General features: G+C 66.6%; 54 protein-coding genes, 1 tRNA gene and 1 pseudogene (2 of these 56 running past the window's edge). 38 read left to right on the forward strand and 18 right to left on the reverse strand.

The window, feature by feature from the left end:
• The 6 genes from U5A56_RS06650 to ftsB form a co-directional block, all read left to right on the forward strand.
• A protein-coding gene (locus U5A56_RS06650; RefSeq protein ID WP_321921506.1) for a DNA internalization-related competence protein ComEC/Rec2 crosses the window boundary here: on the forward strand, nt 1-753 show its end. It extends 1,755 nt beyond the left edge of the window; only the last 753 of its 2,508 coding nucleotides appear in the window; its start codon lies beyond the left edge, outside the window; it ends in the stop codon at nt 751-753.
• 183 nt (nt 754-936) lie between these two features.
• On the forward strand, nt 937-1,782 hold the full coding sequence (locus tag U5A56_RS06655; RefSeq protein WP_044848179.1) for an alpha/beta fold hydrolase: 846 nt from the start codon (nt 937-939) through the stop codon (nt 1,780-1,782).
• Nucleotides 1,783-1,957: 175 nt separating this feature from the next.
• On the forward strand, nt 1,958-3,610 hold the full coding sequence (locus U5A56_RS06660) for a CTP synthase (RefSeq protein WP_044848178.1): 1,653 nt from the start codon (nt 1,958-1,960) through the stop codon (nt 3,608-3,610).
• 3 nt (nt 3,611-3,613) lie between these two features.
• Complete coding sequence (gene kdsA / locus U5A56_RS06665; RefSeq protein ID WP_044848177.1) at nt 3,614-4,468, forward strand: 3-deoxy-8-phosphooctulonate synthase; 855 nt, start codon at nt 3,614-3,616, stop codon at nt 4,466-4,468.
• Nucleotides 4,469-4,574: 106 nt separating this feature from the next.
• Nucleotides 4,575-5,858 carry a phosphopyruvate hydratase gene (eno, locus tag U5A56_RS06670; protein ID WP_011885396.1) on the forward strand — a complete coding sequence of 428 codons (1,284 nt, stop codon included), beginning with the start codon at nt 4,575-4,577 and terminating at the stop codon, nt 5,856-5,858.
• Between the two features lie 82 nt (nt 5,859-5,940).
• Nucleotides 5,941-6,366 carry a cell division protein FtsB gene (ftsB, locus tag U5A56_RS06675; RefSeq protein ID WP_044848176.1) on the forward strand — a complete coding sequence of 142 codons (426 nt, stop codon included), beginning with the start codon at nt 5,941-5,943 and terminating at the stop codon, nt 6,364-6,366.
• 94 nt (nt 6,367-6,460) lie between these two features.
• Here the strand turns inward: ftsB and U5A56_RS06680 are convergent, their stop codons facing one another.
• From U5A56_RS06680 to U5A56_RS06690, 3 genes are all read right to left on the reverse strand, one after another.
• A complete protein-coding gene (locus U5A56_RS06680; protein ID WP_044848200.1) occupies nt 6,461-6,820 on the reverse strand; it encodes a hypothetical protein in 360 nt (119 codons plus the stop codon).
• 137 nt (nt 6,821-6,957) lie between these two features.
• Nucleotides 6,958-7,908, reverse strand: a complete 951-nt coding sequence (gene hslO / locus U5A56_RS06685) for an Hsp33 family molecular chaperone HslO (RefSeq protein ID WP_044848175.1) — start codon at nt 7,906-7,908, stop codon at nt 6,958-6,960.
• Between the two features lie 25 nt (nt 7,909-7,933).
• Nucleotides 7,934-8,458: a gamma carbonic anhydrase family protein gene (locus U5A56_RS06690; RefSeq protein WP_044848174.1), complete on the reverse strand. Its 525-nt coding sequence runs from the start codon at nt 8,456-8,458 to the stop codon at nt 7,934-7,936.
• Nucleotides 8,459-8,608: 150 nt separating this feature from the next.
• Between U5A56_RS06690 and U5A56_RS06695 the strand changes: the two genes are divergently transcribed.
• From U5A56_RS06695 to U5A56_RS06745, 11 genes are all read left to right on the forward strand, one after another.
• The gene (locus U5A56_RS06695) at nt 8,609-9,460 is read left to right on the forward strand and encodes a ferritin-like domain-containing protein (protein WP_415749105.1); all 852 of its coding nucleotides are present in this window, start codon (nt 8,609-8,611) and stop codon (nt 9,458-9,460) included.
• A 207-nt stretch (nt 9,461-9,667) separates the two neighbouring features.
• Nucleotides 9,668-10,558: an alpha/beta hydrolase gene (locus U5A56_RS06700; RefSeq protein WP_321921513.1), complete on the forward strand. Its 891-nt coding sequence runs from the start codon at nt 9,668-9,670 to the stop codon at nt 10,556-10,558.
• Nucleotides 10,559-10,640: 82 nt separating this feature from the next.
• Complete coding sequence (locus U5A56_RS06705; protein WP_321921515.1) at nt 10,641-11,471, forward strand: 3',5'-nucleoside bisphosphate phosphatase; 831 nt, start codon at nt 10,641-10,643, stop codon at nt 11,469-11,471.
• 79 nt (nt 11,472-11,550) lie between these two features.
• Nucleotides 11,551-12,183 carry an L-threonylcarbamoyladenylate synthase gene (locus U5A56_RS06710; protein ID WP_321921517.1) on the forward strand — a complete coding sequence of 211 codons (633 nt, stop codon included), beginning with the start codon at nt 11,551-11,553 and terminating at the stop codon, nt 12,181-12,183.
• A 45-nt stretch (nt 12,184-12,228) separates the two neighbouring features.
• Nucleotides 12,229-12,891, forward strand: a complete 663-nt coding sequence (locus tag U5A56_RS06715; protein ID WP_044847994.1) for a site-2 protease family protein — start codon at nt 12,229-12,231, stop codon at nt 12,889-12,891.
• Between the two features lie 8 nt (nt 12,892-12,899).
• Nucleotides 12,900-14,102 carry a tryptophan--tRNA ligase gene (locus U5A56_RS06720; protein ID WP_044847993.1) on the forward strand — a complete coding sequence of 401 codons (1,203 nt, stop codon included), beginning with the start codon at nt 12,900-12,902 and terminating at the stop codon, nt 14,100-14,102.
• A gap of 9 nt (nt 14,103-14,111) precedes the next feature.
• Nucleotides 14,112-14,714, forward strand: coding sequence for a class I SAM-dependent methyltransferase (locus tag U5A56_RS06725; protein ID WP_321921518.1), 603 nt, complete (start codon nt 14,112-14,114; stop codon nt 14,712-14,714).
• A 47-nt stretch (nt 14,715-14,761) separates the two neighbouring features.
• Nucleotides 14,762-15,667 (forward strand): 4-hydroxy-tetrahydrodipicolinate synthase, encoded by a 906-nt coding sequence (gene dapA, locus U5A56_RS06730; protein ID WP_321921520.1) that lies wholly within the window; start codon nt 14,762-14,764, stop codon nt 15,665-15,667.
• A gap of 111 nt (nt 15,668-15,778) precedes the next feature.
• Nucleotides 15,779-16,924, forward strand: coding sequence for an outer membrane protein assembly factor BamC (bamC, locus tag U5A56_RS06735; protein ID WP_044847990.1), 1,146 nt, complete (start codon nt 15,779-15,781; stop codon nt 16,922-16,924).
• 4 nt (nt 16,925-16,928) lie between these two features.
• A complete protein-coding gene (locus tag U5A56_RS06740; protein ID WP_124488293.1) occupies nt 16,929-17,705 on the forward strand; it encodes an MBL fold metallo-hydrolase in 777 nt (258 codons plus the stop codon).
• A 122-nt stretch (nt 17,706-17,827) separates the two neighbouring features.
• Complete coding sequence (locus U5A56_RS06745) at nt 17,828-18,010, forward strand: hypothetical protein (RefSeq protein ID WP_185500420.1); 183 nt, start codon at nt 17,828-17,830, stop codon at nt 18,008-18,010.
• A gap of 20 nt (nt 18,011-18,030) precedes the next feature.
• Here U5A56_RS06745 and U5A56_RS37120 read toward each other — a convergent pair whose 3' ends face one another.
• Complete coding sequence (locus U5A56_RS37120) at nt 18,031-18,276, reverse strand: hypothetical protein (RefSeq protein ID WP_011657350.1); 246 nt, start codon at nt 18,274-18,276, stop codon at nt 18,031-18,033.
• 54 nt (nt 18,277-18,330) lie between these two features.
• Nucleotides 18,331-19,551 carry a cupin domain-containing protein gene (locus U5A56_RS06750; RefSeq protein WP_321921523.1) on the reverse strand — a complete coding sequence of 407 codons (1,221 nt, stop codon included), beginning with the start codon at nt 19,549-19,551 and terminating at the stop codon, nt 18,331-18,333.
• Nucleotides 19,552-19,583: 32 nt separating this feature from the next.
• On the opposite strand from U5A56_RS06750, the gene U5A56_RS06755 reads away from it, so the two are divergent.
• Nucleotides 19,584-20,126 (forward strand): FKBP-type peptidyl-prolyl cis-trans isomerase, encoded by a 543-nt coding sequence (locus U5A56_RS06755; RefSeq protein ID WP_044847987.1) that lies wholly within the window; start codon nt 19,584-19,586, stop codon nt 20,124-20,126.
• Here U5A56_RS06755 and U5A56_RS06760 read toward each other — a convergent pair.
• From U5A56_RS06760 to U5A56_RS06795, 8 genes are all read right to left on the reverse strand, one after another.
• Nucleotides 20,106-21,380 carry a hypothetical protein gene (locus tag U5A56_RS06760; RefSeq protein ID WP_321921524.1) on the reverse strand — a complete coding sequence of 425 codons (1,275 nt, stop codon included), beginning with the start codon at nt 21,378-21,380 and terminating at the stop codon, nt 20,106-20,108. The two genes, U5A56_RS06755 and U5A56_RS06760, sit on opposite strands and share 21 nt — an antisense overlap.
• The gene (gene mutS / locus U5A56_RS06765) at nt 21,361-24,018 is read right to left on the reverse strand and encodes a DNA mismatch repair protein MutS (RefSeq protein WP_321801144.1); all 2,658 of its coding nucleotides are present in this window, start codon (nt 24,016-24,018) and stop codon (nt 21,361-21,363) included. Before mutS ends, U5A56_RS06760 begins: the two co-directional genes overlap by 20 nt.
• 169 nt (nt 24,019-24,187) lie before the next feature.
• Nucleotides 24,188-24,565 carry a copper resistance protein CopC gene (locus U5A56_RS06770; RefSeq protein WP_321921526.1) on the reverse strand — a complete coding sequence of 126 codons (378 nt, stop codon included), beginning with the start codon at nt 24,563-24,565 and terminating at the stop codon, nt 24,188-24,190.
• The gene (locus U5A56_RS06775; RefSeq protein WP_321921528.1) at nt 24,565-25,497 is read right to left on the reverse strand and encodes a hypothetical protein; all 933 of its coding nucleotides are present in this window, start codon (nt 25,495-25,497) and stop codon (nt 24,565-24,567) included. The genes U5A56_RS06770 and U5A56_RS06775 overlap by 1 nt, the downstream gene beginning before the upstream one ends.
• Before the next feature lie 111 nt (nt 25,498-25,608).
• On the reverse strand, nt 25,609-25,995 hold the full coding sequence (locus U5A56_RS06780; RefSeq protein WP_193759855.1) for a DUF2946 domain-containing protein: 387 nt from the start codon (nt 25,993-25,995) through the stop codon (nt 25,609-25,611).
• 346 nt (nt 25,996-26,341) lie between these two features.
• Nucleotides 26,342-27,247 carry an AraC family transcriptional regulator gene (locus U5A56_RS06785; protein WP_321921530.1) on the reverse strand — a complete coding sequence of 302 codons (906 nt, stop codon included), beginning with the start codon at nt 27,245-27,247 and terminating at the stop codon, nt 26,342-26,344.
• Nucleotides 27,248-27,458: 211 nt separating this feature from the next.
• Nucleotides 27,459-29,081 carry an NAD(P)/FAD-dependent oxidoreductase gene (locus U5A56_RS06790; RefSeq protein ID WP_321921532.1) on the reverse strand — a complete coding sequence of 541 codons (1,623 nt, stop codon included), beginning with the start codon at nt 29,079-29,081 and terminating at the stop codon, nt 27,459-27,461.
• A gap of 66 nt (nt 29,082-29,147) precedes the next feature.
• Nucleotides 29,148-29,951, reverse strand: a complete 804-nt coding sequence (locus U5A56_RS06795; RefSeq protein WP_044847980.1) for an inositol monophosphatase family protein — start codon at nt 29,949-29,951, stop codon at nt 29,148-29,150.
• 280 nt (nt 29,952-30,231) lie between these two features.
• On the opposite strand from U5A56_RS06795, the gene U5A56_RS06800 reads away from it, so the two are divergent.
• Both U5A56_RS06800 and cysE read left to right on the forward strand, forming a co-directional pair.
• The gene (locus U5A56_RS06800; protein ID WP_321921533.1) at nt 30,232-31,056 is read left to right on the forward strand and encodes an RNA methyltransferase; all 825 of its coding nucleotides are present in this window, start codon (nt 30,232-30,234) and stop codon (nt 31,054-31,056) included.
• A gap of 335 nt (nt 31,057-31,391) precedes the next feature.
• Nucleotides 31,392-32,165, forward strand: a complete 774-nt coding sequence (gene cysE / locus U5A56_RS06805; protein ID WP_321801157.1) for a serine O-acetyltransferase — start codon at nt 31,392-31,394, stop codon at nt 32,163-32,165.
• 48 nt (nt 32,166-32,213) lie between these two features.
• On the opposite strand, the gene U5A56_RS06810 is transcribed toward cysE, so the two are convergent.
• From U5A56_RS06810 to U5A56_RS06825, 4 genes are all read right to left on the reverse strand, one after another.
• The gene (locus tag U5A56_RS06810; protein WP_044847977.1) at nt 32,214-33,014 is read right to left on the reverse strand and encodes a UDP-2,3-diacylglucosamine diphosphatase; all 801 of its coding nucleotides are present in this window, start codon (nt 33,012-33,014) and stop codon (nt 32,214-32,216) included.
• Nucleotides 33,015-33,040: 26 nt separating this feature from the next.
• A complete protein-coding gene (locus U5A56_RS06815) occupies nt 33,041-33,532 on the reverse strand; it encodes a peptidylprolyl isomerase (protein ID WP_006483987.1) in 492 nt (163 codons plus the stop codon).
• An 88-nt stretch (nt 33,533-33,620) separates the two neighbouring features.
• Nucleotides 33,621-34,196: a peptidylprolyl isomerase gene (locus tag U5A56_RS06820; RefSeq protein WP_012364186.1), complete on the reverse strand. Its 576-nt coding sequence runs from the start codon at nt 34,194-34,196 to the stop codon at nt 33,621-33,623.
• A 39-nt stretch (nt 34,197-34,235) separates the two neighbouring features.
• Entirely contained in the window at nt 34,236-34,958 is a 723-nt protein-coding gene (locus U5A56_RS06825; RefSeq protein ID WP_321921535.1) for a tetratricopeptide repeat protein, read from the reverse strand.
• A 234-nt stretch (nt 34,959-35,192) separates the two neighbouring features.
• Here U5A56_RS06825 and cysS point away from each other — a divergent pair, with 234 nt between their 5' ends.
• The 4 genes from cysS (at nt 35,193) to tilS (ending at nt 40,024) form a co-directional block, all read left to right on the forward strand.
• Complete coding sequence (gene cysS / locus U5A56_RS06830) at nt 35,193-36,590, forward strand: cysteine--tRNA ligase (protein WP_044847975.1); 1,398 nt, start codon at nt 35,193-35,195, stop codon at nt 36,588-36,590.
• Nucleotides 36,591-36,633: 43 nt separating this feature from the next.
• Entirely contained in the window at nt 36,634-37,503 is an 870-nt protein-coding gene (locus tag U5A56_RS06835; RefSeq protein WP_124488283.1) for a DNA-3-methyladenine glycosylase family protein, read from the forward strand.
• A gap of 99 nt (nt 37,504-37,602) precedes the next feature.
• Nucleotides 37,603-38,574, forward strand: a complete 972-nt coding sequence (locus tag U5A56_RS06840) for an acetyl-CoA carboxylase carboxyltransferase subunit alpha (protein WP_006478433.1) — start codon at nt 37,603-37,605, stop codon at nt 38,572-38,574.
• A gap of 43 nt (nt 38,575-38,617) precedes the next feature.
• Nucleotides 38,618-40,024 (forward strand): tRNA lysidine(34) synthetase TilS, encoded by a 1,407-nt coding sequence (tilS, locus tag U5A56_RS06845; RefSeq protein ID WP_321921538.1) that lies wholly within the window; start codon nt 38,618-38,620, stop codon nt 40,022-40,024.
• A 122-nt stretch (nt 40,025-40,146) separates the two neighbouring features.
• Here the strand turns inward: tilS and U5A56_RS37125 are convergent.
• Nucleotides 40,147-40,384: pseudogene (locus U5A56_RS37125) on the reverse strand (hypothetical protein); the annotation flags it as partial.
• Between U5A56_RS37125 and U5A56_RS06850 the strand changes: the two are divergent.
• The 14 genes from U5A56_RS06850 to U5A56_RS06915 form a co-directional block, all read left to right on the forward strand.
• Complete coding sequence (locus tag U5A56_RS06850; protein ID WP_040144529.1) at nt 40,367-41,620, forward strand: aspartate kinase; 1,254 nt, start codon at nt 40,367-40,369, stop codon at nt 41,618-41,620. The pseudogene U5A56_RS37125 and the gene U5A56_RS06850 sit on opposite strands and share 18 nt — an antisense overlap.
• A gap of 111 nt (nt 41,621-41,731) precedes the next feature.
• Nucleotides 41,732-41,825 (forward strand) — tRNA-Ser (locus U5A56_RS06855).
• Between the two features lie 184 nt (nt 41,826-42,009).
• A complete protein-coding gene (locus tag U5A56_RS06860; protein WP_321921540.1) occupies nt 42,010-43,383 on the forward strand; it encodes a hypothetical protein in 1,374 nt (457 codons plus the stop codon).
• Between the two features lie 449 nt (nt 43,384-43,832).
• Nucleotides 43,833-45,362 (forward strand): complex I subunit 4 family protein, encoded by a 1,530-nt coding sequence (locus U5A56_RS06865; RefSeq protein ID WP_124488279.1) that lies wholly within the window; start codon nt 43,833-43,835, stop codon nt 45,360-45,362.
• Nucleotides 45,363-45,683: 321 nt separating this feature from the next.
• Entirely contained in the window at nt 45,684-46,571 is an 888-nt protein-coding gene (gene cyoA / locus U5A56_RS06870) for a ubiquinol oxidase subunit II (RefSeq protein WP_044847970.1), read from the forward strand.
• Between the two features lie 3 nt (nt 46,572-46,574).
• Nucleotides 46,575-48,581 carry a cytochrome o ubiquinol oxidase subunit I gene (gene cyoB / locus U5A56_RS06875; protein ID WP_321801176.1) on the forward strand — a complete coding sequence of 669 codons (2,007 nt, stop codon included), beginning with the start codon at nt 46,575-46,577 and terminating at the stop codon, nt 48,579-48,581.
• Nucleotides 48,581-49,189, forward strand: coding sequence for a cytochrome o ubiquinol oxidase subunit III (gene cyoC, locus U5A56_RS06880; RefSeq protein ID WP_044847968.1), 609 nt, complete (start codon nt 48,581-48,583; stop codon nt 49,187-49,189). The genes cyoB and cyoC overlap by 1 nt, the downstream gene beginning before the upstream one ends.
• A complete protein-coding gene (gene cyoD, locus U5A56_RS06885; RefSeq protein WP_011352504.1) occupies nt 49,190-49,522 on the forward strand; it encodes a cytochrome o ubiquinol oxidase subunit IV in 333 nt (110 codons plus the stop codon). It abuts the gene before it with no gap.
• 324 nt (nt 49,523-49,846) lie between these two features.
• Nucleotides 49,847-50,203 (forward strand): hypothetical protein, encoded by a 357-nt coding sequence (locus U5A56_RS06890; protein WP_044848002.1) that lies wholly within the window; start codon nt 49,847-49,849, stop codon nt 50,201-50,203.
• 214 nt (nt 50,204-50,417) lie between these two features.
• Nucleotides 50,418-52,301, forward strand: a complete 1,884-nt coding sequence (locus tag U5A56_RS06895) for an extracellular solute-binding protein (protein WP_321921543.1) — start codon at nt 50,418-50,420, stop codon at nt 52,299-52,301.
• A 52-nt stretch (nt 52,302-52,353) separates the two neighbouring features.
• Nucleotides 52,354-53,397: a microcin C ABC transporter permease YejB gene (locus tag U5A56_RS06900; RefSeq protein ID WP_321921545.1), complete on the forward strand. Its 1,044-nt coding sequence runs from the start codon at nt 52,354-52,356 to the stop codon at nt 53,395-53,397.
• A gap of 75 nt (nt 53,398-53,472) precedes the next feature.
• On the forward strand, nt 53,473-54,570 hold the full coding sequence (locus U5A56_RS06905; protein WP_124488274.1) for an ABC transporter permease: 1,098 nt from the start codon (nt 53,473-53,475) through the stop codon (nt 54,568-54,570).
• A complete protein-coding gene (locus tag U5A56_RS06910) occupies nt 54,567-56,189 on the forward strand; it encodes a dipeptide ABC transporter ATP-binding protein (RefSeq protein ID WP_321921547.1) in 1,623 nt (540 codons plus the stop codon). The genes U5A56_RS06905 and U5A56_RS06910 overlap by 4 nt, the downstream gene beginning before the upstream one ends.
• 128 nt (nt 56,190-56,317) lie before the next feature.
• A protein-coding gene (locus tag U5A56_RS06915; RefSeq protein ID WP_044847963.1) for a C40 family peptidase crosses the window boundary here: on the forward strand, nt 56,318-56,771 show its 5' portion. Its footprint extends 221 nt past the window's final position; the window shows 454 of its 675 coding nt (coding positions 1-454); it begins with the start codon at nt 56,318-56,320; the stop codon falls past the right edge of the window.

A 56,771-nucleotide genomic window follows, 5' to 3' on the forward strand; every position in this document is an offset into this window, starting at 1 on the left:
CTGGTCGAGACCGCGCGCCGGACCTTGCTGTTCGATGCGGGGCCGGGGCCGGAGTCGACCCATGCCGGCCAGCGGATCGTTGCGCCGTCGTTGCGCTCGCGCGGAATCCGGACCGTCGATACGCTCGTGCTCAGTCATGCGGACGCCGATCACGCGGGCGGCGCGGCGGCCGTCTATGCGGCGGTCGAGGTGCGTCAGCTGCTTGCCGGCATCGCGCCGCGGCACCGGCTGTGGCGCGACGCGCAGGCGGCCGGCGTGACCGATCGACTGCCTTGCGCGGCCGGGCAGCGGTGGAGCTGGGACGGTGTCGTGTTCACGATGCTGTGGCCGCCGCGCGTGGCGGGGGCCGGTCCGTCGAACGAACAATCGTGCGTGCTGCGCATCGACGCGGTGGGCACGTCGGCCCTGCTGACGGGCGACATCGAGGCACGCGCCGAGCGCCGCCTGGTGGCCGATGCGCGCGACGCGCTGGCCGCGCAGATCCTCGTCGTGCCGCACCATGGCAGCCGCACGTCGTCGGTCGAGCCTTTCCTCGATTCGGTCGGGCCGCGCGTCGCGGTATTTCCTGTAGGCTATCGCAATCGCTTCGGGCATCCGCACCGGACGGTCCTCGCGCGCTACGAGGCGCGGGGGATTCCGCTGCCACGCACCGATCGCGACGGGGCCGTGCGGTTCGACGTCGCGCCGGCGGACGGCGGTTTTGCGTTCGAGCGTTATCGCGATGCGCAGCGACGGTACTGGATGGACCGGTGAGTTGGTGTGATGGCGCGCAGCAGGAACGAAGAGACCGGACAGGTGCTGGAGCAGCGGAGCCCGCCGATCGCGAAGCATGGGGCGGGAGTAAGTGCTAAAGCGCCAACTCCCGTCGACCGCGAAGCATGGGACAGGAGTAAGCGCTAAAGCGCCAACTCCCGTCGACAAAGGAGACATTGGCGTTTGAAGGACATCCTCCACTTCTCGCATGCGAACGGTTTTCCGGCCTCGACGTACCGGACGATCTTCGCCGAGCTGGCAGACGACTACGACCTGCGTTACATCGAGCGCATCGGTCACGACCGCCGCTACCCGGTGACACGCGACTGGCCGCATCTCGTCGAGCAGCTGCTCGACGACATCGGCAGCCGCTACGAGCGCCCGGTCTGGCTCGTCGGCCATTCGCTCGGCGGCTACCTGTCGCTGATGGCCGCGCTGAAAAAACCGCACTGGGTGCGCGGCGTGGTGATGATCGATTCACCGATCATCGCGGGATGGCGCGCCGGCGCGCTGCGCGCGAGCCAGTGGGCCGGGCTCGACGAGCGGCTGTCGCCGGCGGCCGCGACGCGCAACCGGCGCACGCGCTGGGCGAGCCGCGACGAAGCCTGGCGGCACTTTCACGAGAAACCCGCGTTCGCGCGCTGGGACGAGCGGATGCTGTCGGACTACATCGACCACGGCATCCCGCAGGCGGGCGCCGACGGCGAACGCGCGCTCGCATTCGACCGGCAGGTCGAATACCTGATCTACCGGACGCTGCCGCACACGCTCGGCCCGCGGCTCGCGCACGGCGCGCCGGTGCCGCTCGGCTTTCTCGCCGGCACGCGCTCGCGCGAGGTGCGGCAGGTCGGGCTCGAGGCGACGCGCCGCGCCGCGCGCGGGCGCATCGAATGGATCGAGGGCAGCCACCTGTTCCCGATGGAGCGGCCGATCGAGACGGCCCGCGCATTGCAGCGGATGCTGAATTCGCTGAAAACGGCGGAGGGCGGCGTGCCGCGCGACAGCGCGGCGCTCGCGAACAGCGCCTGACGCCTTGGTCCGGTGCTCCGCGTCCGGCGTGCGCGGTTGCACCGGCCGGCCGGCCGGTTCGCCCCGGCGCGCACGGCTGGCGCGGCACAGCGCGAAAGGGCGGGATCATCGCGTCAATTGCTGAGAGAAGGGCGGGCTTTACGGTATAATCCGTTTTTCCCGCGAGCATCCAGCGATGACCAAATATGTTTTCGTCACCGGCGGCGTAGTTTCTTCCCTCGGCAAGGGTATTGCCGCCGCCTCTCTCGCCGCGATCCTCGAATCGCGCGGTCTGAAAGTCACCCTCCTCAAACTCGATCCCTACATCAACGTCGACCCCGGCACGATGAGCCCGTTCCAGCACGGCGAAGTGTTCGTGACGGAAGACGGAGCGGAGACCGACCTCGACCTCGGCCACTATGAGCGCTTCATCAGCACGAAGATGCGCAAGGCCAACAACTTCACGACCGGCCAGATCTACGAATCGGTGATCCGCAAGGAACGCCGCGGCGACTATCTCGGCAAGACCGTGCAGGTGATTCCGCACATCACGAACGAAATCCAGGCGTTCATCGAGCGCGGGGCGGCATCGGCCACCTGCGGCGAACCGGACGTCGCGATCGTCGAGATCGGCGGCACGGTCGGCGACATCGAGTCGCTGCCGTTCCTCGAGGCCGCGCGCCAGATGAGCCTGCGCCTCGGCCGCAACAGCGCGTGCTTCGTGCACCTGACGCTCGTGCCGTACGTCGCGACGGCCGGCGAGCTGAAGACGAAGCCGACCCAGCACAGCGTGCAGAAGCTGCGCGAGATCGGCATCCTGCCGCACGTGCTGCTGTGCCGTGCGGACCGCCGCATCCCGGACGACGAATCGAAGAAGATCTCGATGTTCTCGAACGTGCCGGAAGACGCCGTGATCTCGGTGTGGGACGCCGACAGCATCTACAAGATTCCGCAGATGCTGCACGACCAGGGCCTCGACCGGATCATCTGCGAAGAGCTGAAGCTGTCGCCGAAGGACGCCGACCTGAGCATGTGGTCGGAGCTCGTCGAGAAGCTGGAAAACCCGAAGCACGAAGTGACGATCGGCATGGTCGGCAAGTACGTCGACCTGACCGAGTCGTACAAGTCGCTGATCGAGGCGCTGCGCCACGCATCGCTGCACACGTCGACCAAGGTCAACATCGAGTACATCGACTCGGAAGAGGTCGAGACGAACGGTGTCGACAGCCTGAAGCATCTCGACGCCGTGCTGGTGCCGGGCGGTTTCGGCCGTCGCGGCACGGAAGGCAAGATCGCGGCGATCCGCTATGCGCGCGAGGCGAAGGTGCCGTACCTCGGCATCTGTCTCGGCATGCAGCTCGCGGTGATCGAATTCGCGCGCGACGTCGTCGGCCTGAAGCAGGCGAACAGCACGGAATTCGATCCGGAAACGCCGGAACGCGTGGTCGCGCTGATCACCGAGTGGCACGACCGCGAAGGCAAGGTCGAGACGCGCACCGAGGAATCCGATCTCGGCGGCACGATGCGCCTCGGCTCGCAACGCTGCCCGATCAAGCCCGGCACGATGGCCGAAGAGATCTATGGCAAGGACGTGAACGAGCGCCATCGCCACCGTTATGAAGTCAATAACCGCTTCGTGCCCCAGCTCGAAGCCGGCGGCCTTATCATCAGCGCCCGTACCCCGAGCGAGGATCTGCCGGAAATGATGGAGCTGCCGCGCTCGATGCACCCGTGGTTCGTCGGCGTCCAGTTCCACCCGGAATTCACGTCCACGCCGCGTGACGGTCATCCCCTCTTCAAGTCGTTCGTCGAAGCCGCGCTCGCCAACAAGCAAGCGCGCGGAGTGTAAAGCATGAAGCTGTGCGATTTCGAGGTCGGTCTCGACCAGCCTTTCTTCCTGATCGCGGGTACCTGCGTCGTCGAATCGGAGCAGATGACGATCGACACGGCGGGCCGCCTGAAGGAGATCTGCGAGAAGCTGAACGTCCCGTTCATCTACAAGTCGTCCTACGACAAGGCGAATCGCAGCTCGGGCAAGTCGTTTCGCGGCCTCGGAATGGACGAGGGCCTGCGGATCCTCGGCGAGGTGAAGCGCCAGCTCGGCCTGCCGGTGCTGACCGACGTGCATTCGATCGAGGAGATCGAGCAGGTCGCGTCGGTCGTCGACGTGCTGCAGACGCCCGCGTTCCTGTGCCGCCAGACCGACTTCATCCACGCGTGCGCACGCTCGGGCAAGCCCGTCAACATCAAGAAGGGCCAGTTCCTCGCGCCGCACGACATGAAGAACGTGATCGACAAGGCGCGCGACGCGGCGCGTGAAGCCGGGCTGTCGGAAGACCGCTTCATGGCGTGCGAGCGCGGCGTCTCGTTCGGCTACAACAATCTCGTGTCCGACATGCGCTCGCTCGCGATCATGCGCGAGACGAACGCGCCGGTCGTGTTCGACGCGACCCACTCGGTGCAGCTGCCGGGCGGGCAGGGCACGAGCTCGGGCGGCCAGCGCGAATTCGTGCCGGTGCTCGCGCGTGCTGCCGTCGCGACGGGTGTTGCGGGCCTGTTCATGGAAACGCACCCGAATCCGGCCGAAGCGAAGTCGGACGGCCCGAACGCGGTGCCGCTGAACCGGATGGGCGCGCTGCTGGAGACCCTCGTCACGCTCGACCAGGCGGTGAAGCGCAATCCGTTCCTGGAAAACGATTTCAACTAAAGATCGAATGAACCATGCGACGGCCTCGCGCGTCAGTAGCGTAAGCAATGTCGGCGCGCATGCCGTCGCAGTTTGAAGAATCCATCGTCATTCTCAGAGGAAACCCATGAGTGCAATCGTAGATATCATCGGCCGCGAGATTCTGGATTCGCGCGGCAACCCCACCGTCGAATGCGACGTGCTGCTCGAATCGGGCACGATGGGCCGCGCGGCGGTGCCGTCGGGCGCGTCCACCGGCTCGCGTGAAGCGATCGAACTGCGCGACGGCGAAGCCGGCCGCTACAACGGCAAGGGCGTGCTGAAAGCGGTCGAGCACATCAACACCGAAATCTCCGAAGCCATCATGGGCCTCGACGCGTCGGAACAGGCGTTCCTCGACAAGACGCTGCTCGAGCTGGACGGCACCGACAACAAGTCGCGCCTCGGCGCGAACGCGATGCTGGCCGTGTCGATGGCCGTCGCGAAGGCAGCGGCTGAAGAAGCCGGCCTGCCGCTGTACCGCTACTTCGGCGGCTCGGGCGCGATGCAGCTGCCGGTCCCGATGATGAACATCGTCAACGGCGGCGCGCACGCGAACAACAGCCTCGACATCCAGGAATTCATGATCGTCCCGGTGAGTCAGCCGACGTTCCGTGAAGCCCTGCGTTGCGGCGCGGAAGTGTTCCACGCACTGAAGAAGATCCTGAGCGACCGCGGCATGAGCACGGCAGTCGGTGACGAAGGCGGCTTCGCGCCGAACTTCGGCAGCAACGACGAGTGCCTGTCGACGATCCTGCAGGCGATCGAGAAGGCAGGCTACCGTGCGGGCGAAGACGTGCTGCTCGCGCTCGACTGCGCGGCATCCGAGTTCTACCACGACGGCAAGTACCAGCTCGCGGGCGAAGGCCTGCAACTGTCGTCGGCCGAATTCACCGACTACCTCGCGACGCTCGCCGACAAGTTCCCGATCGTGTCGATCGAGGACGGCATGCACGAAGGCGACTGGGACGGCTGGAAGCTGCTGACCGAGCGCCTCGGCAAGAAGGTGCAGCTCGTCGGCGACGACCTGTTCGTCACGAACACGCGCATCCTGAAGGAAGGCATCGAGAAGGGCATCGCGAACTCGATCCTCATCAAGATCAACCAGATCGGTACGCTGACCGAAACGTTCGCGGCAATCGAAATGGCGAAGCGCGCGGGCTACACGGCCGTGATCTCGCACCGCTCGGGCGAAACGGAAGATTCGACGATCGCGGACATCGCGGTCGGCCTGAACGCCGGTCAGATCAAGACGGGTTCGCTGTCGCGCAGCGACCGCATCTCGAAGTACAACCAGCTGCTGCGCATCGAGGAAGATCTCGGCGACATCGCGAGCTACCCGGGCAAATCGGCTTTCTATAACCTGCGCTAACGCGCTACTATCGGGTTCGTCATCTCGACGCCGCTCTGTGCATGTCGCGCGGAGCGGCGCTTCTTATATCTGCGTCTCTTACATGCGGCTTGTCACTGTCGTCCTGATTGCCTTGCTGGCGCTCATTCAGTACCCCCTATGGTGGGGACACGGCGGCTGGTTGCGGGTGCACGAATTGCGCCAGCAGCTCGGCGATCAGTTGCAGAAGAATGCGGACGAGAAGCTGCGCAATGAACGGATCGCGGGCGAAGTGCAGGATCTGCAGGGCGGTACCGCGGCCATCGAGGAGCGCGCGCGCTACGAGATGGGCATGGTGAAGGATGGCGAAGTGTTCGTGCAGTTCGTATCGCCGAACGCGCCGGCCAGCCCGCTGAACAACACGCCGTCGAGCACGTCGACGCGCGGTACCGTGTCCGCGGCACCCGTGCGTGTCGTGCCGAACCCGCAGTCGATCGCGAAACCGTCGCGGCATCACGGCGGCGAGAAGGGCAAGGCCGCGCATCACTGAGCGCGGGAGTCCGAACCATTGAAAAAGCGCGGGAAATGCCGCGCTTTTTTATTTCCTGCCAGTCGTCAATCGGGTCGGTCGACGCGATGTCGCGTCACCACCACCAGCCCGGGTAACCGTAGCCATAGCCGATGCCGGTGCCCCACCGGTTGCCCCAACCGCCGCCGTAATAGCCGCCGTAGACAGTCACGGGCGGCGGCGAGTAATACGACCACGCGCGCGCGGCGGCCTCGGCCGCCATCGCGTCGTTCTGCTCGCGCAGCACCTGCCGGTCGATCTCGTCGTAGCGTTTGCGCTCCGCGCTCGACAGGGCGGGCGGCCGGCCGCCCGACGCGCCCGGCTCGGGCAGGCGGCTCAGGATCGTCGACGAAGGCGGCTGCACCGCGCAGCCGGCGAGGGCCAGCGTGCCGGCTGCGACGCTGGTCAGGACGAGGGTGCGGAACGGGCGATTCATGAGTTTCTCCAGCAGCGCGCCGCAGTGCAAAGCGGCTTGCGCCGAAGGCGGGACCTGCGGCGCGTGAGCCGTACGGGCGACGCTCGTGCGTCATTATGCGCCCGCGCCCGCATCGCGGGCACGGACGCGCGGCGCGCTCAGTGACGCTGCTCGGTCGCGGGCGTGATGCCGGTCGCGAGTTCCGGCGCGGCGAACAACTGCGCGACGTCGACGGGATCGAATTCGTAGCGCTGGTTGCAGAACTCGCAGTGGATCTCGACGTGACCGCGCTCGACGATCACGCTGTCGACTTCGTCGCGGCCGAGCATGCGCAGCATCGCGCCGACCTTCTCGCGGGAGCACGAGCACTGGAAACGCGTCCCGGCCGGGTCGAAGTGCTGCACGTTTTCCTGCCAGAACAGCCGGCGGAACACGACTTCCGGTTCGACCTCGAGCAGTTCCTTGGCGGACAGCGTGCCGCCGAGCGTGCAGACGCGCTCCCAGGTGTCGGCGTCGGTTTCGGCGTTGCGCGGCACGATACCGCCGTCGCCAGGCAGCTTTTGCAGCAGCATGCCGACCGCGCGGTCGCGATCGGCCGCGAGCCACAGCCGCGTGTCGAGCTGCTCCGAGTGGTGCATGTAGTGCTCGAGCACCTGCGACACCGATTCGAGCGGGCCGTCGACGCCGTTCAGCGGCACGATGCCCTGGTACGGCTGCTGGCCCGGCAGCTTCTCGGCCGGGTCGAGCGTGATCACGCAGCGGCCGTGACCGCTCGCGTTGACGAGCGACGCGAACTGCATGTCGTCGCCGATCGTCTGCGCCGCGTCGCCGGCGAACTTGGCCGTGGCGCGCATCGACAGGTCCGAGCCGCACTGGACGACCAGCATCTGGACCGGTCCGTCGCCGAAGATCTGCATGATCAGGGTGCCGTGAAATTTCAGGTTCGCCGACAGCAGCGCACACGCGGCCATCATCTCGCCGAGCACCGTGCGCACCGGGGCAGGGTAGTCACGGCGGGAAAGCACCTCTTGCCACGTGTTGCGCAGCGACACGATCTCGCCGCGCACGGGTGCCGAATTGAACATGAATTTCTGTAACTGGTCGCTCACTCTTCTTCCTTGAAATCCGCGCGAATCAGCCGATCCGCACGAGTTGCTCCTTGAAATGCGCACGCCGCTCGACGTACGTCTTCGCATTGGCGCGCAGCCGCGCGATGTCGTCTGCCGACAGCTCGCGCACGACTTTCGCCGGGGCGCCGAGAATCAGCGAATTGTCCGGGAACGTCTTGCCTTCCGTCACGACCGCGCCGGCACCGACCAGACAGTTGCGGCCGATCACCGCTCCATTCAAGACCACCGCCTGAATCCCGACCAGCGAACCCTCGCCGATCGTGCACCCGTGCAGCATCGCCTGGTGCCCGATCGTCACGTTTTCGGCAATCGTCAGCGGAAAGCCCGGGTCCGTATGCAGGACCGCGCCTTCCTGGACATTGCTGCCGGTGCCGACCGTGATCGTCTCGTTGTCGCCGCGAATCGTCGCGCCGAACCAGACGCTCGCGTTTTCCTCCAGCACGACCTTGCCGATGATGGCCGCCGTATCGGCGACGAATACGCTTTCGTGGATCGTCGGGGCCGTCTCGCCCAGTTTGTAGATCGTCACGGAGTCTCCTGGTCTCTTCGATGATGGGCGCCGGTAGAATGGCGCGTCTGGCGTGCCGGGCGCGTCGCGTGACGGCACAAACGCTTATTGTAAACCGTCGCGTGCGTGCGCTCCCGCGATGCGCGCGAATGGTGCCCCCGTTTGATGAGCATGCAGCCTTCTTTCCTTACCGCGGCGCCGCGTTGCGTGCGCCGCGCCGCACTCGACGCGCTGCGGATCGCCGAGCCGGCCGCGAAGGCCGCGCAGGTCCGTGCGCTGTATGACGCGCTGCTGGCCGGACAGGCCGCGATCGCGCCGGCGCTCGGCCTGGACGAGCCGGCCGACCTGCCCGGCCGTCCGGCGCGCCCGCCGCTCGTCGAGCCGCGCCAGCTCGAGCGCCGCAGCATGCGCTCGCCCGCGGGGCGCGCGGTGTTGCTGCACGCGCTCGCACATATCGAATTCAACGCGATCAACCTCGCGCTCGACGCCGTGTGGCGCTTCTCCGGCATGCCCGACGCGTTCTATGCGGACTGGCTGAAGGTCGCGGCCGAGGAGGCCTATCACTTCACGCTGCTGTCCGACCGGCTGGCCGGGTTCGGGCATGCGTACGGCGATTTCCCCGCGCACAACGGGCTGTGGGAGATGTGCGAGCGGACCAAGGCCGATGTGCTCGCGCGGATGGCGCTCGTGCCGCGCACCCTCGAGGCGCGCGGGCTCGACGCGTCGCCGCCGATCCGTGCGCGGCTCTTGCAGGCGGGCGACGACGCGTCCGCGGCGATCCTCGACGTGATCCTGCGCGACGAGATCGGCCATGTCGCGATCGGGAACCGCTGGTTCCGGCACTTGTGCGACGCCGCCGGCCGCGATCCGGTTCCCACCTACCGCGAGCTTGCCGAGCAGTACCATGCGCCGCGGCTGCGCGGCCCGTTCAATTTCGACGCGCGCCGCACCGCCGGATTCGAGCAGGCGGAGCTGGACGAACTCGCCGCGCAGGACGTGCCGGCCGGCCCGGCGGCGGGTTAGGGCGAGCGGGCGCCGCCGGCTCCGGACGGGCGGGCGAACGCTGCCGCCGGCTGGCCAACGGGCCGCTCGGCGGCATTTCCGTGGCAGCCGATGCGCCGGACACGTACCGTCGGCTCACCGTCGCTAGAGCGCAGCCTCGACTGCCGGGCGCCGGAACGGAAGTGTCATCGCTATAATCGAACGACCATTCTTTTTTTGGCGGCTGCAATGAATGCCTCGAGTTCTGTTTCGGATTTCGTCACTGTCCGCGGTGTCAAGCTGCATGTGCGGCGCTGGGGCCGGCCCGATGCGCCGACGCTGTTCATGCTGCACGGCTGGATGGACGTCGCGGCATCGTTCCAGTTCGTCGTCGACGCGCTCGCGGGCGACTGGCAGGTGATCGCGCCGGATGCGCGCGGCTTCGGCCTGTCCGACTGGCCGGTCGCGCGGCAGGGCGGCGGTCATTACTGGTTCCACGAGTACCTGGGCGATCTCGACGCGCTGGTCGATCACTATGCGCCGACCGGCGAAGTCAACCTGGTCGGGCACAGCATGGGGGCGAACGTCGTGTGCCTGTACGCGGGCGCGCGGCCGGAGCGCGTGCGGCGCGTGGTCGACCTCGAAGGGTTCGGGCTCGCCCCCGCGCGGGCCGAGCAGGCGCCGCGCCGGCTGCGCGGCTGGCTCGACGAGCTGCGCGCGCCGCCGGTGCTGCGCCCGTACGCGTCGCTCGACGACGTGGCGGCCCGGCTGACCAAGACCAATCCGCGGCTCGATCCGCGCCGCGCGGCGTTCCTCGCCGCGCACTGGTCGAAGCGCGGTGACGACGGCCTGTATCACCTGCTGGCCGACCCCGCGCACAAGATGGCGGGCCCGCAGCTGTACCGGCTCGACGAGGTGATGGCCGTCTGGAAGCAGGTGCGCGCGAAGGTGCTGCACGTCGAGGCCGTCAATTCGCCGACGCTCGCCTACATCGCGGGCGACATCCCGCTGCCGGAGTTCAAGGCGCGCTTCGGCGCATTCCCCGACTGGCGCGAAAAGCTCGTCGAGGATGCCGGCCACATGGTCCATCACGACCAGCCGGAGCAGGTCGCGGCGCTGATCGAGGCGTTCTGCGCATAGGCCGGCGGCGCCAGCGGCGGGGCAGGCGGGCGGCGCATTTGCCGCATTGCAGTAGAATGAAGCTTCACCTGCCATACCGACAATGAACGCTGATCTCCACTGCCATTCGAATGTTTCCGACGGGTTGCTGTCGCCTGCCGACGTCGCGCGCCGCGCCCATGCCGGCGGCGTGACCCTGTGGGCGCTGACCGACCACGACGAGATCGGCGGCCAGGCGGCGGCGCGCAGCGAGGCGGAAGCGCTCGGCATGCGCTATCTGAGCGGCGTCGAGATTTCGGTCACGTGGGCGTCGCGCACCGTGCACATCGTCGGGCTGCACATCGATCCGTCGAACCCGACGCTCGTCGACGGCCTGTACCGCACGCGCCACGGCCGTGCGGCCCGCGCGAAGGCGATCGCCGCGCAGCTCGAGACGCTCGGCATCCCCGGCGCGTACGAAGGCGCGCTGAAGTACGTGTCGAATCCCGACCTGATCTCGCGCACCCACTTCGCGCGTTTCCTGGTCGAGAACGGCCATGCCGCATCGACGTCCGACGTGTTCGACCGCCTGCTCGGCGACGGCAAGCCGGGGTTCGTTCCGCACCGCTGGGCGACGCTGTCCGACGCCGTCGGATGGATTCGCGCGGCGGGCGGCGAGGCCGTGGTCGCACACCCGGGCCGCTACCGCTATACGCCGGTCGAATTCGACGCATTCTTCGGCGAATTCATCGATCTCGGCGGCCGGGCGATCGAGGTCATCACGGGCAGCCACACGCCCGACCAGTACCGCGAATACGCGGACGTCGCGCGCCGCTTCGGCTTCGAGGTGTCGCGCGGTTCGGATTTCCATGCGCCGGGCGAGGGCCGCGTCGAACTCGGCAGCCTGCCGCCGTTGCCGCCCGACCTGAAACCGGTCTGGGAGCGCTGGCTCTGACGCGTCGCGGCCGCTTGCCGTTCGCCGTTCGCGCTGCCGGCGAGGCGCGCATCCGACTTCTCCCTCTTTACGTGTCCCCATGTCCCAGTTCTTCAGGATTCATCCGGATAATCCGCAGCCGCGCCTGATCAAGCACGCCGCGGACATCGTCAGCAAGGGCGGCGTGATCGCAATGCCGACCGATTCGAGCTACGCGCTCGCGTGCCACCTCGACGACAAGGACGCGGTCGAGCGCGTGCGCCGCATCCGCGGCCTCGACGAGAAGCAGCACCTGTCGCTGCTCGTGCGAGACCTGTCGGAACTGGCCAACTTCGCGATGGTGGACAACCGTCAGTACCGGCAGATCAAGTCGGTGACGCCGGGCCCGTACGTGTTCATCCTGCAGGCAACCAAGGAAGTGCCGCGCCGGCTGTCGCATCCGTCGCGCAAGACGATCGGGCTGCGCGTGCCCGATCACGCGATCACGCTCGCGCTGCTCGAGTCGCTCGGCCAGCCGCTGCTCGGCACGACGCTGATCCTGCCGCCGGACGACGAGCCGCTGAACGATCCCGACGACATCCGCGCGCGGCTCGAGAAGCAGGTCGATCTCGTGATCGACGGCGGCGCGTGTCCGCGCGAGCCGTCGACGGTGATCGACCTGACGGGCGACGCGCCGCAGCTCGTGCGCGCGGGGCGCGGCGCGCTCGAACCGTTCGGGCTGTCGGCCGCGTAAGCGCCATTCATTTTTGCGCGAGTGCGCTTGTTACAATAACGCGATATGGACGCTTCCCTGATTCAGACCATCGCCGTCTACGCGCTGCCCGTGATCTTCGCGATCACGCTGCACGAGGCTGCGCACGGCTATGCCGCGCGCCTGCTCGGCGACAACACCGCCTACATGATGGGGCGCGTGTCGTTCAACCCGATGCGCCACATCGATCCGCTCGGCACGATCGCGATTCCGCTCGTGATGTATTTCCTGACCGGCGGCGCTTTCCTGTTCGGCTATGCGAAGCCGGTGCCGGTATCGTTCGGCAACCTGCGCGATCCGCGCTGGGGCAGCCTGTGGGTGGCGCTCGCGGGTCCGGCCTGCAACTTCGTGCAGGCGCTGGTCTGGGGCGTGCTGACCATCGTGCTGCCCGCGGCCGGCATCGACGAGCCGTTCTTCACGCGGATGGCCTATGCGGGCGTCAGCGCGAACCTGGTGCTCGGCGTGCTGAACCTGTTTCCGCTGCCGCCGCTCGACGGCGGCCGCATCCTCGCGGCACTGCTGCCGCCGAAGCAATCGATCGCGCTGTCGCGCATCGAGCCGTACGGTTTCATCATCGTCCTCGTGCTGGTCACGACGGGCGTGCTGACGAATTTCTGGCTGCGCCCGCTCGTGAACGCCGCGGCCGGCGTGCTGAGCGCCATCCTGTCTCCCTTCGCCTCGCTTTTCTAACGACAATCATGTTCCCAGATCGTATTTTCTCCGGCATGCGACCCACCGGGTCGCTGCACCTCGGCCACTACCACGGCGTGCTGAAAAACTGGGTGAAGCTGCAGTCCGAGTACCCGTGCTTCTTCTGCGTGGTCGACTGGCATGCGCTGACGACGCACTACGAAACGCCCGAGGTCATCGAGAAGAACGTGTGGGACGTGCTGATCGACTGGCTCGCGTCCGGCATCGATCCGGCGCAGGCGACGCTGTTCATCCAGAGCAAGGTGCCCGAGCATGCGGAGCTCGCGCTGCTGCTCGGCATGAGCACGCCGCTCGGCTGGCTCGAACGCGTGCCGACCTACAAGGAGCAGATGGAGAAGCTGAAGGACAAGGACCTGTCGACCTACGGCTTCCTCGGCTACCCGGTGCTGATGGCGGCCGACATCCTGCTGTATCGCGGCTCGCTCGTGCCGGTCGGTGAAGACCAGGTGCCGCACGTCGAGATGACGCGCGAGATCGCGCGCCGCTTCAACTACCTGTACGGCCGCGAGCCGGGCTTCGAGGAGAAGGCGCTCGAGGCCGCGAAGAAGCTCGGCGGCAAGCGCGCGAAGCTCTATCACGAACTGCGCAATGCGTACCAACAGGAGGGCGACGACGAGGCGCTCGAACAGGCGCGCGCGATGCTGCAGGAATCGCAAAGCCTGTCGATGAGCGACCGCGAGCGCCTGTTCGGCTATCTCGAAGGCGCGCGCAAGATCATCCTGGTCGAGCCGCAGGCGCTTTTGACCGAAGCGTCGCGGATGCCGGGCCTCGACGGCCAGAAGATGTCGAAGTCGTACGGCAACACGATCGGCCTGCGCGAGGACGCGGAGACGATCACGAAGAAGGTCCGCACGATGCCGACCGATCCGGCGCGCGTGCGCCGCACCGATCCGGGCGATCCCGACAAGTGCCCGGTGTGGCAGCTGCATCAGGTCTATACGGACGAAGCGACGCACCAGTGGGTGCAGAGCGGCTGCCGCTCGGCGGGTATCGGCTGCCTCGACTGCAAGCAGCCGGTCGTCGAAGGGATCCTGCGCGAACAGCAGCCGATGCTCGAGCGCGCACAGAAGTACATGGACGATCCGTCGCTGCTGCGTGCGATCGTCGCGGACGGCTGCGACAAGGCGCGCAAGCACGCGGTCGAGACGATGCGCGACGTGCGCGAGGCGATGGGCCTGTCGTACACCTGACCTGACGGCATGCGCGAACCCGTCATTGCCGCCGCGGGCGGCCACGTCGCCCAGACCGAGCCGTCGCGCTGGGTCAGCCGGTGGTCGCGGCTCGTCCCGGCGGGCGGCGCGGTGCTCGACGTCGCCGCGGGCGGCGGCCGCCATGCGCGCTGGTTTGCGTCGCACGGGCATCCGGTCGTCGCGCTCGACCGCGATCCGGCCGCGCTGGCCGCATTGCGCGCGATTCCCGGCGTCGACGCGCGCGACGCCGATCTCGAGGGCGCGCCCTGGCCGCTGCCGGCCGGCGCGTCGTTCGCGGCGATGATCGTCACCCATTATTTGCATCGTCCGCTCTGGCCCCATCTGCTCGATGCGGTGGCGCCGGGCGGCGTGCTGATCTACGAAACCTTCGCGCAAGGAAACGAAACGGTCGGCAAACCGTCCAATCCCGCGTTCCTGCTCGCCCCGGGCGAGTTGCTGGACGCGGTGCGCGGCCGCCTGCGGGTGGTCGCGTACGAGGACGGATTCGTCGCCGCGCCGCGCGAGGCGTTCGTGCAGCGCATCTGCGCGGTACGCGAGGGCGCGACCCCGACGGCGGGGGCGGGAATTCCACGTTACGAACTGCCCGGCTAATCCGCTACAATCTCAACGTTTACCGGTACATCAATCAATCGCGTTTCATGGCTAACGGCACCCAAGACGGCATTCAAATCCGCGGCAGCATCCCCGCGATCGTCACCCCGATGCTCGAAGACGGCAGTCTCGACCTGCCGGCGTTTCGCAAACTGATCGACTGGCACATCGCGGAAGGCACCGACGCACTCGTCGTGGTCGGCACGAGCGGCGAGTCGGCAACGCTCAACGTCGAAGAGCACATCCTGATGATCCGCACGGCGGTCGAGCATGCGGCGAAGCGCATCCCGATCATCGCGGGCGCAGGCGGCAATTCGACCGCCGAGGCGATCGAACTGACGAAGCACGCGAAGGCCGTCGGCGCCGACGCGACGCTGCAGGTCGTGCCGTACTACAACAAGCCCACGCAGGAAGGGATGTACCGGCACTTCAAGGCGATCGCCGAAGCGGTCGACCTGCCGGTGATCCTGTACAACGTGCCGGGCCGCACCGTCGCGGACATGGTGCACGAGACGACGCTGCGCCTCGCGCAGGTGCCGGGCATCATCGGCGTGAAGGAAGCGACCGGCAACATCGATCGCGCCGCGCACCTGATCAAGGCCGCGCCGAAGCATTTCGCGATCTACAGCGGCGACGATCCGACCGCGATCGCGCTGATGCTGCTCGGCGGCCACGGCAACATCTCGGTGACGGCGAACGTCGCGCCGCGCGCGATGAGCGACCTGTGCCGTGCGGCGCTGGCCGGCGACGTCGCAACGGCGCGCGAGCTGCACATGAAGCTGCTGTCGCTGCACAAGAACCTGTTCATCGAGGCAAACCCGATTCCGGTGAAGTGGGCGCTGCAGGCGATGGGCAAGATGCAGGGCGGCATCCGCCTGCCGCTTACGCCGCTCGACGAGCGCTGCCACGATGTCGTACGTTCGGCCCTCGTCGAGGCCGGCGTCCTCGCCTGAGGCTCAGGCGGCCGCGTCCTGCGGCCGCCGGCTCGACCCCTCATCAACCCGCACCGGCCGGCTCCGTCCGGCGCCGCTCCTGACGAGCGTTCTAGCAAGACGAAGGATTTCATGAAACGTTTCGCCTTTTCCTCTCGCGCCATCCAGGTTTCGGTGGTGGCGCTGGCGCTGGGCGCGCTCGCCGGCTGCGATACGCTGAACGACTATCTGGCTCCTGACCGGGTCAACTACAAGAACACGGGTTCGGCGCCGCCGCTCGCGGTGCCGAGCGACCTGAAGCCGGTGCCGACGACCCAGCAGTTCGTCGCGCCGCCGAGCAACGCCGGTCTCGGCACGCTGCCGCCGCGGGCGACGACGGCCTCCGGCAACGCGACCGACGGCGTCCCGAGCGCGCAGGATCCGCTCGGCATGCATATCGAGCGCGACGGCGATCGCCGCTGGCTCGTCGTGGACGGGCGCACGCCCGAGCAGCTGTGGCCGATCCTGAAGGAGTTCTGGCAGGAAAACGGCTTCTCGCTGAAGACCGACGCACCGTCGACCGGCATCATGGCCACCGACTGGGCCGAGAACCGCGCGAACATTCCTGACGACTGGTTCCGCCGCACGATCGGCAAGGTCATCGACTTCGCGTACTCGTCGGGCACGCGCGACCGTTTCCGCACGCTCGTGAACCGCACGCCGGACGGCAACACCGACATCTCGATCACGCACAGCGCGATGGAGGAAATGATGGTCGGTCCGCAGGGCGGCACGTCGTCGCGCTGGGAGGAGCGTCCGCGCAACCCGGTGCTCGAAGCCGTGTTCCTGTCGAAGCTGATGCAGAAGTTCGGCCTGAGCGACGCGCAGGCGAAGCAGCTGCTGACCGATGCGCGTCCCGCGACGGCGCCGGCGAAGGTCGCTGACACGAGCGGCGGCGCCGCGACGCTGCAGCTGGCGGAATCGTTCGACCGTGCGTGGCTGCGCGTCGGTCTCGCGCTCGACCGCACCAACTTCGCGGTCGACAATCGTGACCGCGAGAAGGGCCTGTACACCGTCCGCTACGCGAACACGATGGAAGAGCTGAAGCGCGACGGGCTGTTCGGCAAGCTGTTCTACGGCGGCCCGTCGGCGGCCAAGCCGGGCAAGGAATACCTGGTCAACGTGCGCGCGCAGGGCAATGGCGGCACGCAGGTCGCGGTGGTCGACGCGAACGGCCAGGTCGACAACTCGTCGGACGCGCAGCGGCTCATTTCGCTGCTGCAGGCCCAGCTGAACTGACCGCGTGCGCTTCGCCAGCCTTGGTAGCGGCAGCGAAGGCAACGCGCTGGTCGTCGAGGTGTCGAGTGGCACGACGACCACCCGCGTGCTGCTCGACTGCGGTTTTTCAGCGAAGGAGGTCGAGCGCCGCCTCGGCCGCCTGAATCTCGGCATCGACGATCTCGATGCGATCCTCATCACCCACGAACACAGCGACCACGTCGGCAGCGCGCTGACGCTCGCGCGGCGCGGGTCGCTGCCGCTCTACATGAGTTGGGGCACGGCGCGCGCAGTGGGCGCGGACGAGGCCGATGTCGATCTCCACGTGTTGTGGGGCGACGAGACGGCCGCGATACGCGATCTGGCCGTGATGCCCTATACGGTGCCCCACGACGCGCGGGAACCGCTCCAGTTCGTCTTCATGGACGGCTGTCGCCGGCTCGGCGTGCTGACCGACGTCGGCATGGCCACGCCGCACATCACGACCGTCCTGAGCGGCTGTGACGCGCTGGTGCTCGAATCCAACCACGATACCGCGATGCTCGCCGGGAGCCGCTATCCGCAGTCGCTGAAGGCGCGCATCGGCGGCAATCATGGCCACCTGAGCAACGATGCCGCCGCCGGCATCCTCGCATCGCTCGAACGCAGTCGCCTCCAGCATCTGGTCGCGGCGCACCTGAGCCAGCAGAACAACCGGCCCGAGCTGGCCCGCCAGGCGTTTGCCGGCGTGCTGGGAACGGACGGGGAGGACGTGGTCGTGGCCACGCAGGACGCGGGCTTCGACTGGCTGACGCTCGGTTGAGCGGGCGCAGAGCGGCGCGGGAAGGGGCGGGCGGCGGCTTGGCCTGCTTGCCTGCCGGGTGCGATGCGCGGAACCGACAGACGTAAAAAAACCGGCCCGAAGGGCCGGTTTTTTTTCAGCTGATGCTGAGGCTTACTGGCTTGCGCCCGAAGCCGGAGCAGCCGTCGCTGCCGAAGCAGCCGACGCCACAGCAGCAGCTGCGTCGCTCGCAGCAGCCGTTGCCGACGAAGCAGCAGCCGAAGCGTCGCTCGCAGCACCAGCAACTGCCGAAGCAGCCGACGAAGCAGCAGCCGATGCGTCGCTAGCAGCCGACGAAGCAGCTTGATCAGCGCTCTTGTTGCAAGCAGCCAGTGCAACAGCAGCCAACAGGGAAGCTACGAGGAGGGATTTCTTCATGATCACGTCCTTTTATGGTTAAAGGTAAGCAACAGCGCGAAACAATACCGGTAATGTGCTCCAACACCGACCTGGGCCGCTGGTGGAGACGCACTTCTAGAGCGTGAATCTTCCCTACGGCTTGGGCGGAAATTATATGCACTTTCCTATCGACCGTCGACAAATGCGGGGTCAATACGTTGTCTTTCCCATACAGAATTTGATCTGCACGGGCATACGGGGCGGCCCACTAAATCCGGTATCCGACCCGCAGCCAGCCCGCACAATACCATTCGTGCAGCAAGGCTGTCATCGAGGGAGCCCGGGATAGTGTTACAAACCGTTTCGCCTCCATGTGGCGGAGATTGGCCAGTTCGGGCAGCCATTCGCCGGCTTGCTCGAGCGGTTGTTCCTCGCCATTAATGAAGTACGATCGCGCGTTATACATCAATGCGGCGCGTCTGTCGAGATGCACGCCCCGGCGCGACGCCTGCGCGACGAACGCGGCCTCGGACAGCGGCCGCGCCGGCGGCTCGAATACGACGTTCGATTTGGGCTCGCTCAGGTAGCAGCCGAGGAATTCGGCGACGTCGCGCTTGCGCCAGCGGATCGCCTCGACGATCTCGGCGACGCGCTCGACCATCGCCGGCGGCAGTTGCGCGGGGGTGTCGACCGCCGGCTGCTTGGGGTCGCGGTAGAGTGCGTCGCCGCGCTCGTCGCGCAGGCCGCCGCGTTCCGCGAGGTAGTACAGGAATTGCGCGCCCAGCTCCCCGGCGGAGGGCGCCCGGAAGCCGATCGAGCAGGTCATGCATTCGCCTTCGGCCACGCCGTCGTGCGCGATGTGCGGCGGCAGGTACAGCATGTCGCCCGGCTCCAGCACCCATTCGTCGCTCGGCTCGAAATGCTCGAGGATCTTCAGCGGCACGTCCGGCTGCAGCGACAGGTCCTTCTGCGCACCGATGCGCCAGCGGCGCCGGCCTTCGACCTGCAGCAGGAATACGTCGTACGAGTCGAAGTGCGGGCCGACGCCGCCGCCGTCCGTCGCGTACGAAATCATCAGGTCGTCGAGGCGCGCGTCCGGGATGAAGCGGAAGCGGTCGAGCAGCGCGCGCGCCGCGTCGACGTGCAGGTCGAGCCCCTGCACGAGCAGGGACCAGGATTTGCGCGAAACGGCCGGCAGCGCGCCCGGCTCGAACGGGCCGTGCGCAAGTTGCCACTTGTTACGAAAATGGGTGATCAGCCGCGATTCGGCGTCATAGTCGGCTGCCAGCTCGAACAATGCGTCGCGCGTGACAGGCGGCTTCACGCCGGGGATCGCCTGGCGGATCAGCAGCGGCTTTTTCTGCCAGTAGCGGCGCATGAATTGCGCCGGCGAGAGGCCGCCGAGCAGCGGCGTGGGAAGATCGGAAGGCGGCGCGCCGAGCGGGGCGTCAGCGGCATCCCGCGGTTCGGCTTGAGACCGGTTGCGCATCGTATAATGAGACTTGTATTTGGGAGAATTGGATGAAAATCGCAAAAAACACCGTCGTGTCGGTCGCTTACAAGCTGTCGGATGCGCAAGGCAATCTGATCGAGGAAAGCGACGAGCCGATGGTTTATCTGCACGGCGGCTATGATGGCACGTTCCCCAAGATCGAGGAACAGCTCGACGGCCAGGAGCCCGGTTACCAGGCGCAGGTTCAGCTCGAGCCGCAGGACGCGTTCGGCGACTACGATCCCGAACTCGTGAAGATCGAGCCGCGCGATCGTTTTCCCGAGCCGATCGAAGTGGGCATGCAGTTCGAAGGCACGCCGGAAGACGGCGACGAGGAAGTGGATTCGCTGATCTACACGGTCACCGACATCGCCGAAGACAAGGTCGTGCTCGACGGCAACCACCCGCTCGCGGGCATGGCGCTGCGTTTCGCGCTCACGGTCAAGGACGTTCGCGAAGCGACCGAGGACGAGATCGAGCATGAGCACGCGCACGGCGCGGAAGGCCTCGAAATCGTCGACGAGGACGAAGACGAGGACGGCGACGCACCGTCAGGGCGCACCCTGCACTGAACTGGCGGGCAGGCCGGGCGCCGGCCCCGAGGCAGGGGGCGGCGCGGGCCACGAGGCGCCGCCCGGCGTCGTGCCGTCGCCCTGCAGCGGCGGCGCGACCGACGACGAGTCGGGCAGGGCCGGCAAGGCCGGGATCTCCGGCATCTGCGGCAGCGGGACCTCGTCGCGCGGCACGACCGGCAGCGCGGGCGGGGTCGGCAGATTCTTCGGCACGTCCTGCAGGCTCACGTTGAAGATCGTCTGCCGGGCCGGCGACACGTTGACCTTCACCCACTGATTCGCCGGCTGACGCGGTCCGATCGCGACACGCGTCACATTTCCCACCAGCACACCGTCGTCCGCATGCAGCGGGCGATCGATCAGGAAACCATTCGCAAGCGGCTCGCTGCTCGCGTGCATCACCAGAATCGGGCCGCGGAATGTCGCCGCCGCCTTCACCAGCGTTCGTTTCAGTTCACGGAAGCCGTCGCGCATGCGCGGCCGGTTGAAACGCAACCACGCGAAGCGTTCGGTCCGCTCGTAGCGATCGAACTGCGGATCGCCTTCGAACATCACCACCATGGCGCGCGCTTCGCGCCGCTTCGCGTATTCGGCCGCATGGTCGATCCAGAAGCCGTTCGCGACGATGCGGTCCTCGAATTCGCCGTTGCGGCCGCCGGCCGTCAGATAGTGATTGTTCGGCGCCGGTGCGTTCAGCGCGACGTAGACGACGTCGTCATGCATCCAGCGCGCGTTTTCGCGATACGGCCGGAACCGCGCGACTTCACTTTCGCGGGTGATCTGCAGCGCGCCGGCGTCGGGCAGCGCGGCGTCCGCCAGCAGCGTCTGGCGCAGGAAGTCCAGGCGTTCGACCGGATCGTAGCTGCCGCCGGCCGCCGTGTTGCACGTGACCCAGTCGTCGTGGCCGGGAATGAACACGAGCGGCACGCGCGATGCGCCCAGGATCGCGCCGCGCTGCGTGTACAGCGGGTCGCGGCACGCTTCCTTCGCACCCTTGAGGTCGCCCGCATAGACGACGAAGGCCAGATTGCGCTCGCGCGCGATCGATTCGAACAGCCGCTGCGCGGCCGGCTCGTCGGCCGGCGCGTTGATGACACCCGACACGATCGCGAACGAGTAGGGGGCGGCGGCACGCTTGGGCGGCGCCGCGAGCGTGCTCGCCTGCACGAGCGCGAGCGTCGCCGCGACCAGTGCGGTTGCGGCGGCGCGGGCCGGCCGGCCCGACAGGAGGCGTTTACGCGTGCCCGTCGGCATCGTGCGAGCGGACGAGCGTGCGCAGTTCGTACAGCAGGTCGAGCGCCTCGCGCGGCTTGAGGTCGTCGGGATCGATGTCGCGCAGCTTTTCGAGTGCCGGATGCGGGACGTCGGCCGGCGCCGGCGCATCCGCGCACGCGAGTTCGTCGGCCGCGGCGGGCGGCGCGCTGAACAGGTCGAGCTGCGGCGTGTGCTGCGCGGCCGACTGCTGTTCGAGATACGCGAGATGCTTGCGCGCGGCGCGGATCACCGGCGCCGGCACGCCCGCGAGTTGCGCGACCTGCAGCCCGTAGCTCTGGTTCGCCGGGCCTTCGTTGACCGCGTGCAGGAACACGATGCCGTGGCCGTGCTCGACGGCCGACAGATGGACGTTGGCCGCTTGCGGGAATTCGGCCGGCAGCTGCGTCAGCTCGAAGTAGTGCGTCGCGAACAGCGTGTAGCAGCCGTTTTGCGCGAGCAGGTGACGCGCGATCGCCCATGCGAGCGCGAGGCCGTCGAACGTCGACGTGCCGCGGCCGATTTCGTCCATCAGCACGAGGCTCTGCGGTGTCGCGTCGTTCAGGATCGCCGCGGCTTCGGTCATCTCGACCATGAAGGTGGAGCGTCCGCCGGCGAGATCGTCGGCCGCGCCGATGCGCGTGAAGATCCGGTCGATCGGGCCGAAGCAGGCCGATTTCGCGGGTACGTAGCTGCCGACGTACGCCATCAGCGCGATCAGCGCCGTCTGCCGCATGAAGGTCGACTTACCGCCCATGTTCGGGCCGGTGATCAGCAGCAGCTTGCGCTCGGCGCCGAACCGGCAGTCGTTCGCGATGAACTGCTCGACCTGCGCTTCCACGACCGGGTGGCGACCCTGTTCGATCTCGATGCCGATTTCGTCGGTGAAGGCGGGCGCGACCCAGTCGAGCGTGCGGGCGCGCTCGGCGAACGCGGCGAGCACGTCGAGCTCCGCGAGCGCCGACGCGACGCGCTGGCACTCCGGAATGAACGGCAGCAGCGCCTGCAGCACGCCGTCGTACAGCGCGCGCTCGCGGGCCAGCGCGCGTTCCTGCGCGGACAGCGCCTTGTCCTCGAAGGTCTTCAGTTCGGGGGTGATGTAGCGCTCGGCGTTCTTCAGCGTCTGGCGGCGGCGATAGTCGTCGGGCACCTTGTCGGTCTGGCCGCGCGTGACCTCGATGTAGAAGCCGTGCACCTTGTTGTATTCGACGCGAAGGTTCGCGATGCCCGTGCGGGTGCGCTCGCGCGCCTCGAGATCGATCAGGAACTGCCCGCAGTTCTCGGAGATGTCGCGCAGTTCGTCGAGCTCCGCGTCATAGCCGCGCGCGATCACGCCGCCGTCGCGCACCATCGCGGCCGGCTCGGGGGCGATCGCGCTCGTCAGCAGGTCGAGGCATTCGGCGGGCGGCGCGAGCGCCGCGTCGACGCGGGCAAGCGCATCCGCGTTCGCGACGATCGCGCTGATGCGCTCGCGCAGCGCGGGCAGCGCGGCGAACGTGTCGCGCAGGCTCGACAGGTCGCGCGGCCGCGCGGACAGCAGTGCGAGCCGCCCGGTGATCCGTTCGACGTCGGCGATCTGGCGCAGCGCGCTGCGCAGTGCGTCGAGGCTCGCGTTCGCGGGCGCGTCGAGCAGCGCGCCGATCGCTTGCTGGCGCGACTGCGCGGCGACCGACGCGCGCGGCGGGTGATGCAGCCAGTGACGCAGCAGACGGCTGCCCATCGTCGTGCAGCAGGTGTCGAGCAGCGAGTACAGCGTCGGCGATTCGGTGCCGCGCAGCGTTTCGGTCAGCTCGAGGTTGCGGCGCGTCGCCGGATCGAGTCCGATGTATTCGGTTTCGTTCTCGACCTTCAGGCTGCGCACGTGACGCAATTGCTGACCCTGTGTGGCGGCCGCGTACAGCAGCAGTGCACCGGCGGCTCCGCATGCGCTCGTCAGCGAATGCGCGCCGAAGCCGTCGAGGCCCGCGACGTCGAGCTGGTCGCACAGGCGCTGCGTGCCCGATGCGATATCGAAGTGCCATGCCGGCACGCGCTTGATCGCGCCGGCGCCCGCGGGCACGGCGTCGGTCGCGCCGTCCGCCGTCAGGATTTCGGCCGGCCGGATGCGTTCGAGCGCGGCGCCGAGCTGGTCGGGTTCGATCTCGGCGAGCCGCAGCGCGCCGCTCGCGAGGTTCAGCCACGCGAGGCCGATGTTGACCGCGACGCCGCGCTTGTTGTGGCCCGTGCACATCGCGAGCAGGTAGACGTCGTTCTTGTCGGACAGCAGTGCCGCGTCGGTCAGCGTGCCGGGCGTGACGACGCGCACGACCTTGCGCTCGACCGGCCCCTTCGACGTGGCGGGGTCGCCGATCTGCTCGCAGATCGCGACCGATTCGCCCATCTTCACGAGCTTCGCCAGATATTGTTCGACCGCATGATGCGGGACGCCGGCCATCTTGATCGGCGTGCCGGCCGAGGCGCCGCGTTGCGTGAGGGTCAGGTCGAGCAGGCGTGCGGCTTTCTCCGCATCCTCGAAGAACAGCTCGTAGAAGTCGCCCATCCGGTAGAAGACGAGCGTGTCGGGGTGATCGGCCTTGATGCGCAGGTACTGCTGCATCATCGGAGTATGGCCGGCGAAGGCTTCGGGCGACAGCGTGGTCATAGGTCAGGCAGGAAGTTGTTGCTTTGGTTGCCCGAGTTTACCAGTCGCTTCCATGTGCACGCGCGAAGTTCGCCGTTCGGCCAGTTGCCGGCGGCCGCGACGAGCCGCCGCCGGCTTGGACGGTCGGAGGTCCAAAGCACCCGAAATCGGCTGGACGTCGCCGGATCCGCTACCTGATCTTGAACGAATAATCGCCGTGCGTGCGATGCCCGTCCGACGCGACCGCCACCCAGTGCACCGTGTACGTGCCGGGCGGCGATGGCGGCAATGCCACATGAATCGACTTCGTGTCATTCGGGTCGACTTCCGCCTTTTCCGTGTTCACCTGTTTGCCCGCCGAATTGCTGACGCTGAGCGAACTGAATGCGGGTTCGAGCGGTCCGTCGAAGATGATCGTCACGCCTGCCGGCGCCGCCACTTCCGCGCCCGCGGACGGCGATTGTTTCTGCGGAAACACATGGGCGAATGCCGTCGACGCGGTCAGGATGCCTGTCACGACCGCCGCTGCGCGCGAGCCGGGATGAAATCGGTCGAATCTGCGCATCATTATTCTCCCTTGCCGAACAGCGGCTTGCCGATGGAGCGGGGCAGGATGTCATCGAGATAAAGATGCACTTGCAACAGGATGCCCACGCCCGTTCCGCTCGCGTGATTGACCGGAATCTGCGCCTCGATGCCGAGCTGGCCCCAGCGATTCAGCCACAACGCGCCGGGGTTGATCGTTCCGGTCGTATGGCCCGAACACGGGCTGGCGGTGCAGGTGCTCATCGGCAACTCGACGACCGGGATCAGGCTGTCGAACGGCGCCTTGAGACCCACGTCGCGCACGAAGTGTTGCAGATAGGGCAGGCTGTATTGCACGGTGACGCCCCAGTTCAACGAATTCGGATCGGCACGGTTCAATGCCAAGCGGGGGCCGACGGTGCCCGTGATCGCCAGCGGCTTCAGGTACTTCAGGCTGTCGGGCAGGTCGCCGAAGCCCTTGCCGAAGTAAAGCGTCGGCGTGATCGCCGAGTGTGGATCAGCGATCGACTTCGCCCCCGTTCCGCCCAGCTCCGCGCTCGCGCCGACGGAGGCCATGAGCTCATGCCTTTCGTTGACGTAGAAGCGGTATTTGGCACCGACCTGCCAGTTGTCGAAACCGCGCGCCGAGCTGTCGTTGGGCGCATTGAGGTTGATGTACGTGCCGGTCACGGATAGCTGGAAACGGGACGTGATCAGCTTGTCCCATTCGAGTGTCGTCGTGTTGCTGTTCTGCTTGTCGCCGTCATCCGTGTCGGACTGGATGTGGCCGAACTCGAGGTTGAGTTCGTCCCCGACGCCGGGATCGTCGACCGCCATGGTCGCCGGAAACACGCGGTTGCCGGCAATCGCGTGAGCCGTCGAAACGGACGGTAAAAGCAGCAGGACGGCAAATGCGGCTGGAATGACGGACGCTACAAGCGCCGGCATGGTATTGCGTGCAGGTTGGGTGTACATGGTCCCCCCGTTCTGAAGATCGCGTCGATGCGCTCGCGGGTCCGTCAAAAGACAAAGGACGCGCGAGCACCGGCGATGCAATGTCACAAGCATCGCCGCTGGCTGACTCGTTCAGGATGAAAGCGGAGGGGCGCGCGGCTGTGCCGCGGTAAATCGGAAAGCGCTGCGGGGTGCCTGCAACAGGGGCGCCAACGCCGGATGAGCGGCCCGGTCCGTCGGCACGAATCCCGAGGTTCCGCCCAGTAACACCGGCATGTCGGCAAGCAGCCCGCAATATGCGCACGCCTGCCAGTGAACTGCCTTCCCGGGCAACGATGAATGGTCGGGGGCGGTGACATCCGGACCGTCCTCGCTCCGTACTGTACAGAACGACCCGGATACCGCCTCGAATGCTCGCTCGGACGACAGGCTCTGCGACACCGTCGGCGCAAGCGTCGTCAGCAGGATCGCAAGCAATCCCAGAATGCTGCCGATCTTCCTGCGAAGCAGAGCTGACATGACCTTGGCGGAATCATGCACCAGCAGGCGCGTTGCCGAAATTATGGCATGCGTGCCGGACCGCCCCCGATGGGTAATCTCCCGCCTCGTGCATACGCAACGGGAGGAATTTCGTGCCTGTTCTGACGCATGTCGGGCGTTCGTTTGCGCCAGACGCGACCGGCCGCTTCGGGGGGCGGGAGCGGCCGGTGCAGGCGTTTCATGGCGTAGGCTCGGGCCACATCGCCTGGTCGATGCTTGGTCGGATGACGCGCAGGTACCGCTGCCTTCATCGGCGTGACGTCGGCAGGTGCGGTGGCGGGTCGGGCGTTCATGCGACGCGCAAAGCTCGCGTCGGCCACGCTCCTCAAACGTTGTCCATGCGCCAACGACGCGGCGTAACACCGGTCACGCGCGTGAATGTTCTCGTGAAGTGGCTCTGGTCGGCGAAGCCGCATGCATCCGAGATCATTTGCAGCGGCATGGACGATGTGCGCATGTACATCATTGCGCGTTCGATGCGCTGATTGATCAGCCAGCGATGGGGCGGTAACCCGGTGGTCTGATGAAAGGCCTTCACGAAATGGCCACGAGACAGGCCGCACGCTTTCGCCACATCGGCGATCGAGATGTTGCCGGTAAGGTGTTCGAGCAGAAAGCCTTTCGCCACGCGCTCCTGCCACGCCGTGAGTTTGCCGGTCGACTTCTCCCGCCGCTCGCCGATGCCGCCGTACAGACGCGCGACATGCGTCTGGAAGGCGAGCGCGACGTGGTCGATAAACAGCTGGGATGCGTGTTCGGGCCGCGCCAGGGCGGGGAGCAGGGCTTGGCCCAGGCGATGGATGACCGGATCCGTCGCACTCAAATGCGGCGGCAAGTAAAGCTGGGGCCGCTGCCTGCCACCGATTTCATCGACTGTCTCCTCCAGCGTTCGGCGCGGGAGGTGAAAATGGATGCAGTCGAACGCCCCCTTCAGGTCGGAAACCCAGTTGCGATCGAGGTCGTGAATCGTGACGGTCCCCGCGTCATAGGGGACGAAACGAGCAACACGTCCGTCAAGCCACAATTCCTGTTCGCCGAACGCGCGCAATTGCAACACGATGAGATCGGCGTCTTCAAGTTCGTATGGCGCGGTTCGGCCAATATTTCTACGGGATGTCTGCAGTCGGCTGATGCCGACCTGGGTGTGCGGCAGCGTCTGCGTGACCACGCTTTGCCTGAGGTCGGCCGGCATGAAATCAGATGACGCGTTGTCCGACTGTGCGGCGGTCATGGATTCGTGGAAACGTGGAGAATTCGGCCGCGGAGTATACCAAAGCGAAATTTGGCCTGGCATCGGTCGCGTTCGGCACATCGACCACTAATGGCCGCGGCGCATCGCAAAGAGGGGGGAGCTTCGCGTGGCGAGCCTTGTCAGGCAGGGTGCAGATACTGCTGGATCACCCGGCGCACGGACCTTCGTGCGCCGGGCCTGACGGGCAAGATCAGGACGCGTGCGCCGACATCAGATCGAGCGCCACCGCCTGCGCGACCTCGATACCGTCGATGGCTGCCGAATAGATGCCGCCGGCATACCCGGCGCCTTCGCCGGCCGGATACAACCCTTCGACGTTCATGCTCTGGTAATTGTCCTTGCGCCGGATCCGGATCGGCGACGACGTGCGCGTTTCCACGCCGGTGAGCACCGCGTCGTGCATCGCGAAGCCGGCGATCTTCTTGTCGATCTGCGGCAGCGCTTCACGAATGGCTTCGATCACGTAGTCGGGCAGCGCGGTGCTGAGGTCGGTCGGGCGCACGCCCGGCTTGTACGACGGCACCACGGAACCGAGCGACGTCGACGGCCGTCCTGCGATGAAATCGCCGACCAGCTGGCCCGGCGCGCTGTAATCGCCGCCGCCGAGTTCGAACGCGCGTTCTTCCCACTTGCGCTGGAACGCGATGCCCGCGAGCGGCCCGCCCGGATAGTCCTCCGGCGTGATGCCGACGACGATGCCCGCATTCGCGTTGCGCTCGGCGCGCGAATACTGGCTCATGCCGTTGGTGACCACGCGGCCCGGCTCGGAGGTCGCCGCGACCACCGTGCCGCCGGGGCACATGCAGAAGCTGTAGACCGCGCGTCCGTTGCTGCAGTGATGAACCACCTTGTAGTCGGCCGCGCCGAGCTGCTTGTGACCCGCGAACTTGCCGAAGCGGCTGCGATCGATCAGCCCCTGCGGATGTTCGATCCGGAAACCCAGCGAGAACGGCTTCGCTTCGACATACACCCCGCGATCGTGCAGCATCTGGAACGTGTCGCGTGCGCTGTGGCCCACGGCCAGCACCACGTGATCGCACCGGAGCGTTTCGCCGTTCGACAGCGTCAGCGAGCGCACCTTGCCCTGATCGATCTCGATGTCCTCGACCCGGGTTTCGAAGCGCACTTCACCGCCCAGTTCGTGGATGGTCGCGCGCATCTTTTCCACCATGCTGACGAGGCGGAACGTGCCGATGTGCGGCCGGCTCAGATACAGGATGTCCTCCGGCGCGCCGGCCTTGACGAATTCGTCGAGCACCTTGCGGCCGTAGTGATGGGGATCCTTGATCTGGCTGTACAGCTTGCCGTCGGAAAACGTCCCGGCCCCGCCTTCGCCGAACTGCACGTTGGACTCGGGATTGAGGACGCTCTTGCGCCACAGGCCGAAGGTGTCCTTGGTGCGCTCGCGCACGGCCTTGCCGCGTTCGAGGATGATGGGGCGGAAACCCATCTGCGCGAGGATCAGCCCCGCAAACAGGCCGCACGGCCCCATGCCGATGACGACCGGGCGCAGGAAGTTGCCGTGCTCGGGCGCCTTCGTGACGAAGTGGTACGCCATGTCGGGCGTCACGCCGCAATGCGGCGTGCCGGCGAGTCGCGCAAGCACGGCCGCTTCGTCCTTGACCTCGACATCGACGATGTACGTGAGCTTGATGTCGGAGCGCTTGCGCGCATCGTGCGCACGGCGGAACACCGTGTAACGGAGGAGCCCGTCTGCCGCCACGCCAAGCTCCGCGAGGCGCGCGCGAATCGCGGCTTCGAGGGCGCTCTCGGGGTGGTCGAGCGGGAGTTTAAGTTCGCTTAGCCGTAACATGAATATTCGGATACGGTCGCCACGAAGTCGTGGCGGTGTTGAGACGGGCGCGGGCGCGGCGCGGATTTACTCCGCTGCCGGATGCATGTAGCTGTAGCGGTTCAGGATCGGGATCATCTGCGCGTAGATCTTCGGATTCGCCGCGACGATCTCATGACGATGCAGGAAATCGGCGTCGCCCGTGTAGTTGCCGACGAGGCCGCCGGCTTCGGTGATCAGCAGGCTGCCCGCCGCCATGTCCCACACGTTGATGCCTTGCTCGAAGAACGCGTCGAGACGACCGGCCGCGACGTTCGCGAGGTCGAGTGCGGCCGCGCCCGGGCGGCGCAGCCCCGTGCAGGCCTGGGTCATTTCGGTGAACAGGCGCGCGTAGGCGTCGAGGCCGTCCTTCTCGCGGAACGGGAAGCCCGTGCCGACCAGCGCGTCCGCCAGGCGGTCGCGGCGGCCGACGCGGATGCGGCGGTCGTTCAGGTACGCGCCGCGGCCGCGGGTGGCCGTAAACAGGTCGTTCTTGTTCGGATCGTAGACGACGGCCTGCGTGACGACGCCCTTGTGCTCGAGCGCGATCGACACGCAGTAGTAAGGGAAGCCGTGGATGAAGTTGGTCGTGCCGTCGAGCGGATCGATGATCCACTTGAATTCGGATTCGTTCTCCGATTCGCCCGATTCTTCCGCGAGGATCGCGTGGTCGGGGTAGGCGGTCTTCAGCGTCTCGATGATCGCCTCTTCGGCGGCCTTGTCCACTTCGGTGACGAAGTCGTTCTGCTGCTTCTTGCGGATCTCGATCAGGTCGAGGTCGAGGGACGCACGGTTGATGATCTGTCCGGCGCGGCGCGCAGCCTTGACAGCAATGTTGAGCATGGGATGCATGAGCCTGGATCCTGTAGCCGGCGGCACGGGCCGCCACGAAGTGGAACACACCGCCCGGAACGGCGCAAAAGGTGCCGGGCGAGATGAGACGCGAATTGACAAAGAGCAGGGTACGACCCGCGTCGCACGGGGTGCGGCGCGTAAACGCATGATTTTACCCGATTTTCGGGAGTTTCAGGTGACCGGGATGCGGGGAAACCCCACTGGCCGTCCGGACGAGTGGGTTTGCCGGGGCGATGGCGATACCATACTGCCATTCTGACGAACCGAGTCGTATGTAGTGGAAACCCCGCAGAACCCCGCCGTGCCGTCCGAATCGGGCGCGGCTTCGTCCCCGCCGCCGTCCGGCGGCTTCACTTCCACCCGTTTCGTGCTCGTCGAGCCGAGCCATCCCGGCAATGTCGGGGCGGCCGCCCGCGCGCTGAAGACGATGGGTTTCTCCAGGCTCGTCCTGGTCGCGCCGCGCGTGCCGCACGTGCAGAGCGACCCCGAGGCGATCGCGATGGCGAGCGGCGCGGACGACGTCCTCGCGTCCGCGCACGTCGTGCCCACGCTCGGCGACGCGCTGTCCGGCGTCCACTGGTCGATCGCGCTGACCGCGCGCACGCGCGAATACGGGCCGCCGCGCCTTGCGCCGCGCGCGGCCGCCGAACAGGCGCACACGCAGGTCGGCACCGGCGACATCGCGCTCGTGTTCGGCAACGAACGCACGGGCCTCGCGAACGAGCACGTCGAGCAGTGCAGCGCGCTCGCGCATATCCCGGCGAATCCGGCCTACAGTTCGCTGAACCTCGCGCAGGCCGTGCAGGTGCTCGCGTATGAACTGCGTGTCGCGTTCCTGGAGCAGGGAAGCGAGGCGTCGCGCGACGTGCAGGCCGAAGTCGGCACGCTCGCGCAGAGCGACGAGATCGAGCGGATGTACGCGCACCTCGAGAACGCGCTGGTCGCGCTCGATTTTCTCGACCCGCGCAACCCGAAGAAGCTGATGCCGCGGCTGCGGCGCCTGTTCGCGCGCACCGGCCTCGAGCGCGAGGAGGTCAACATCCTGCGCGGCATTGCGAAGCACATCCTGCTGAAGTCCGGCTCGCCCGAAGGCGACGCGTAAGCGGCCGAAGTACGCCGCGGCCGGGCGCTCATGCGTTCGACGGATGCGCTCCGCCTGCAGCCGGCGTGTCGCATCGGCCGCCGCGACGGGGGTGCCCGGTCCGTGCCCGGCCACCGGATGACCGCATAACCGCATAACCGCATAACCGCGTTACCTGGCCACGACGGGCGTCCCGCGCGAATACCCGCGCCGCCGACGGGGTGAACGCGCGACGCTGTGCGGCCGCGGGCGAGTGGCCCTACAATCGCCGAACATCATAAGCAAATTACCCGGCGCGATAACGACCGGCCGTTGCCGGCGGGCGTGCCGGCCTTTTCCCCAGCCCAGACCCGATCATGTTCACCAGACTGCGCGAAGACGTTGCGACGATTCGCGAGCGGGATCCCGCCGCTCGCAGTGCCTGGGAAGTGCTGACCTGTTATCCGGGGCTGCACGCGCTCGTGCTGCATCGCTTCGCGCATGCGTGCTGGCGCGCGAAGCGCTACTGGCTCGCACGCTTCGCGTCGCAGGCCGGGCGCTTCCTGACGGGTATCGAGATCCACCCGGGCGCGACGATCGGCCGGCGCGTGTTCATCGATCACGGAATGGGTGTCGTGATCGGCGAAACCGCGATCGTCGGCGACGACTGCACGATCTATCAGGGCGTGACGCTCGGCGGCACGTCGCTCACGCGCGGCGCGAAGCGCCATCCGACGCTCGAGGCCGGCGTGATCGTCGGCGCGGGCGCGAAGGTGCTCGGCGGTTTCACCGTCGGCGCGGGCGCGAAGATCGGTTCGAACGCGGTTGTCGTGAAGCCGGTGCCGGCAGGCGGTACCGCGGTCGGCAATCCGGCGCGCATCGTGCTGCCGGCGCAACCGAAGCCGCAGCCCGAGCGCGCCGCGTTCTGCGCGTACGGGATCACGCCGAACGCGGACGACCCGATGTCGCTCGCGATTCACGGCCTGATCGACCACGCGGCGAAGGAAAGCCGGCGCGTCGACGAGATCGTCGCGGCGCTCGAGCAACTCGGTACGCATCTGGAAACGCTGCAGGGCGCGGACGCGGCGCGTCTCGATCTGCGCAGGCTGTCGGCGGTGCTGGAAGGCAAGGCGGTCGAGCGCCAGGCGTAACGCAGAGCATGCCGGCGGCCGCCGGCAGCTGCGGTCGTGTCGCTCGCGTCAGTCGAGCGGCATCGCGTGGATGCCTTCGGCGTCCACGCGCAGATAGCCGCCGCGCGGCATGCCGTGGTCGAGATCCCAGTCGGGCAGTACCCAGCGAATCCCGCCCGGTTCGAGGTGGCGCGCGGGGCGATGCGTGTGGCCGTGAATGATCACGCTCGCACGGCTCTTCCGGAACAGCGCGGCGATACCTTCACGCGTGACATCGTAGATCGCCGAAGCGGGGCGCATCCGGCCGGCTTCGCTGTTCGAGCGCATCCGTTGCGCGAGCGCGCGGCGCCAGCGGAACGGCCACGCGAGAAACAGCGCCTGCGCGACGCCATTGCGGGCAAACCGCCGAAATATCTGATAGCCGCGATCGGCCGTGCATTGCGCGTCGCCGTGGGTGAGCACGATGCGCTGGCCGAACGACGTGATCAGCGCCGGGTCGCGCAGCAGCATCGCGCCGGCCGCCTTCATGAAGCGCCGGCCGAGCAGGAAATCGCGGTTGCCGTGCATCACGTAGAGCGCGATCCCGCGCTCCGAGAACGTATGCATCAGCGCGGCCATGCGTGCCGCGAACGGATCGTGGTCGAGCACGTCGTCGCCGATCCAGTATTCGAACAGGTCGCCGAGGATGAACACCGAGTCGGCGCTGTCGGCCGTGTATTTCACGAAATGCTCGAACGCGGCGACCGTCTTCGGAATCGCCTCGCTCAGGTGCAGATCGGAGAGAAACAGGAACGGGCGTGCGGCTTGCGCGTATTCGCGCTCGCCCGGCACGCCCGCGGAGACGCTTCGCGGCGGACTCTCCTGCAACATCGAAGTGCCTCCGTAACGGCTGTGGGTCAGACCACCACGGCCTTTTCGATCACGACGTCGTCGGTCGGGACGTCCTGGTGGAAGCCCGCGTTGCCCGTCTTGACGCCCTTGATCTTGTCGACCACGTCCTGGCCTTCGACAACCTTGCCGAACACGGCGTAACCCCAGCCCTGCGGCGTCGGCGACGAGTGGTTCAGGAAATCGTTGTCGTTCACGTTGATGAAGAACTGGGCGGTCGCCGAGTGCGGATCGTTCGTGCGCGCCATCGCGATCGTGTAGTTGTCGTTCTTCAGGCCGTTGTTCGCTTCGTTGTCGATCGGCGCGTCGGTCGGCTTCTGCTTCAGGCCCGGCTCGAAGCCGCCGCCTTGAATCATGAAGCCGTTGATCACACGGTGGAACACCGTGCCGTCATAGTGGCCCTTCTTCACGTAGTTGAGGAAGTTCTCGACCGTCTTCGGTGCCTTCGCGGCGTCCAGCTCGAGCTTGATCACGCCGTGGTTCGTGTGCAGTTCAACCATGATGAATTCCTTCGGTGAGGCGGTTTAAATGGCACGCGGCCGGTCGTGCGACGCGGCCGCGTGTGGCGCCGGACGTGCCGGCAGGTGCTTATTTCGAAACGATGCTGGCCGATTCGATCAGGACCGGCTGGGCCGGCACGTCCTGCATCGGGCCGCGCGAGGTCGTCGCCACGCCTTCGATCTTCTTCACGACGTCGAGGCCCGACACGACCTTGCCGAACACCGCATAGCCGTTGCCGTCCGGGTTCGGGTAGTCGAGGCCGCTGTTGTCGACCGTGTTGATGAAGAACTGCGCGGTGGCCGAGTTCGGATCGCTGGTACGCGCCATCGCGATCGTGCCCGTCAGGTTCTTCAGACCATTGCGGCTTTCCAGCGGGATCGGCGCGCGGGTCGGCTTCTCCTCGAAGTTGGTCTTGTAGCCGCCGCCCTGGATCATGAAGCCCTTGATCACGCGATGGAAGATCGTGCCGTTGTACTGGCCGGCCTTCACGTAGTCGAGGAAGTTGGCGACCGTCTTCGGCGCCTTCTCCGGGTAGAGCTCGACACGGATGTCGCCCTGCGAGGTCTTCAGCTGCACGACGGGGTGCGCGGTGGCCGATTGCGCGAACGCGGGCGCGGTCGCGAGAAGGGCGGCGCCGCCAAGCGCCAGCAACAGACGTTTCATTGCGATCCTCAGGTTGGGAGGGAGGGAAGGTTGCGCCGCTTACTGCGACGGCGCGATGTACGGCGCTGCCAGCGCACCGGACGGACCGTTGAACTGGAACGTCGGCGACATCGGCAGCGTAGTGGTGCTCACGTTTGCGGCGGCGCGATCGGTGTACGCGCGCGTGGCCGGCGTGACGGCGCGCGCGTTGGCGGCCGGCTTCGGCGGCGACACGATCTTCTGCAGGTCGGCGAGGCGCTGTGCGGTCGCGCCGCTCGTGCGGCCGAGCGATTGCGCGCGCTTGTACGATTCGGCCGCGAGGCGCAGATAGAGGTCGCCGAGGTTCTCGTATGCGAGCGAGTAGCCCGGGTTCGATTGCGTCGCGGTGACGAGCGCGCTGCGCGCTTCGTCGTAGCGGCCGTGCTTCGCGTAGAGCGCCGCGAGGTTGTTGTACGGTTCGGGCAGTTCGGGGTAGGCCTGCGTGATCGCGACGAACTGCTGGATCGCGTCGTCGTCGCGGTTCAGGCGGGCGAGCACGGTGCCGCGCTTGAACTGCGCCTGCACGTCGTGCGGATTCGCCGCGATGCGCGCGTCGAGTTGCGCGAGCGCCTGTTTCCATTGCTTGCCGGAGATCGACGCGTCGATTTCGGGCGTGCCGTCGGCGGTGGCCGGGGCCTTCTGCGCATGCGCCGCGGGGGCCGCGAACAGCGTCAGTGCGACGCCCATGACGGCGGTCGCAACGAGGGTCGCAGCGCTCGGCGCGCGGCCGCGATGAGGTTTCATAGGCGTAAATCGGAATGTTATACTCCGAGCCATTCTAACAAAACGTCTGCGCGTTCCGGCGAGCGGCAGACAGTCTTTCTTTGCCTCTCGTGGCCGTCACCGCTGTGCTTGCAGCCTGACCGCCCCATGTGATAACGAGGACGCGCGGCGGCGAGCCGCAGCAGGTGGTCCGTCCGTTTCGCATGCTGGGCGAGCTTCGCCAGGGCGGTTTCCTTCGGCTCACGGTTCATCTCTATGGAATCACTGCGCATCTACAACACGCTCGCGCGTGACAAGCAAGTTTTCGTGCCGCGCCAGTCAGGCGAAGTGCGGATGTACGTATGCGGGATTACCGTCTACGACTATTGTCACGTGGGCCACGCGCGCATGCTGGTCGTGTTCGACCTCGTCCAGCGCTGGCTGCGTGCGATCGGCTATCGGGTCACGTACGTGCGCAACATCACCGACATCGAGGACAAGATCATCCGCCGCGCGGTCGAGAACGGCGAGACGATCAAGTCGCTGACCGACCGGTTCATCGGCGCGATGCACGAGGATGAGGCGGCGCTCGGCATCCAGCGTCCGGACATCGAGCCGCGCGCGACGCAGTTCATTCCGCAGATGCTCGGGATGATCGAGAAGCTCGAGGCGAACGGCTACGCGTACCAGGCGAGCGACGGCGACGTCAACTATTCGGTGCGCAAGTTCGCGAACTACGGGAAGCTGTCGGGCAAGTCGCTCGACGACCTGCGCGCGGGCGAACGCGTAGCCGCAAACGATGCGAAGCAGGATCCGCTCGACTTCGTGCTGTGGAAGCGCGCGAAGGAGGACGAGCCCGACGGTGCGTCATGGGCATCGAAGTACGGGATGGGCCGGCCGGGCTGGCACATCGAGTGCTCGGCGATGGGCTGCACGCTGCTCGGCGAGCATTTCGACATCCACGGCGGCGGGCAGGATCTGCAATTCCCGCACCACGAGAACGAGATCGCGCAGAGCGAGGGCGCGACCGGCCAGACGTTCGTCAACTACTGGATGCACAACGGCTTCGTGCAGGTCGACAACGAGAAGATGTCGAAATCGCTCGGCAACTTCTTCACGATCCGCGAAGTGCTCGAGCGGTACGACGCCGAGGTCATGCGCTTCTTCATCGTGCGCACGCACTACCGGTCGCCGCTCAACTACAGCGACGTGCATCTCGACGACGCGCGCGCGTCGCTCACGCGCCTGTACACGGCGCTGAAGGATGTCGAGCCCGACACGCTCGCGCTCGACTGGAACGAGCCGCACGCGCAGCGTTTCGCGGCCGCGATGAACGACGACATCAACACGCCGGTCGCGGTGGCGACGCTGTTCGAACTGGCGGGTGAAGTCAATCGCACGCGCGATGCATCGCTCGCGCGGCAACTGAAACAACTGGCGGGCCTCCTGGGCCTGCTCGGCCGCGAACCGCGCGCGTTCCTGCAGCAGGGCACCGGTGCCGCGCAGGCGGGCGGGCTCGCAGCCGACGAAATCGAAGCGAAGATCGCCGCGCGTGTCGCGGCGAAGCAAGCGAAGGACTATGCCGAAGCGGACCGGATTCGGGCGGAACTGCTCGACGCCGGTATCGCACTTGAAGACAAACCGGGCGGATCGACCGAATGGCGTCGCGTATGAGCGCGATGCGTTCCACTGACCGATCCGTCAGGTAGGAGGCAGGATGGCAACGGCCAGAAAAGCGCCGGTCAGGCGTGCGACTCCGCTCGCCGCGCGTCCGGCAGCCAAGCGCGCGCCAGCGGCGAAGGCGGACGCGACGCGCGCCGTGCCGAACGGCGCGCTCAACGGTCATGCAAAGCCCGCGCGCGCGAAGGGCGTGGACGCGGCGCAGCCGGAGGTCGCGATGGCGGCCGCCGACGCGGCCCGCAAGGTGCGGGCAGCCGATGCGGCAGTCGACGGCGCCGATGGCGTCGTGCGTCCCGCGTACTGGGATAAAGCGAGCGCCGATCTCGTCAAGCGCGACCGCATCCTGAAGAAGCTGATCCCGAAATTCGGCCCCGCGCATCTCGTGAAGCGCGGCGACCCGTTCGTCACGCTCGCGCGTTCGGTCGTCGGCCAGCAGATCTCGGTGCCGTCCGCGCAGGCGCTGTGGGCGCGCATCGAGGATGCGTGTCCGAAACTCGCACCGCAGCCGGTCATCCGGCTCGGTGCGGACAAGCTGATCGCGTGCGGGCTGTCGAAGCGCAAGACGGAATATATTCTCGATCTCGCGCAACACTTCGTGTCGGGCGCGCTGCACGTCGACAAATGGACGTCGATGGACGACGAGGACGTGATCGCGGAACTCACGCAGATCCGCGGCATCAGCCGCTGGACGGCCGAGATGTTCCTGATCTTCAACCTGTCGCGGCCGGACGTGCTGCCGCTCGACGATCCGGGCCTGATCCGCGCGATCAGCGTCAATTACTTCAGCGGGGAGCCCGTCACGCGCAGCGAGGCGCGTGAAGTGGCCGCCAACTGGGAGCCGTGGCGTACCGTCGCGACCTGGTACATGTGGCGCAGCCTAGACGCACCGGACGCCGACGCCGATTGACGGCTATCGGGTTTTAAACATCAATAGTTGAGAGCCGGTTTTGCACGTCGCCCGCGCGGGTAGAATACGCGCTGCCGCAAGACCCAAGGATTCGAACACATGAAGACCACGTTTCTGGATTTCGAACAGCCGATCGCCGAACTCGAGGCCAAGATCGAAGAGCTGCGATTCGTGCAGGACGACTCGGCTGTCGATATTTCGGAAGAAATCGAGCGGCTGTCGAAGAAAAGCCAGCAACTGACGAAGGACCTCTACGCGAACCTGTCGCCGTGGCAGGTCTCGCAGATCGCGCGGCATCCGCAGCGTCCGTACACGCTCGATTACGTTGCGGAACTGTTTACCGATTTTCACGAACTGCATGGCGACCGCGCGTTCGCGGACGACCTGTCGATCGTCGGCGGCCTCGCGCGTTTCGGCGGCCATCCGTGCATGGTGATCGGCCACCAGAAGGGCCGCGACACGAAGGAGCGCGCCGCGCGCAACTTCGGGATGCCGCGTCCGGAAGGCTATCGCAAGGCCGAACGGCTGATGCGTCTCGCCGAGAAATTCGGGCTGCCGATCTTCACGTTCGTCGACACGCCGGGCGCATACCCGGGCATCGGCGCGGAAGAGCGCGGCCAGTCGGAGGCGATCGGCCGCAACCTGTACGTGATGGCCGAACTGAAGACGCCGATCATCACGACCGTGATCGGCGAGGGCGGTTCGGGCGGTGCGCTCGCGATCGCGGTGGCCGACACCGTGATGATGCTGCAGTTCTCGACCTACTCGGTGATCTCGCCGGAAGGCTGCGCGTCGATCCTGTGGAAGAGCGCTGCGAAGGCGCCCGAGGCCGCGGAAGCGCTGGGCCTGACCGCGCATCGCCTGAAGGCGCTGGGCCTGATCGACAAGATCATCAACGAGCCGCTCGGCGGCGCGCACCGCGATCCGAAGGGCATGGCCGCGCTGCTGCGCCGTGCGCTCGCCGATTCGCTGCGCCAGTTCCAGGGCATGAGCATCGATGCGCTGCGCGAGCGCCGCTTCGAGCGCCTGATGGCCTACGGCAAGTTCAAGGAAACCACGCCCGGCGCATGACCGGCGTGTTCGCATCGCGCGCCGTCCGGCGCGCGTCTCGCTCGTGATCCCCCCGACCGAATTCTCCGCCGACCGCGTCGTCCTCGACGCGGTCGGCGTTGCGCTTGCCGATCTGCCGGCCGATGCGCGCATCGCGATCGCGTACAGCGGCGGCCTCGACTCGACGGTGCTGCTCGACGCGGCCGTGCGTGTGGCGGGCGCCGCGCGTTGCGTCGCGCTGCACGTGCACCACGGCCTGAGCGCGAACGCCGACGCATGGGTCGCGCATGCGCAGGCGACGGCCGGGCAACTTGGCGTCGCGTTCGAGTCGGAGCGTGTCGATGTGCCGCGCGACAGCGGCCTCGGCATCGAGGCGAGCGCGCGCGAGCGCCGTTATGCGGCGCTCGACGCGATGTGCGAGCGCCACGGCGTGGCCGCGCTCTGGGTCGCGCAGCATGCGGACGACCAGGCGGAGACCGTGCTGCTCCAGCTGTTGCGCGGCGCGGGGATCGCGGGCCTGGCCGCGATGGCGCCGCGTTATCGGCCTGACGGCGCGAGTGTCGAGCGCGTGCGGCCGCTGCTGCGATTGTTGCGCGCGCAACTTGAGCGCTATGCGGCGCAGCGCGCGCTGACGTGGATCGACGACGAATCGAACGGCGACACGCGCTACGCGCGCAATGCGCTGCGCATCGACGTGCTGCCGGCGCTCGCCGTGCATTTCCCGGGTTTTCGCGATGCGCTGGGCCGCGCGGCCCAGCATGCGGCCGCCGCGCAGCGGCTGCTCGACGATCTCGCCGAACTGGATTTCGCCGGCGCCGCGCGCGACGACGGCCGCGCGCTGTCGCGCGATGCGCTGGTCGCGTTCGACGATACGCGCGGCGCCAACCTGCTGCGTTTCTGGATGCGCCGGCTCGGGCTGCCCGGTGCGTCGGCGGGGCGGCTGGCGAACATGATGCGGCAGCTGCGCGCTGCGCACGACGCGCATGCGCTGCGGGTCGATCACGCGGGGCAGTGCCTGCGGCTCTATCGCGACACCGTGTACTGGGAGGCGGGCGACAGCGCCGAGCCGGCCGACGACGGCACCGGAACGCCGCATCCCGAATCCTCGCTCGCGTGGGACGGCCAGGAAGTCTGGCGCGTGCCGGCATGGCGCGGCACGTTCGTGTTCGCGCCGGCCGAGGCCGGCAGCGACGGCGCGGTGCCGGAGGCGCTGCTGCGCGGCGCGACGCTCGCCGCGCGCGCCCGCGCGGGCGGCGAGCGGCTGCGTACGTCGCCCGGCGGCCCGGGCCGCACACTGAAGAACCTGTTCCAGGAGCGCGGCGTGCCGGCCTGGCAGCGCGACGTGCCGCTGTTGTTTGCGGGCGAGCGGCTCGTCTACGTGCCGCGGCTCGGCGTGAATCACGGCGACGGGCTGGCCGATGCCGGCGCGTGGCGCCGGATCGAATGGCGTCCCGACCTGCTGATCGCATAGCGGCGACACGCTTGCCGCCGCGCGATCGCGCGCCGGTTTTCACCATTTGGTAAACAGCGCCGGAACGCTTGCCGAACCGGCGAGCGGCTTGTCAAGCGGGCCTCTATCGGGTACGCTCGGTCGTTTGCTCGGCTCGATTTTTGAGCGATTTGTGCAGGTTTTCCGCGTGACGTACCCGGTTTGCGCGGCCTGATCGGCCTTCCGGGCAAAATCCGTCACGCTTGCGTGTTGCGTCCCAGCCGTCCCCCTCGTCGTCCGTCCACAGCCACAAGCCGCGTGACCGAACGGCAACGCGGCCTGCCCAGCGCGCCCGTGCGGCTTCTCCTCCAGTTCAGAACGACAATGGCACTCATCGTACACAAATACGGCGGCACTTCGATGGGCTCGGTCGAGCGCATCAAGAACGTCGCGAAACGCGTCGCAAAATGGCATCAGGCCGGGCACCAGATGGTGGTCGTGCCGTCCGCGATGTCCGGCGAAACCAACCGTCTGCTCGGTCTCGCGAAAGAGATTTCGAGCCAGCCGAGCCCGCGTGAGCTCGACATGATCGCGTCGACCGGCGAGCAGGTCAGCGTCGGCCTGCTGTCGATCGCGCTGCAGGAAATCGGCGTCGAGGCCGTGAGCTATGCCGGCTGGCAAGTGCCGATCAAGACGGACAGCGCGTTCACGAAGGCGCGCATCCACTCGATCGACGACGAGCGCGTGAAGGCCGATCTGAACGCCGGCAAGGTCGTGATCATCACGGGCTTCCAGGGCGTCGATCCGGACGGCCACATCACGACGCTGGGCCGCGGCGGCTCGGACACGTCGGCGGTGGCGGTCGCGGCTGCGCTGGATGCCGAAGAGTGCCTGATCTACACGGACGTCGACGGCGTCTACACGACCGACCCGCGCGTGGTCGAAGAGGCGCGACGCCTCGATCGCGTGACGTTCGAGGAAATGCTGGAAATGGCCAGCCTCGGCTCGAAGGTCCTGCAGATCCGCTCGGTCGAATTCGCCGGCAAATACCAGGTGAAGACGCGCGTGCTGTCGAGCCTGACCGATCCGCTGATTGCGCTCGACGAAGAAATGCGCTCGGGCACCCTGATTACTTTTGAAGAAGACGAGACCATGGAAAAGGCAGTCATTTCCGGCATCGCGTTCCAGCGCGACGAAGCACGCATTGCGGTGATGGGCGTGCCCGACAAGCCGGGCATCGCGTATCAGATCCTCGGCCCGGTCGCCGACGCGAACGTCGACGTCGACATGATCATCCAGAACCAGAGCGTCGAAGGGAAGACGGACTTCACGTTCACGGTCGGCCGCGGCGACTACCAGAAGGCGATGGACATCCTCACCAACCAGGTGCAGGGCCATGTGAGCGCCGAGCGCGTGCAGGGCGACCCGAAGGTGTCGAAGGTGTCGGTCGTCGGCGTCGGCATGCGTTCGCACGTGGGCGTCGCGAGCAAGATGTTCCGCACGCTGTCGGAAGAAGGCATCAACATCCAGATGATCTCGACGTCCGAAATCAAGATTTCGGTGCTGATCGACGAGAAATACATGGAGCTGGCCGTCCGCGCGCTGCACAAGGCATTCGAACTCGACCAGGCCGCGTGAATTTTTTCGTGATGCATTGAAGAAAATGCATCACGGAAATTGACGCACGGTTCGAAACCCTATATTATCTCGTTCTCGTCGCACTGCCTCCCTGGTGCGAGCGAAAGTTTGGGAGACGTGGCCGAGAGGTCGAAGGCACTCCCCTGCTAAGGGAGCATCTGGGCCAAAACCTGGATCGAGGGTTCGAATCCCTCCGTCTCCGCCAAAAGCGGTGACAAAGCCCCGCAAGTTCTCGGACTTGCGGGGCTTTTTCTTTTCCGGCGTCGTTTCCGCACGCGCCGCCGGCGCCACGCTTCGTCCGGACAGCCAATCAATGCTCGACTCGGGCGGCGCTCATGCGCTAAATAGGCGTATCGCCTCGCGCGGCTCAATCGGGAGTTCCGGCACGCATGCATTCCGTACTGACCATCCTTTCGCACCGTCCCGTCGACGGGCTCGTCGACAATCACGAACGTTACGCGCGGGCCCACGGCTACCGGCACACGATCGTCGACGGCACGCACGTGTACGGCGAGCGCCAGCAGGTGCTGCACAAGTACCACGCGATCATCGCGCAGCTCGTCGCGATGGAGCAGGGCGCGTTGCTGCTCGTGCTCGATCCGTTCTCGGTCGTGTTCGGCCAGCATGCGTTGCCGGCCGTCGCGGACGGTTATGACGCGATCGTCACGACGCAGACCTCGAAGTCGTCGTTGCCCGCCGCGAGCGGCATGATCTTTCGCAACGTGCCCGACGTGCGCGAGTGCTTGCGCAAGCTGGTGGTCGAGCTCGGCAAGTGGGCGATGCGCTTGCCCGAGCGGCAACACGCATGCGAGGCGACGCTGCTTGCCGAGCACTTCCCGCCGCTGCCGTTCGATCAGCCGCTCGCGACCGGCCATTTCGCGTCGGCCCAGACGGTATGGCGCGACGGGCTAGCGATCGACGCGGTCGTCGGCGCGCATCCGCTCGTGGCGCACCAGGCGCCCGAATGGCAGCAGATCGATGGCGTATGGGCGCCGACGCCCGACTACGACTTTCGCTACGTGCTCGCGCTCGTCGACGACGCGGCGCGTGTCCAGCGGGGCGAGCAGCCGAGCGCGATGGACGACTGGCGCACCGCGCAGGAACGGCCGCGCGAGCCGGTGCGGCACCTGAACCCGCATGCAGGCATTGCGTTCGTGAGCCTGCACACGTCGCACATCGCCGGTTACGGCGATCTTCACGAAGAGAACTTCGTTCGCTACTGCACGCGACACGGCTATGCGTACCACGCGTATCGCGAACCGCCCGCGTTCCTGCCGGCCGGCGTCGATGCGAACTGGGCGAAGCTGCACCTGATTCGCGAACATCTGCCAGATCACGCGTTCGTGTTCTGGGTCGACGCCGACATCCTCGCGATCGACCAGCGCCAGACGGTCGACGGCGTGATCGACGGCCGCGATTTCGTGATCGGCACCGACCACACGGCCTGGGCGATCAACTCGTGCATGATCGGCGTGCGTAACGTCGCGCCGATGCGCGAACTGGTCGAACGCATATGCGTGCGCATCGAGCGCATCGGCGATCGGTCGTCGGTCTATGCGAGCGGCGGCGACCAGCAGGCGATCTATGTCGAACTGCTGGAGGCGGGCATGATCGACGCGCGCTACATCGTCGATGCGATGTCGCTCGCGTCATCGCCGGTCTATGCGACGCGCGACAGCCGCTTCGTCCATTTCCCCGCGCAACACAACCACTATCGCGCGGTGACGATGCGCGTATGGGACAGGCTGAGCCATCAACGCTGACGGAATGTGCCGCGATTTCCGGTGTTCCGGATCGCGGCGATCGGCGGTCGGTGAAATAAAAATGAAAGTATTCGTGTAAGGTTTGAATCGCTCTCATTCATCCTTCCCCGCATTCCGCGCTTGCGCCCGAAGAATCGGTCTTCCGGCCAAAAATGCGGCATCGCACCGATTCGTGCGATCGGCGCCGCATCACAATACGAAAAATTACGCATAAAAATCAGCGATCTATCCGGGCGTCGTGAAAAGCTCCTCTGCTGCGATGCAAAAAATAATCATTCGCCTTATGCTGGTTAACCCGATTGCGCTTGAGCGGCGTCAAGCTTTGCCCTGATTCCGCTTTACATTTTGCCAACATTGGCGGTCCGCGAAATCTATCTGTCGATTTGATTTCGTTTCCTTCGTCACGCCTGTTTCCGATGCAGCGCGCGACCCTCTCAAGGCCTGTTGACATGCATGATTTCCCCTTTCTGAGCCTGGCGATCTGGGTTCCGATCCTGTTCGGCGCGTGCCTGCTGCGCGCCGGTTCCGACCGTCATCCGCATCGCACGAGGCTGATCGCGCTGGTCGGCGCACTCGCGGGGCTGGCCGCTGTCGTGCCGCTCGTCACCGGTTTCGATTCGCACTCGGCCGCGATGCAGTTCGCCGAAACCCGCAACTGGCTGGCGGCCTTCAACGCCGGCTGGCGCGTCGGGATCGACGGCGCGTCGCTGTGGCTTGTCGTGCTGACCGCCTTCACGACGCTCGTCGTCGTGATCGCGTCGTGGGAGGCGGTGACGGTGCGCGTCGCGCAGTACTACGCGTCGTTCCTGATCCTGTCGGGGCTGATGGTCGGCGTGTTCGTCGCGCAGGACGGGCTGCTGTTCTTCATCTTCTTCGAGGCGACGCTGATTCCGCTGTACCTGCTGATCGGTACGTGGGGCAGGGAGCATCGCGTCTACGCGGCCGTGAAGTTCTTCTTCATCTCGTTCGCGGGTTCGCTGCTGCTGCTGATGGCGATGCTGTACCTGTACGCGAAGTCGCATACGTTCGACATGAACGCATGGCGCACGCTGCAGCTCGGCTTCGCGCCGCAGCTGCTGGTGTTCCTCGGTTTCTTCGCCGCGTTCGCGGTCAAGGTGCCGATGTGGCCGGTTCATACGTGGCTGCGCGACGTCTACACGGACGGCCCGACGGGTGCCGCGCTGATGCTCGCGATGCTCAAGCTCGGCGGCTACGGCTTCCTGCGCTTCGCGCTGCCGATCACGCCGGACGCGAGCCACTTCTTCGCGCCGGCCGTGATCGCGCTGTCGCTGTTCGCGATCGTCTACGCGAGCCTGATCGCGCTCGCGCAGACCGATCTCGGCAAGCTGCTCGCGTATTCGACGGTCGCGCACATGGGGATCGTCACGCTCGGGCTGTTCCTGTTCAACCAGATCGGCGTCGAAGGCGCGATCGTGCAGCTCGTGTCGTACGGCTTCGTCGCGGGCGCGATGCTGCTGTGCGTGAGCGTGCTGGTCGATCGCACGAAGCAGCGCGAGATCGCCGCGTACGGCGGCGTGGCGGGCGTGATGCCGCGCTTCGCGACGTTCGCGCTGCTGTTCGCGATGGCCAACGTCGGCCTGCCGGGCACGTCGGGTTTCGTCGGCGAGTTCATGGTCATCATGGGCGCGATCCGCGTCAACTTCTGGATCGGCGCGATCGCGGCGCTCACGCTGATCCTCAGCGCGTCGTACACGCTGTGGATGGTGAAGCGCGTCGTGTTCGGCAAGATCGCGGGTCCGCGTATCGCGAAGCTCGCCGACCTGAGCCGCCGCGAGATCGTGATGTTCGCGTCGCTTGCGCTAATCGTGCTGATGGTGGGCGTCGATCCGAAGCCGTTCACCGACGCGATCGATCCGACCGTCGCACGGCTGATCGAGGAAGCGAGCCGTTCGAAGCTGCCGGCCGGGGACGGCGGCGCACCGGCGCAGCCGGCGTACATGGCCGCGGCGCACGGCTGAGCGCGTGACGCCGCGCACGATGTCCGCATCGCGTGCCGATGCGGACATCGTTGCGCGCGCATTCATCGGGGCAGGGCGGACACGAGCCCGCGCCTTCCGCCGATTTCGGCCGTCTCAAGGCCCTCGGCGTGAGGCCCGCGGCCGCCTCCCGGCTGCGTGAAATTGCCCCGCGACAATCTGTCTCACTGCGGATTTTGCAATGATGATTTGTCGCACCCACCGGTTTTTCGCCGCGCCCGCGCGACGTATGATTCGGCCACTTTCGTGGATCGAATGCGCATCGGGCAAACGCAACGGATTCAATGACCCTCGGGCTGTGTGATGAAAAGAAGAGCTTCAAAAGGCTGGACGGCGCTGATATCGATCGGCGCGGCGCTGAGCCTGTCAGGCTGTAATTTAGATGTACTAAATCCGAAAGGAAGCGTCGGGGCCGCCGAAAAGGCGCTGATCGCGACCTCGACATGGGCGATGCTGATCGTCGTCGTGCCGGTGATCCTGCTCACGCTGTGGTTCGCGTGGCGTTACCGCGCATCGAACCGCAACGCCGCCTATGCGCCGAACTGGTCGCACTCGACCGCGATCGAGGTCGTGATCTGGACGGTGCCGACGCTGATCATCCTGTTCCTCGGCGTGCTCACGTGGAAAACCACGCACGAGCTCGATCCGTACAAGCCGCTCGAGTCGTCGGTGAAGCCGATCGACGTCGAGGTCGTCGCGCTCGACTGGAAGTGGCTGTTCATCTATCCGGAACTCGGCATCGCGTCGGTGAACCAGCTCGCGATTCCGGTCGGCACGCCGGTGAATTTCCGCATCACGTCGGATTCGGTGATGAACTCGTTCTTCATTCCGCAGCTCGGCGGCCAGGTCTACGCGATGGCCGGCATGCAGACGCGCCTGCACCTGATCGCCGACGAAGCCGGCGACTACGCGGGCACGTCCGCCAACTTCAGCGGCCGCGGCTTCTCCGACATGAAGTTCCGCACGCTCGCCGAGCCGCGCGAACAGTTCGACGCGTGGGTGCAGAAGGTCAAGGCGTCGCCCGACCGGCTCGACGCGACGGTGTACGGCACCGTCGCGCAGCCGAGCGAGAAGGCGCCCGTGCGCTACTTCTCGTCGGTCGATCCGCGGCTCTTCCACAACATCATCGCGAAATACAACGATGGCCACGTCCTCGATCTGAAGGACGCCGCCTGCGGCACGAAGGGGTAACGCATGTTCGGCAAACTCACACTGGCGGCGATCCCGTTCGATCAGCCCATCATCATGGTGGCAGGCGCCTTCATGGGGCTGGTCGTGCTGGGCATTCTCGCCGCACTGACGATCACCGGCCGCTGGAAGTGGCTGTGGACGGAATGGCTGACGACGGTCGACCACAAGAAACTCGGCGTGATGTACATCATCGTCGCGCTGATCATGCTGCTGCGCGGCTTCGCCGACGCGATCATGATGCGCATGCAGCTCGCGCTCGCGTACAACGCGCCCGGCTACCTGCCGCCGCACCACTATGACCAGATCTTCACGGCACACGGCGTGATCATGATCTTCTTCATGGCGATGGTGTTCATGGTCGGCCTGATGAACCTCGTCGTGCCGCTGCAGATCGGCGCGCGCGACGTCGCGTTCCCGTTCATCAACTCGCTGTCGTTCTGGATGACGGCGGTCAGCGCGATCCTGATCAACATCTCGCTCGTGATCGGCGAGTTCGCGCAGACGGGCTGGCTCGCGTATCCGCCGCTGTCGGAGCTGCAGTTCAGCCCGGGGGTAGGGGTCGACTATTACCTGTGGGCGCTGCAGATTTCGGGTGTCGGCACGCTGCTGACCGGCGTGAACTTCTTCGTGACGATCATCAAGATGCGCGCGCCGGGCATGACGCTGATGAAGATGCCGGTGTTCACGTGGACGGCCCTCTGCACGAACGTGCTGATCATGGCGTCGTTCCCGATCCTGACCGCGACGCTCGCACTGCTCGGCCTCGACCGCTACCTCGGCATGCACTTCTTCACGAACGAAGCCGGCGGCAACGCGATGCTGTACCTGAACCTGATCTGGGCGTGGGGCCATCCGGAGGTGTACATCCTGATCCTGCCGGCGTTCGGCATCTTCTCGGAAGTCATCGCGACGTTCTCGAAGAAGCCGTTGTTCGGCTACAAGACGATGGTGTACGCGACCTGCGCGATCATGGTGCTGTCGTTCCTCGTGTGGCTGCATCACTTCTTCACGATGGGCTCCGGTGCGAACGTGAACGCGTTCTTCGGCATCATGACGATGATCATCGCGATCCCGACCGGCGTGAAGGTGTTCAACTGGCTGTTTACGATGTACCGCGGCCGGATCGAATTCACGACGCCGGTGCTGTGGACGATCGGCTTCATGGTCACGTTCACGCTCGGCGGCATGACCGGCGTGATGATGGCGATCCCGGGCGCGGACTTCGTGCTGCACAACAGCCTGTTCCTGATCGCGCACTTCCACAACGTGATCATCGGCGGCGTGCTGTTCGGCTATCTCGCGGGCTTCAACTACTGGTTCCCGAAGGCGTTCGGCTTCAAGCTGAACGAGAAGCTCGGCAAGGCCGCGTTCTGGTTCTGGCAGGTCGGCTTCTACGTCGCGTTCGTGCCGCTCTACGTGCTCGGCTTCATGGGCATGACGCGGCGCCTGAACCACTACGACAATCCGGCGTGGCATCCGTGGCTGCTGGTCGCCGCGTTCGGCGCCGTGCTGATCGCGATCGGCATCGCGTGCCAGCTGCTGCAACTGGTGGTCAGCATCCGCAACCGCAACCTGCCGGCATATCGCGACACCACGGGCGACCCGTGGGGCGGCCGCACGCTGGAATGGGCGACCTCGTCGCCGCCGGCCGAGTACAACTTCGCGGTGATCCCGCAGGTGCGCACGCTCGACGCGTACGCCGACATGAAGGCACGCGGCGACGGCCGGCCGAACCCGGCGGCGATCCGCGACATCCACATGCCGTCGAATACGTGCGCGGGTCTCGTGGTCGCGGTCTTCAGCCTGGTGCTGGGCTTCGCGCTGGTGTGGCACATCTGGTGGATGGCGATCGGCGGCCTGGTCGGCATCGTCGCGACGCTCGTGGTCTACAGCTCGCGTGACAACGACGGCTACTACATCCCGGCGTCGAAGGTGCGCAGGATCGAAGAGAAGCAACCGGCGGCGCGCGTGGCCACGCGTGTCGACGACGTGGAACTGGAGACCAACTGATGTTGCAGAAAACCCTGAGCGCAACCCTGCTCGAGCACGACGACCATCCGCCGTCGCACTCGGTGTTCGGCTTCTGGCTGTACCTGATGACCGACTGCGTGATCTTCGCGGCGCTGTTCGCGACGTTCGCGGTGCTCGGCAACCAGTACGCGGGCGGTCCGACCGCGAAGGACCTGTTCGACATTCCGGGCGTCGCGGTGGAAACCGCCGCGCTGCTGCTGTCGAGCATCACCTACGGCTTCGCGATGCTGGCCGCCTACAAGCAGCGGCGCGGCGCGCTGCTCGCGTGGCTCGCGGTGACGTTCGTGCTCGGCGCGGCGTTCCTCGCGATGGAGCTGCGCGAGTTCTCGCACCTGATCGCGGAAGGCGCGGGCCCGCAGCGCAGCGCGTTCCTGTCGGCGTTCTTCACGCTGGTCGGCACGCACGGGCTGCACGTGACGGCCGGCCTCGTGTGGATGATCGTGCTCGCCGGGCAGATCGTGCTGCGCGGCGGCGACCTGACCGATCGCGACCTGCGGCGTCTGACGTGCCTGAGCCTCTTCTGGCACTTCCTCGACATCGTGTGGATCTGCGTGTTTTCCTTTGTCTATCTCGCGAGCGTGATCTAAATGGCCCATTCGCATTCGTCGCAACTCGAAGAAGGGCACGGCAGCGTCGGCGGCTATGTCGCCGGTTTCATCCTGTCGGTGCTGCTCACGGCCGCGTCGTTCGGCCTCGTGATGGGCGGCGTGCTGTCGCCGCACGCATCGCTGATCGCGCTCGCCGTGCTCGCATTCGTGCAGATCGTCGTGCACCTCGTGTACTTCCTGCACATGAACGGTTCGTCCGGCCAACGCTGGAACGTGATGGCGTTCAGCTACACCGTGCTGACGGCGGCGATCCTGATCGTCGGCACGCTGTGGGTGATGCACAACGTCAGCATGAACATGATGTCGCGCTGAGCCCGTGAGCGGCTGAGCGGCATCGCGGCGCAGCGGACGATCTCCATGCGCATTCATGCATCAAAGGCGGCACGCGAGTGCCGCCTTTGTCATTATGGCCGCGCGGTGTGCGTGGGCGTCGCTCGACGCCGGACGCGGGCAAGGATGAAAGATGTTTCAGGAAACGGCGGAACGGACGTCGCGGCAGCGCGTCAATTGTTACAAGACGTTAGCGGACGCTTCCACGTGCGATGCAGCGCATCAGTTCTTACAAACTTGAAATATGCGCAGACTGTGCGTGCCGTTATAGTCGAATCACACATGAAACAACTCGAAGAGGAATCCATGAAGACTTTGCGTATTGCCTCGCTCTTGACCGGTATGACGGCCTTGCTCGTGTCGGGCGCAGCAATGGCGGGAGTCAATGTCGGGATCAACGTCGGCGTGCCGGCTCCGGTCTACGTCGCACCCGCGCCCGTGTATGCGCCGCCGCCTCCGCCGGTCGTCTACCAGCCGGCGCCCGTGTATGCGCCGGCGCCCGTCTACGCGCCGGCCCCGGCGATCGTGATCGGCTGGCACGGCGATCGCTACTGGGACGGCCGCCGCTACTGGGGCCGCGACGAGTGGTATCGCCATCATGGCCGCGGCTGGCACGGCGATCGCGGTCACTGGGACAACGGCCGTCACAACGGCTGGCGCTGATCGATCTGCGGCGCACGCGCGATGCGTGCGCGCCTCGAAGGAAAACCGCCCGTGTGAACTGAACACCGGGCGGTTTTTCTTTGCCGGTGCGAGTCGCACGCGGCAGCCGCAACGCGCCGGTGCCGTGCGCGAAAACCCGCAAGTTGGCTCGACGTCGAATTGAATGGGTAGAATCGACCCACGTTCCATCCCTCAATCGACCGACAGGGCCTCTATGACGAAGGGTTCGCCCCGGACCGCCGCCACCCGCATCCGCTTCGGCGCCGCGCATGCGGTACGGGCCGCCGGCCGCACGGCGGCAGCATGGGCACTACAGGCGGTACTGGCTGCAACCGCCGCGCACGCGGCCTATGCGATCGCGCAATACGGCGAGCCGAAATATCCGCCGGGCTTCAGGCATTTCGACTACGTGAACCCCGACGCGCCGAAGGGCGGCACGCTCGTGCTCGCGAACCCGAGCCGGCTCACCTCGTTCGACAAGTTCAATCCGTTCACGATGCGCGGCAACCCCGCACCGGGCATCGATCTGCTGTTCGAGAGCCTCGCGACCGGCAGCATGGACGAACCGGCATCCGCCTACGGGCTGCTCGCCGACGACATCGCGATCGCGCCGGACCGCCGCTCGGTCACGTTTCACCTGAACCCGCGCGCGCGCTTTTCGAACGGCGATCCGGTCACGGCCGACGACGTCAGGTTTTCGTTCGACACGCTGAAGAGCAAGCAGGCCGCACCGCAGTTCGGCGCGTATTTCGCCGAGATCGCGAAGGCGGTGGTGGTCGATCCCGCGACCGTGCGTTTCGAGTTCCGCAGCACGAACCGCGAGCTGCCGCTGATCGCCGGCGGCGTGCCGGTGTTCTCGCGCAAGTGGGGGCTGCGCGCGGACGGTTCGCGGATTCCGTTCGACCAGCTCGGGTTCGAGCAGCCGATCGGCAGCGGCCCGTACCTGATCGAGCGCTACGACAACGGCCGCACGATTACCTATCGGCGCAATCCCGCGTACTGGGGCGCCGACCTGCCGGTGCGGGTCGGCACCGACAACTTCGAGCGGATCGTCTACAAGCTCTACGGCGACGGCGTCGCGCGGCTCGAGGCGTTCAAGGCCGGCGAGTACGACGTGCTGGTCGAATACATCGCGCGCAACTGGACGCGGCGCGACGTCGGCAAGCGCTTCGACAGCGGCGAGCTCGTCAAGCGCGAGTTCCGCCAGCACAACGGCGCGGGCATGCAGGGCTTCTTCATGAACCTGCGCCGGCCGCTGTTTCGCGACGTGCGCGTGCGCCAGGCGCTCGATCTCGCGTTCGACTTCGAATGGCTGAACCGCCAGTTGTTCTATAGCGCGTACACGCGCCTCGACAGCTATTTCGCCGATACCGACCTGCAGGCGACCGGTACGCCGGGCCCGGGCGAACTGAAGCTGCTGGAGCCGTTGCGCACGCAACTCGACCCGGCCGTGTTCGGCCCGATGGTCGCGCAGCCGAACACGAACCCGCCGGGCTCGCTGCGCGCGAACCTGCTGAAGGCGCGCGCGCTGCTCGCGCAGGCCGGCTGGACCTACCGCGACGGCGCGTTGCGCAACGCGCAGGGCGAGCCGTTCACGTTCGAGATCCTCGACGATTCGGGCGCGGCGATGGAAGGCGTCGTGACCGCCTACCAGCGCAATCTCGCGAAGCTCGGCATCGACGCGCGTTTTCGCACGGCCGATTACGCGCTGCTGCAGAAGCGCCTCGACGCGTTCGACTACGACATGACGACGGTTCGCCTGCCGGGTGTGCAGGTGCCGGGCGCCGAGCAGTTCTCGCGCTACGGCAGCAAGTTCGCGGACGAGCCGGGCTCCGACAACATCATCGGCCTGAAGTCGCCGGCCGTCGACGCGCTGCTGCATGCGCTCGGCGCCGCGCAGACGCGCGAGGACCTGCTCGACGCGACGCATGCGCTCGACCGCGTGCTGATGCACGGCTATTACGCGGTTCCGCAGTGGTACAGCACCACGCACCGGATTGCATACAAGCGCACGCTCGGCTATCCGCAAACGCTGCCGCTGTACTATTCGGCCGAGGGCTGGGTCGTATCGACCTGGTGGGCCAAGCCCGATCACTGAAGCCTGCCGGCCCTTCGTTCAACCCAGCCTATCGATCGCGAGTCGACGCCCTATGTGGAGCTACATCCTCAAACGCCTGCTGCTGATGATCCCGACGCTCGTCGGCGTGCTCACGCTCACGTTCGCGGTGATCCAGTTCGTGCCGGGCGGCCCGGTCGAACAGGCCGTGCAGGAACTGCGCAAGGGCGCGACGGAGCAGGGCGCGGCGCCGTTCGGAATGCGCGCGCACACCGGCGTCGACGCGCAGCAGCTCGCGCAGCTCAAGGCGCTGTACGGCTTCGACAAGCCGCCGCTCGAGCGTTACTGGCTGATGCTGAAGCGTTTCGCGCGCTTCGATCTCGGCGACAGCTACTTCCGCCACCAGAGCGTGTGGTCGCTGGTCGTGCAGAAGCTGCCGGTGTCGATCAGCATCGGGCTGTGGACGTTCTTCGTCACCTACCTGATCGCCGTGCCGCTCGGCATCGCGAAGGCCGTGCGCAACGGCTCGCCGTTCGATGTCGCGACGAGCCTCGTCGTGCTGGTCGGCTATGCGATTCCGGGCTTCGTGCTCGGCGTGCTGCTGCTCGTGCTGTTCGGCGGCGGCTCGTTCTGGCAGCTGTTCCCGCTGCGCGGGCTCACGTCGGACAACTTCGCCCAGCTGTCGCTCGCCGGCAAGGTGCTCGATTATCTGTGGCACATCGCGCTGCCGATCACGGCGTCGGTCGTCGGCAGCTTCGCGGTCATCACGATGCTCACGAAGAACGCGTTCCTCGACGAAATCCGCAAGCAGTACGTGCTGACCGCGCGCGCGAAAGGGCTCGCCGAGCGCACCGTGCTGTGGAAGCACGTGTTCCGCAACGCGATGCTGCCGCTGATCGTCGGGTTTCCGGCCGCGTTCATCGGCGCGTTCTTCACGGGCAGCCTGCTGATCGAGACGCTGTTCTCGCTCGACGGCCTCGGGCTGCTGTCGTACGAGTCGGTCGTGCGGCGCGACTATCCGGTCGTGCTCGGCACGCTGTACCTGTTCACGCTGATCGGGCTCGCGACCAAGCTGATCTCGGACCTCTGCTATGTGTGGGTCGACCCGCGCATTCAATTCGACAACCTGGAGCGCTGACATGAAACCGTCTGCCAGCACGCCGCTCGCCGGCGCGCCCGTCCGCCTGCCCGCGCTCGCCGGGCGAGGTGCGCGATGAACCGGGCCGTCGTGTCGTCCCGCATCGACGCGGCCCGTGCGCGCGTGTCGCCGTCGCCCGCGCGCCGCGTCTGGCAGCGCTTTCGCCAGCAGCGCCTCGGCTACTGGAGCTTCGTGATCTTCGTCGTCGCGTTCGCCGCGAGCCTCGCGGCGCCGCTGTGGTCGAACGACAAGCCGCTCGTCGTGCGCTACGACGGCCAGACCTATTTCCCGATGTTCCATGCGTATCCGGAGACGACCTTCGGCGGCGACTTCCCGACGCCGGCCGACTATCTCGATCCGTACGTCCGCAAGCGGCTCGAGGCGCCGGGCAACTTCGTCGTGTATCCGCCGAACCGCTATTACTACGACACGCTGAACTATTTCTCGAGCGTGCCGAACCCGGCGCCGCCGTCGCGTGCGAACTGGCTCGGCACCGACGCGCAGGGGCGCGACCTGCTCGCGCGGCTCGTGTACGGGTTCCGCGTGTCGGTCGAGTTCGGGCTGGTCCTGACCGCGATCGGCACGCTGCTCGGGATCGCCGCGGGCGCCGTGCAGGGCTTCTTCGGCGGGCGCATCGACATCGTCGGGCAGCGGCTGATCGAGATCTGGAGTTCGCTGCCCGAGCTGTACCTGCTGATCATCTTCGCGTCGATCTTCGAGCCGAGCTTCCTGCTGCTGATCGTGCTGCTGTCGCTGTTCGGCTGGATCGGCCTGGCCGACTACGTGCGTGCCGAGTTCCTGCGCAACCGCACGCAGGACTACGTGCGCGCGGCCCGCGCGATGGGGCTCACGAACTGGCAGATCATCTGGCGCCACGTGCTGCCGAACAGCATGACGCCCGTGATCACGTTCCTGCCGTTCCGGATGAGCGGCGCGATCCTCGCGCTCACGAGCCTCGACTTCCTCGGGCTCGGCGTGCCGCCGCCCACGCCGAGCCTCGGCGAGCTGCTCGCGCAGGGCAAGGGCAACCTCGATGCGTGGTGGATCTCGCTGTCGACGTTCGGCGTGCTGGTCGCAACGCTGCTGCTGCTGACCTTCATGGGCGACGCGCTGCGCAACGCGCTCGACACGCGGATCGCCGATTCGGTGCGCGCGGCAGGAGGCCAGCGATGAGCGACACGGCCGTATCGAACGCGGGCGAGCCGCTGCTGTCGCTCGAGCATCTGCAGGTGCGCTTCGGCGACACGGTGGCCGTCGACGACGTGACGCTCGCGATCGGCCGCGGCGAGCGCGTCGCGCTCGTCGGCGAGTCGGGATCGGGCAAGAGCGTGACCGCGCTGTCGATCCTGCGGCTGCTGCGCGACGCCGACGTGAGCGGCACGATCCGCTTCGCCGGGCATGACCTCGCCGGCAAGAGCGAACGCGAGATGCGCGGGCTGCGCGGCTCGGACATCGCGATGATCTTCCAGGAGCCGATGACGGCGCTCAACCCGCTGTACACGATCGGGACGCAGATCGGCGAGACGATCGTGCTGCACGACGGCGTGACGGCGGTGGAGGCGCGCAAGCGCGCGATCGCGCTGCTTGCGCGTACCGGCATCGCGGAGCCGGAGCGGCGCGTCGACAGTTACCCGCACCAGTTGTCGGGCGGCCAGCGGCAGCGCGCGATGATCGCGATGGCGCTCGCCTGCCGGCCGCGCCTCCTGCTCGCGGACGAACCGACCACGGCGCTCGACGTGACGATCCGCGCGCAGATCGTCGACCTGCTGCTCGAGCTGCAGCGCGAGGAGGCGGAAAAGCGCGGGATGGCGATCCTGCTGATCACGCACGACCTGAACCTCGTACGGCACTTCGCCGAGCGGGTCGCGGTGATGGAGCGCGGCAAGCTGGTCGAAAGCGGGCCGGTCGAGCGGATCTTCGCGGAGCCGGAGCATCCGTATACGCAGCGGCTGCTGAACAGCCGGCCGCAGCGCGCGGTCGCGCCGGTGATGCCGATCGCGCCCGTCGTGCTCGATGCGCGCCACGTCAGCGTGCAGTTCGCGCGCAAGCGGCCGGGCTTCGCAGGCTGGTTCGGCACGACGCCCGTGACGGCGGTCGCGGACGTGTCCGTGTCGGTGCGGCAGGGCGAGACGCTCGGGATCGTCGGCGAATCCGGCTCCGGGAAGTCGACGCTCGCGATGGCGCTGCTCGGGCTGCAAAGGACGGCCCACGGCGAGATCGAATTCCAGGGGCGCGCGCTGTCGACCTATCGCGGCCGCGAACAGACCGCGCTGCGCTCGAACATGCAGGTCGTCTTTCAGGATCCCTTCAGTTCACTGTCGCCGCGTCACACGATCGAGCGGATCGTCGGCGAGGGGCTGGAACTGCATCGCCCGGAACTCACGCCGGACGCGCGCCGCGCGAAGTCGCTGGCCGTGCTGCGCGAAGTCGGCCTCGACCGCACGGTGCTGCATCGCTATCCGCACGAATTCTCGGGCGGGCAGCGCCAGCGGATCGCGATCGCGCGCGCGCTCGTGCTGGAGCCGCGCATCCTGATCCTCGACGAACCGACGTCCGCGCTCGACGTGTCGATCCAGCAGCAGGTGCTGAAGCTGCTCGCGAATTTGCAACAGAAATACAACCTCGGCTATGTATTCATCAGCCACGACCTGGAGGTGATCGGCGCGATGGCGCACCGGGTCGCGGTGATGCAGGGCGGGGCGATCGTCGAGTCCGGCGACGTGGCCGATATCTTCACGAAACCTTCACATCCTTACACACAAAAGCTGTTGAAAGCGGTCTGGAAAGCGTGATAGGCGTCCAATGGTCTGACTATCTCGATTGTATTTTTTAATTTGTTTTGACAAACGATTACGCGCTGGCTAGTATCGACCGAAATTTTCCGCCAATCAGCTGATTTTTAAGCACATTCCATCGACCAATGCAGCATCGATCCCTGACCCAGGCATGCGCGCGCACCCTCGCCGGGCTGTTCATCGGCGCCCTGTTCGCAGCAGCTCCCGGCGCGTTCGCCGACGAAGTCAGCAGTTTTAACCAGAATGTCACGAATTCGACTCAAATCGGGTCGAGCTCCTCCCCCCAGCAGACCAATGCCCAGTCGTCGAGCGGCGGCGCGAAGTCGTTTCTTGCCGGCATGGCGGGCAAGGCAGGCGACGTCGTCGTCGGTGCGCTGAACATGATCGGCGTGCGTTACCGCTGGGGCGGCAACTCGCCGGATTCCGGCCTCGACTGCAGCGGCTTCGTGCGCTACGTGTTCCAGGACACGCTCGGCATGTCGCTGCCGCGTCGCGCCGAAGAGATGAGCCGCGTCGGCGAGAAGGTCAGCATGAGCAACCTGAAGCCGGGCGACCTCGTGTTCTTCAACACCATGCGCC

It is taken from the genome of Burkholderia sp. BCC1998, assembly GCF_905339875.1.
Taxonomy (GTDB): Bacteria; Pseudomonadota; Gammaproteobacteria; order Burkholderiales; family Burkholderiaceae; genus Burkholderia.

Bases quoted from the DNA above. Each gene is read 5' to 3' on its own strand.
- U5A56_RS06905 (WP_124488274.1), top strand. From the start codon at position 53,473: ATGAACCGGGCCGTCGTGTCGTCCCGCATCGACGCGGCCCGTGCGCGC.
- U5A56_RS06865 (WP_124488279.1), top strand. From the start codon at position 43,833: ATGCATGATTTCCCCTTTCTGAGCCTGGCGATCTGGGTTCCGATCCTG.
- U5A56_RS06750 (WP_321921523.1), bottom strand. From the start codon at position 19,551: ATGCGCAACCGGTCTCAAGCCGAACCGCGGGATGCCGCTGACGCCCCG.
- ftsB (WP_044848176.1), top strand. From the start codon at position 5,941: ATGCGGCTTGTCACTGTCGTCCTGATTGCCTTGCTGGCGCTCATTCAG.
- U5A56_RS06825 (WP_321921535.1), bottom strand. From the start codon at position 34,958: ATGAAACCTCATCGCGGCCGCGCGCCGAGCGCTGCGACCCTCGTTGCG.
- cyoD (WP_011352504.1), top strand. From the start codon at position 49,190: ATGGCCCATTCGCATTCGTCGCAACTCGAAGAAGGGCACGGCAGCGTC.
- U5A56_RS06910 (WP_321921547.1), top strand. From the start codon at position 54,567: ATGAGCGACACGGCCGTATCGAACGCGGGCGAGCCGCTGCTGTCGCTC.
- U5A56_RS06900 (WP_321921545.1), top strand. From the start codon at position 52,354: ATGTGGAGCTACATCCTCAAACGCCTGCTGCTGATGATCCCGACGCTC.
- bamC (WP_044847990.1), top strand. From the start codon at position 15,779: ATGAAACGTTTCGCCTTTTCCTCTCGCGCCATCCAGGTTTCGGTGGTG.
- U5A56_RS06715 (WP_044847994.1), top strand. From the start codon at position 12,229: ATGGACGCTTCCCTGATTCAGACCATCGCCGTCTACGCGCTGCCCGTG.
- U5A56_RS06745 (WP_185500420.1), top strand. From the start codon at position 17,828: ATGCTGAGGCTTACTGGCTTGCGCCCGAAGCCGGAGCAGCCGTCGCTG.
- cysE (WP_321801157.1), top strand. From the start codon at position 31,392: ATGTTCACCAGACTGCGCGAAGACGTTGCGACGATTCGCGAGCGGGAT.
- U5A56_RS06780 (WP_193759855.1), bottom strand. From the start codon at position 25,995: ATGTCAGCTCTGCTTCGCAGGAAGATCGGCAGCATTCTGGGATTGCTT.
- cyoA (WP_044847970.1), top strand. From the start codon at position 45,684: ATGAAAAGAAGAGCTTCAAAAGGCTGGACGGCGCTGATATCGATCGGC.
- U5A56_RS06815 (WP_006483987.1), bottom strand. From the start codon at position 33,532: ATGGTTGAACTGCACACGAACCACGGCGTGATCAAGCTCGAGCTGGAC.
- U5A56_RS06795 (WP_044847980.1), bottom strand. From the start codon at position 29,951: ATGCATCCCATGCTCAACATTGCTGTCAAGGCTGCGCGCCGCGCCGGA.
- U5A56_RS06850 (WP_040144529.1), top strand. From the start codon at position 40,367: ATGGCACTCATCGTACACAAATACGGCGGCACTTCGATGGGCTCGGTC.
- U5A56_RS06790 (WP_321921532.1), bottom strand. From the start codon at position 29,081: ATGTTACGGCTAAGCGAACTTAAACTCCCGCTCGACCACCCCGAGAGC.
- U5A56_RS06705 (WP_321921515.1), top strand. From the start codon at position 10,641: ATGAACGCTGATCTCCACTGCCATTCGAATGTTTCCGACGGGTTGCTG.
- cyoB (WP_321801176.1), top strand. From the start codon at position 46,575: ATGTTCGGCAAACTCACACTGGCGGCGATCCCGTTCGATCAGCCCATC.
- cyoC (WP_044847968.1), top strand. From the start codon at position 48,581: ATGTTGCAGAAAACCCTGAGCGCAACCCTGCTCGAGCACGACGACCAT.
- U5A56_RS06700 (WP_321921513.1), top strand. From the start codon at position 9,668: ATGAATGCCTCGAGTTCTGTTTCGGATTTCGTCACTGTCCGCGGTGTC.
- U5A56_RS06760 (WP_321921524.1), bottom strand. From the start codon at position 21,380: ATGCCGACGGGCACGCGTAAACGCCTCCTGTCGGGCCGGCCGGCCCGC.
- U5A56_RS06710 (WP_321921517.1), top strand. From the start codon at position 11,551: ATGTCCCAGTTCTTCAGGATTCATCCGGATAATCCGCAGCCGCGCCTG.
- U5A56_RS06695 (WP_415749105.1), top strand. From the start codon at position 8,609: ATGCAGCCTTCTTTCCTTACCGCGGCGCCGCGTTGCGTGCGCCGCGCC.
- U5A56_RS06860 (WP_321921540.1), top strand. From the start codon at position 42,010: ATGCATTCCGTACTGACCATCCTTTCGCACCGTCCCGTCGACGGGCTC.
- U5A56_RS06725 (WP_321921518.1), top strand. From the start codon at position 14,112: ATGCGCGAACCCGTCATTGCCGCCGCGGGCGGCCACGTCGCCCAGACC.
- U5A56_RS06840 (WP_006478433.1), top strand. From the start codon at position 37,603: ATGAAGACCACGTTTCTGGATTTCGAACAGCCGATCGCCGAACTCGAG.
- U5A56_RS06810 (WP_044847977.1), bottom strand. From the start codon at position 33,014: ATGTTGCAGGAGAGTCCGCCGCGAAGCGTCTCCGCGGGCGTGCCGGGC.
- U5A56_RS06820 (WP_012364186.1), bottom strand. From the start codon at position 34,196: ATGAAACGTCTGTTGCTGGCGCTTGGCGGCGCCGCCCTTCTCGCGACC.
- U5A56_RS06660 (WP_044848178.1), top strand. From the start codon at position 1,958: ATGACCAAATATGTTTTCGTCACCGGCGGCGTAGTTTCTTCCCTCGGC.
- U5A56_RS06720 (WP_044847993.1), top strand. From the start codon at position 12,900: ATGTTCCCAGATCGTATTTTCTCCGGCATGCGACCCACCGGGTCGCTG.
- U5A56_RS06890 (WP_044848002.1), top strand. From the start codon at position 49,847: ATGAAGACTTTGCGTATTGCCTCGCTCTTGACCGGTATGACGGCCTTG.
- U5A56_RS06755 (WP_044847987.1), top strand. From the start codon at position 19,584: ATGAAAATCGCAAAAAACACCGTCGTGTCGGTCGCTTACAAGCTGTCG.
- kdsA (WP_044848177.1), top strand. From the start codon at position 3,614: ATGAAGCTGTGCGATTTCGAGGTCGGTCTCGACCAGCCTTTCTTCCTG.
- cysS (WP_044847975.1), top strand. From the start codon at position 35,193: ATGGAATCACTGCGCATCTACAACACGCTCGCGCGTGACAAGCAAGTT.
- mutS (WP_321801144.1), bottom strand. From the start codon at position 24,018: ATGACCACGCTGTCGCCCGAAGCCTTCGCCGGCCATACTCCGATGATG.
- dapA (WP_321921520.1), top strand. From the start codon at position 14,762: ATGGCTAACGGCACCCAAGACGGCATTCAAATCCGCGGCAGCATCCCC.
- U5A56_RS06770 (WP_321921526.1), bottom strand. From the start codon at position 24,565: ATGATGCGCAGATTCGACCGATTTCATCCCGGCTCGCGCGCAGCGGCG.
- U5A56_RS06895 (WP_321921543.1), top strand. From the start codon at position 50,418: ATGACGAAGGGTTCGCCCCGGACCGCCGCCACCCGCATCCGCTTCGGC.
- U5A56_RS06785 (WP_321921530.1), bottom strand. From the start codon at position 27,247: ATGACCGCCGCACAGTCGGACAACGCGTCATCTGATTTCATGCCGGCC.
- eno (WP_011885396.1), top strand. From the start codon at position 4,575: ATGAGTGCAATCGTAGATATCATCGGCCGCGAGATTCTGGATTCGCGC.
- U5A56_RS06680 (WP_044848200.1), bottom strand. From the start codon at position 6,820: ATGAATCGCCCGTTCCGCACCCTCGTCCTGACCAGCGTCGCAGCCGGC.
- U5A56_RS06835 (WP_124488283.1), top strand. From the start codon at position 36,634: ATGGCAACGGCCAGAAAAGCGCCGGTCAGGCGTGCGACTCCGCTCGCC.
- U5A56_RS06775 (WP_321921528.1), bottom strand. From the start codon at position 25,497: ATGTACACCCAACCTGCACGCAATACCATGCCGGCGCTTGTAGCGTCC.